The following is a 53,306-nucleotide window of genomic DNA, read 5'->3' as shown; positions in this document are numbered from 1 at the left end:
TCGGTGTCGCCCTGGGTCACGATCAGGCGCCGGAGCACGTTGCGATGCTCGCCGGGGACGACCGACCAAGAGGGCTGCCCCATCGCGTCCCCGAAGCCGATCCGGCGGTCGGCCACGGGCTCGGCCAGGAAGATCCCCCAGCGATAGTCGGGCATCTTGACGTAGTCGAAGTGGGCCCAGCCCTCGGCGTCCACGCTGATCGCGGTCCTCAAGTAGATGTCCCGGGTCTGGAAGTCGGTGGGCCCCATCTGCATCCACCAGTCCAGGTAGTTGGGCTGCCACTGCTCGAGGGCCCGCAGGAGGCGCTTGTCCTCGGCCAGATCGACGTTGTTGGGGATCCTCGCCGTCAGGTCGACGGTTGACATGGCTTCCCTACCTCCGCACCCGGGACGGCCCCAGGAGTCGCTCACCAAGAGCGCGCGTTTCCCTCATGGCCTCAGGTCCGCGTCCAGTTGAAGCGCGCCCGCTCGGGCTTGCCGTAGAGGGTGAGGGCGCCGCGCTCCCCCACCGCGTTCGGACGCTGGAAGATCCAGTTCTGCCAGGCCGAGAGCCGCCCGAAGATCTTGGTCTCCATGGTCTCCGGCCCCGCAAAGCGGAGGTTGGCCTCCATCCCCGTGCAGGCGTCGGGAGAGAGGCTGGCCCGCTCTTCGACGGCCAGGCGGACCTCGTCCTCCCAGTCGATCTCGTCGGGGGCGAAGGTCACCAGGCCCGCCTCCCGGGCCGCCTCCGCGTCGTAGGAACGGCCGGGCGCGAGGTCGGGGTGCTGGCCTCCCAGGAACCGCGTGTCCAGGCGCGAGAGGCCGTTCGACATGGGGAGGGCTCCCCGGTTGAGGTTGGAGAGCGCGAGAGTGGGGTCCCCTTCTGCGCCCGCCAGCATATAGGAGCGGTCGGCGGCCAGGGCCAGCTCGAAGAGCGATCCCGCGAAGCAGGAGCCGGAGTCGATGATGGCGAAGAGGCTCCGGGCCGTCAGGTCCAGGCGCTTCAAGACCCGCTTCATGTGGTGCAGGACCTCGTTCACGAAAGAGTCCCCGCGGTTCTCAAAGAGGGCCTGGTCCGCGGCCAGGACGGACGCCGCTTCCCCCCGCGTCTGGAGCAGGACCACGCCGATCTCCGGCCGGTTGAAGCGCAAGTCCAGGAGCGCATCGTCCAGCTCCCGGAACGCGCGCAGGGCCCAGAGGTCGCTGCCCCGTTTCCGGAGGTCGACCGCGGTCTGGGGCCCCCCGTCCTCCGGGCCGCGGACGGTGAGGTGGGCGACGCGGGCCTCCGCGTCCAGTTGGACCGTGACGTACTCGTAGTCCGTGCCGTCCTCGCGGTAGCGGGGGGCCAGGGGCTTGAGCTCCACCCCAGGGCCGGACCGGGGCGGAGTCAGCGCGGCCAGGGCCAGAGCCCTCTCCGAGACGCGGGCCGGAAAACGGGAGATCGGCACGGCCTCGTCCACCAGCCCCCACAAAACGGCCCGCTTCCCCTTGACGCCCTCGCCCAGGCTGGAGAACGCGTCCGCCAGGTCTCGACGCACCTTGCGCTTGTCCACCACCCGGGTGAGGCCCCCCGTGCCCGGGAGCACGGCCAGCAGAGACACCTCGGGCAGGCTCACCGCGGAGGAGGCGTCGTCCACGAGCAGGATCTCGTCGCAGGCCAGGGCCAGCTCGTAGCCGCCCCCCGCGCAGGCGCCGTTGACCGCGGCCAGGGACTTGAGCCCCGAATGGAGGGAGGCGTCCTCCAGGTTGAGGCGGGTCTCGTTGGTGAACTTGCAGAAGTTCACCTTGAAGCTGTGGCTGGAGGAGCCCAGCATGTAGATATTGGCTCCCGAACAGAAGATGCGGTCCTTGCCGCTGGAGACGACGAGCGCGCGCACCTCGGGGTGCTCGAACCGAAGGCGCTGGATGGCATCGGCCAGCTCGAGGTCCACCCCCAGGTCATAGCTATTGGTCTTGAGGGGATAGCCCGGCCGGAGAGGCTTGTCCTCCTGGATGTCCATGATCAGGCGGGCCAGGGGAGCCTCGATCTCCAGCCGCCAGTGCAGGTAGCGGGAGGGGTGGGTCTCGAAGCGAACGGGGGCGAGCTTCTCGGCGCCGACAGGCTCCATAACCCTGCAACCTATCCAATCTCCGCCCGGCTGTCAAGCACTATACTGCTTGACTGTCGAATCATATGAGTATTATAGTGCACTGGCACATGGACCCCGAACGGCTCCTTTCCGGGCTGGGACGGCGCGCGCGCGCCCTGCGTGGGGATCGGGGATGGACTCTGCGCGAGCTCTCCGCGCGGGCCGGGCTCTCTCCCCGCTTCCTGGTGCAGGTGGAGTCGGGGCAGGGCAACATCTCGGTGCGGAAACTGGCCGGCCTGGCCCAGGCCCTGGGTACTACCCCCGCCGCCCTCCTCTCCGGCCCGGACGGAGAGGCCGACCTTCCCGCGGTCGCCCTCCTCGGACTGCGGGGGGCGGGCAAGACCACGATCGGCCGGCGCTTGGCCCGGCGCCTGCATTTGCCTTTCGTGGAGCTGGACCGGAGGGTGGAGCGCGCGGCCGGGCTCTCCCTCGGCGAGATCTTCCGACTCCATGGCGAGGCCTACTACCGCCGGCTGGAGCGCGAGACCCTGGAGCGGGTGCTCGCGGAGGCGGAACGCGAGCCCGTGATCCTGGCTGCCGGGGGGGGGCTCGTGACCGAGCCCGAGACGTACGCCCTGCTCCGCCGCCGCGCCCTCACCGTCTGGCTGCGCGCGCAGCCCGAGGACCACTGGAATCGCGTGGTGCAACAGGGCGACCGGCGCCCCCTGGCGGAGCACCCCGAGGCCATGGCGGAGCTGCGCCGCCTCCTCGCTTCGCGCGAGCCCCTCTACGCGCGGGCCGACCACACGGTGGACACGTCCCGGCTCGGCATCGAACGGGCCACGCAAGCGATCGCGACCCTCGTGGTTGATGGCCGCGAGTGAACCTACCCCGTGGACTGGTTGATTGTCTGGCCAGTGTCGGGCTTCCGTCGATTGTATGCTCCCTTTCGCTCTTAACTGCCGAGCGAACGCCACGCGATGGAGTCAGGAGGCCCCTCGGCCCCGACTCTCTTATTCGAAGGGCCTTTCCTTGATCTGAGCAAAACAGCGAGTGTCGGGAGCCTTGGATGGGTCGTTGAAGAAATCGGCGGTCATCTCTCGCGCACAAGAGGACCGGCTCGGGGTATGGCTGTAACCGGCAAACTCGTATAGGTAGCCATTCTTGAGCGTCCGGAGGGCCCTTCGACCCCATGCCGGCGGGGTATTCGGATCAAATTCTCCGGCAAAGATCAGGGTGGGAATATCACTCCTTAAGGCTTGCCACTCGGATGAGTCTGACGCGGGCACATTCCACACATCGCAGATCCCGGGACTGAATGCCGCTGAATCAAGGTCTCCGAACTGCGGAAACGCAACATGCGTCTGGAAATCGACGATTGCTCTCTTTGCGAGCGGCAATCCGTCGGCACACCATACGGAATAACGCATCCCCCAGCTAAGGTCATCCGGCGACAAACCATCTTGGGCCATGGCGAGCAAGTCAGTGAAATCACCCTGGGCGGCTCGAAAAATGACTCGAGGAATTTTCGGAATTTGAGAAATATCGTTGAGTGCCGAATAAACAGTCTCTACGACGTTTCTTCCGCCAAAAGGGCGGCTATGGACAATGCCATCTTTGGTCTTGATCCGCATTGGGATGGGGTCACGATACAAGGCGCTCAAGACCTTGTCGAAGCTGGCGCGAAGGTCCGGGTACGACCGCTCGCACTCGAAATCAACGGCGCAGGCGTCGAAAACCACGTTTAGGGCGCGCTCCAGGTTCGCATTGCCCATCTCGTCATAAGGGACGTCCGGTGGCTCAACGGATTCGAGAAGAACGCTACGAACGGCACCAGGATCCGCTCGCATTACGTCCATCATGACCCACGTGCTGTAAGAGAGCCCGTACAAGTTCCACGATGACAGCTTCAGAGCTTTGCGTAAATCGACCAGGTCCGCCGCGATTTCTCTGGTGTTGTACCTGGAGAGGTCAATCCCTTTAGAAATCAACCGATCGTGGCACCTCTTGGCGGCCTCGAGTTCTCGGCGTCTCGCCTCGCTCACGGCATATCCTTCCAAATATGCCCTTTGATGCTCCTCGTCGACTTCCGAGCACAGGAGCGTCGGTTCGGCGTATCGAGTTCCTCGTTGTTCGAAAACGATGAAGTCCCGCCAAGCGAGCAGCTTGATAGACTTGCCCGACGCAAATCCGCCCAAAGAGCTTGCGCCAGGCCCGCCGGCCGTGAACACAATGGGATCCGGTTGCGGGGTCGCACTGCGACTGCGGAAGATCACTAGCGGGAGCCGTACGTTGGCGCCCGTCGGATGCTCATGGTTTTCCGGAACCACCAGAGTAAAGCAATCGACACGCTCATCTTTTGCAAACGTCAGCACGCAGGGGCCTGGTTCCAACCGCGGGCTAGAAGTAGTTGCCTGAGAGTTTCGCTCCTGGGCCACGGCAAGAATAGGAAACTGAAACACGATCATCAACGCGAAGATCGCCCACAATAGCGGAAGTCTCTCTGCCTCAACACCCGAAAGGTCTCGACAGGTCATGGTCGGACCGCCTTCTCGTTAGATCCAGATCGCGAGGTACCTCGCCGATCGTCTTCTCTCCGTCCCGGACGAGACGTTCCACCTCGGCTTCGTACTCGACCGTAGGTGCGGACTCCTCGAGCCATCTTCGCCTCATCCAAGGGTGTCGACCAAATCGAGGGGAGGTTCAGCGGAGGCTTTGGTCCGCGTCGCTCCGCGCCAAACGCGCGGTTCGGAGACGATCAGGGCCCCTTCCCACCCGCGTCGGGGGGACTCGCCACGTGCCGCTCCTGGTACAGCCGGCCAAGCCGCAGCGCGAACTCCATCTCGGAGTTGACCGCGCGCAGGGCGAGCCCGGTCTCCCGGATGAGGAGCATGGCCCCCACGAAAAGCGCGAGCGTCCCCGCCACCCCCAGGAGCCCGGGCAGCCACGTCAGGCGGGAAACCAGTGTGGTGAGGGCAGCGGTGACGGAGGCGGCCACGAAGATGCCCAGGGACACGTAAAGGCTGGTCAGAGACCCCTGGATGATCTGGCTGCGCCGCGCGTAGTAGCCAAGCTGCACCTCCAACTCGCGCCGGTGCTCCTCGGGGAAGTCCTTGATCATTCCCGAGAAGAGCTGCTCCATGTGCGCGGTCAGGACCCGCACCCGATCCACGTTTCGGGCCAGGCGCGTGGAGGTCGAGAAGATCAGGGTCCCGCACGCGGAGATGAGCACGGCGGGCGTGATCATCGCGGCGAGGAGGTTCTGGCCCGCGTCCGGCATGGCTCACCCTATCACGAGGCGGAACCCCGAAAGAGGGCCGCGCCATCGGCCCTCCGCCGCCCTGAGGGCCGCGGTGCCCTCACAACATCTGTATGGAGTGGCTCTTCACGGCCAGCCACACCGGGCGGTCGGGGGCCAGGCGGAGGGCGGTGGCGGCGGCGGGGGTGATCCGGGCCAGCAGGACACCGCCGTCGCGGAGCGTGCAGCGCAGGGTCACGTCCGCCCCTGTGCGCTCCAAGGAGGCGATGCGCGCCTCGTAGACGTTGCGCGCGGAGAGGCCGCGGACGGGCTCCACCGAGACCAGGACGTCTTCGGCCCGCAGGGCCACCGTGACCGCGCTTCCGACGGGCCGCCCCGGGGACAGGGTTACCGAGACCTCCGGGCCCTCTTCCACCCGCACCCGCGTCACGCCCGCTTCGATGTCGTGGGAAAGGACGCGTGCGGGGAGAAGGTTCTCGATGCCGGTCTCCGCCTCCCGCGAGAGGCCGGGCGAGGACAGAAGGGCGAGGGGCTCCCCTTGCGCCTCCACCCGCCCCTCCCGCAGCAGCAGGAGCTGGCCGGCCAGAGCCAGGGCCTCGCCCACGTTGTGGGTGACGTAGAGGCAGGGCACCTTCCACTCATCCCGGATGCGCAGCAGGTAGGGCAGGATGCGCTCGCGCAGGCCCACGTCGAGCGCGGCCAGGGGCTCGTCGAGGAGGAGGAGCCGCGGCCTGGTGGCGAGGGCGCGGGCCAGGGCCACGCGCTGCTTCTCCCCCCCGGAGAGGGAGACCGGGTAGCGGTCCTTCAGGCCTCCAATCTCGAGGGTGTCCACCGCGCCCTCCACCAAGCTGGGGTCGCCGCGGGCGCCGAAGCGCACGTTGCCGAGGGCGGTGAGGTGGGGGAAGAGACCCGCGTCCTGGGGCACGTAGCCGATTCGCCGCGCCTCGGGCGGGCGGCAGGTGCCGTTTTCGGTGTCCAGCAAGACCTGGCCATCGGCCAGGATCCGCCCCCGAGCCTTCCGGCGCAGCCCGGCCAGGGCCTCGAGCAGCGAGGTCTTGCCCGACCCCGACGGCCCCATCACGACCGTCGCTCCCTCCCCGAGCCGCGTCTCTACCCGGAGCGTGAAGCGAGAGAGCGGGAGCTCGAGCGCGAGGTCGATCACGCCTGGCCTCGACGCGCGCGCCGGCGCGTGACCCATTCCGTGGTCCAAAGGGCGGCGAAGGCCAGGGCCACCGTGGCCCCCGCCAGGATAAGCGCCCGCTCGTCGCGTCCGGTTTGGTTGTACTGAAAGATCGCGAGGGCGAGGGTCTGGGTGCGGCCGGGTATATTGCCCGCGATCATAATGGTTGCCCCGAACTCGCCCAGGGCCCGGGAGAAGGCGAGCACCGTCCCCGTCAAGACCCCCCGCCAGGCGAGGGGGAGGGTGACCCGGAAGAAGGCGGCGACAGGACCGCAGCCCAGCGTGCGCGCGAGACCGACGAGGCGGGGGTCCACTTCCTCGAAACCGGTGCGGGCCGAGCGCACTAGGAGCGGGAAGGACATGACGGTCGTGGCCAGGATCACCGCCTTCCCGGTGAAGAGCACCTCGATTCCGTGGGCGGCGAGGAAGGAACCGAGGGGCGAGCGGCGGCCCAGGGTCTGGAGGAGGAAGAGCCCGACCGCGGTGGGAGGGAGCACCAGAGGCAAGGAGAGGACGGTCTCGAGCGCGCTCTTGCCCGCTCCCTGGTAGCGGGCCAGGCCCAGGGCCACGGCCACCCCCAAAGGAAGGATGAGCGTCGTCCCCAACGCCGCCACCTTGACGGTGAAGAGCACGACCCCGAGCTCATCCGCGGTCAGCACCTCACTTCCTGGCCAGGACCAGAAAGCCGTGCTTCTCGTATATGGCCCGGGTGCTCGGAAGCAGGAGAAAGCGGACGAACTCGCGGGTGGCGAGTTTGGCCGAGGCGGCCAGGGGTGCGAGCGGATAGACGATGGCCGGACCCTCCTCCGGCGGCACCTCGAAGGCCACGCGGACGGCATTCACCCCGCGGGCGTCGGTCCGGTACACCACCCCGGCAGGAATGCTCCCGGAAGCGACCGCGGCCAACGCCGCACGCACGTCGAGGCTGGGCACCACTTTGGGCCGGAGGGCCGCCCAAAGACCGATCTTTTCGAAGTAACTCCGGGCGTAGAAGCCCGCGGGCACCACCTCGGGATCGGCGACCGCCATCCGCGGAAGGCGAAGGAGGTCTTTGGGAGTGCGGAGGGAGCTCGTGGAGGAGGCCGGGACCACGACCACGAGGACGTTCGAGAGGACGTTCACGCGGTCGCCGGCGCGCACGAGCCCGGCCCTCTCCAACTCGTCCATCCGCTTGAGGTCGGCGGAGAAGAAGACGTCGGCGCGGGCCCCCATCCAGATTTGGCGGGCGAGGTCGCCGGAGGACCCAAAGGCGAAGACGACATGGTGAGAGGATGCGCCTTCAAAATCGTGGCCGATCTCCTCCAAGACGTCGGTGAGGCTGGCCGCCGCGAAGACCACGACCTCTTCTGCCCGCAGGGGGGAGGCGAAGGCCAAGAGCAGAGCGACGAGGACCACTGCCTGCGCCGGCTGGCCTCTCCCGCCCCTCATCATAGGGACGCCGCCACCGTCATCAGGTCGGAGAGCAGGGCGTAGGCCGTCTGGTCCAAGAAGGCCCCCCGCTCGAAGACTCCGATCTCGCCCATGAGGTCGGTGGTGAGGACGAGAGCGGCGTCCGAGCCCGGCAGGGAGAGCGGGTCCCCAAGGGGGATGCGTTCCGGTCCCACGGAGACCCGCACCCTCCGCCCCTCGCGCGTCCCCCGCACCACAAGCCGCAGCCGCCTCCCCGCGCGGAGGGCTCGCCTCGCTTCGGCTGCCCCCAGCCCTAGAATCCCGCGGCGGCGGACTCCGGAGGGGCGGACGGACCCGCCCATGAGCGCGTTGGCGAGGGCGCATCCCTTGACGGCCGCGTCCCAGCCATCGAGGTCGTTCCGGGGATCGGCCTCCGCGATGCCGAGGGCCTGCGCTTCGCGGAGGGCCGTCTCCCGGGTCGCCCCCTCTTCCAGCCGCGAAAGGACGTGGTTGCTGGTGCTGTTGAGGGTTCCCCGGAAGCCGAGGATGCGCGTGCCCACCAGGCATCGATCCACGAGGTTGAAGACGGGGGTGCCGTCCATCACCGCGCCCTCGTGGAGGAAGAGGCGGCGGCGGCGACGGGCCTGGGCCTTTAGGCTCGCGTACGCGAAGGCGACCGGTCCCTTGTTGGCGGTCACGACGTGAAGGCCGCGGCGGAGCGCGGCCCGCACGTGGGAAATGGCCGGCTGCCCACGGCGCGGGTCGAGCGTCGTCACCTCCACGAGCACATCCGCAGGAACCCGCCGCACGAACTCGGCCCCGGTGGTCACGAGCCCGCTCCCAAGCCCATCTAGGGGAAGGCCGGCCCGGACCCGCTTGAGGCACGTCTTGAGGGCGAGTCCCTTGGGGTCGATCACGACGCCGTGGCGACGGGTCGCGATCCCCGTCACCCGGGCCCGCACCCCCCGCTTCCGCAGGGCGCGACCGTAGGGCCCGAGGAGCAGCTCCGCGAAGCGCCGTCCCACGTTGCCGAAGCCGAGGAGGGCAATGCGCAGCTCTCGGAGCATTGGCCTGGAATTCTAGCCCCACGCTTCCCCATTTAGATAGACTCCACTACCGAGGAGCCCAAATGCGAGCGCTTGCCGCCGTGGCCGTCCTGCTGCTTCCCACCGCCGTGCACGCCGACGCCGTGGAGAGAGCCGTTCGGGCCGGCATCGGAGAAACCGAGCCGCTCATGGCCGTGCTCGCGGAGATTGCGGACCGCACCGGGCCACGGCTGACGGGGTCGGAGGCCCTCCTGCGGGCCCACCGCTTTGCCGAGGGGCGCTTCCGGGATATGGGCCTCAGCGTCCGCCCCGAGCCTTTTCCCCTGGCCAAGACCTGGAGGCGCGGGCCGGCCTGGGCGGAAGTGCGGAGCCCCGGGGAGCACTTCCTCCAGGTGGCCCAGGTGGGTTGGACGCCGCCCACCCCGGGCACGGTGGAGGGGCCCGTGCGCATCTTTGCCCCCCGCGCCCGGGAGGAGATGGAGGCGATGCGAGGCCAACTCAAGGACGCGATCGTGCTCTGGGGCGAACCGGTCTCCAACCTGGAGCCCTTGATGATGGCTCTGCCCCTGCGCATACAAGGAAAGCCGAACCCCCCGGAGAAACCGCGCGAGCCCTGGCTCCGGGAGCAGATTGCGTTCCTCAAGGAGGAAGGGGCGGCCGCCTACCTCCTCGACTCCGGCAAGCCGGGCGGCCTCTTCAACATGGACATGCAGCCCGGAGCCCTCGAAGCGGACGGCCTGCCCGGAGCGTATCTGATCCACGAACAGTTCCTACTCCTCCGGCATCTCGCGCCCGAGCGTCCGGTCGTCCGCCTGCGCCTCGAGGGCGGGCTCGGCCCGCCCGCTACCTGCGTCAACACCGTGGCCGACCTCGTCGGCCGGGAGGAGCCCGACGAGCTTGTGGTGCTGGGCGCGCACCTCGACAGCTGGGACCTAGGCACCGGGGCCACCGACAACGGCGCGGGGGCGGGGGCGGTGATCGAGGCCGCCCGTCTCCTGGCCCGGAGCCGGGCGCGGCCCCGACGCACCATCCGCTTCGTGCTCTTCTCGGGGGAGGAGCAGGGCCTGCTCGGGTCCAAGGCCTATCTGGAGGCCCACCGCGGGGAGCTCGAACACCATTCCGCCGTCTTCGTCATGGACACCGGCGCCGGGCGCATCGACGCCGTGGCCCTTCAGGGCCGGCGGGAGGTGGAGCCGATCATGGGGCAGGTCCTGTCCCCTTTGCGAGAGCTGGGGGTCGTGGACACGGACCTGCGCCTGGAGGACGATACTGACCACATCCCCTTCGACGCGGCCGGGATCCCGGCCTTTTGCGTGGAGCAGGTCCAGCACGAGTACAGCCGGAACCACCACTCCCAGGCCGACACCCTCGACAAGGTGAGGCCGGAGGAGCTGGAGCAGGCGGCGGTTGTGCTGGCCCTCACCGCCTACCGGGTGGCCCAGCTCCCGCAGAAGCTCCCGCGCCGGCCCCGCGACCCCAAGGCGGGCGGGACCGGGCCGTGAGGTAAAATGGGTTCATGACTGCCCGATCCGCGGTCGGAAAGGCGCTCGCCCTCGCCCTGCTTCCGCTTCTCGCCGCCTGCGGCGGCGGATCGAGCACCCCGCCGCGCCTCTCGCCGCTCGATCTCGCCCGCCAAAAGGTCGCCCACATCGTGATCATCATGCAGGAGAACCGATCGTTCGACCACTATTTCGGGACCTTCCCGGGGGCGGAGGGCATCCCCATGAGCGACGGCGTCCCCTCGGTGTGTGTGCCGGATCCCCGAAACGGGCAGTGTGTGAGGCCCTTTCACGATCCGAATGACCGGAACGCCGGAGGGCCGCATGCGGAGCGGGACGCCGCCGCCGATGTGAACGCGGGCAAGATGGATGGCTTCATCCGCCAATTCGTGGGCGGACGGAAGAATTGCGCCGACCCCAACGACCCCGCCTGCTCCCAAGAAGGGGGCGCAGACTTTCCCGACGTGATGGGGTACCACGACAAGCGCGAAATTCCCAACTATTGGGCCTACGCCCAGAACTTCGTCCTGCAGGACCACATGTTCCAGGCCAACGCCTCCTGGAGCCTGCCCATGCACCTCTTCCTGGTCTCGGAATGGTCGGCCCGGTGCGCGAGCGCGGACCCTATGAGCTGCAGGAACGAGCTTCAGAACCCGGTCACCGCTCCCGCCAACGGCTCCAAGGCTCCCTACGCGTGGACCGACATCACCTACCTGCTGCACCAGAAGGGGGTCAGCTGGGCCTATTACCTCGACGACGGCGCCCAGCCCGACTGCGAGGACAACCCCGCGACCTGCGTCAACCTGCGGGTCGGGGTACCCTCCATCTGGAACCCCCTGCCCGGCTTCGCGACCGTCCAGCAGGACGGCGAGCTCGGCAACATCCGCCGGCTCGAGGAATTCTTCACGGCCGCCGAGCAGGGAACGCTGCCGGCCGTCTCCTGGATCATGCCCGCCAGCGTCCACAGCGAGCACCCGACCGCCCTCGTGAGCGCGGGTCAGGCCTACGTTACCCGCCTCGTCAACGCCATCATGCAGGGACCGAGCTGGTCGTCGACCGCCATCTTCCTGAGCTGGGACGACTGGGGAGGCTTCTACGACCACGTGGTGCCGCCGAGCGTGGACTTGAACGGCTATGGCCTGCGGGTTCCGGGCATCGTCATCGGGCCCTACGCAAAGAAGGGGTTCATCGACCATCAGACGCTGTCGTTTGACGCCTACAACAAGCTGATCGAGGACGTGTTCCTGAACGGCCAGCGGATCGACCCCAAGACGAACGGCCGGCCCGACCCCCGGCCTCAGGTCCGCGAGGCGATTCCCCAGCTCGGCGACCTGCTCTTCGATTTCGACTTCACCCAACCCCCCCGGGCTCCCCTCGTCCTCTGAGCGCGTACCCTGCGGCTCAGGCGGATGCGCCCGCCCTTCCCAGGGCTTCGGTCCACAGATCCGGAGCGGCTTCGTCTTCAGGCGGAACGAAGGGACGGCAAAAGCGGACCGATCACGTGTCAAAACGTGACCGGACGATTCACCTGTTAAAGCGCAGGGGTTCCAGGATCAGGAAGGTCGGGAGGCTAGGGGGAGCGCTTTCGCGTGGGGGCCGATGGAGACGCTCATTTCCTGCTCGGTGACGAGCAGGCTCTTTAGGTTGAGCCGGCCCAGGACCTGGTCCACCGCCTCCTGCAGATGGCGGAGCACCGGACGGATCGAGCAGTCGCCGAGGTTCGCGCAGTGCAGGGCAAGCCCTGCGTGGCGGTCGCAGAACTGCGAGTCGAAGAGGCGCCCGCCCAAGGCCCCCAGGGCCTCGCTCACCGGGATCTGGGCCGCAGGCCGGGCCAGGGTGTAGCCCCCCGACTTTCCGCGCGTGCTGAGGACGAGCCCGCCCCGGCGGAGGATGCGCATGATCTTGGCCACGTTGGGGGTAGAGATGCCCTCCCGCTGACTCATCTCGGCGATGGTCAAGCTCCGCCCCTCCCCCTCGCGTCCGAGCTGCAACAGGCAGCGCAGTCCGTATTCCTCTTGAGAGCTCAGTTTCATGGTTCCTGCCTCGGCCTCACATCAGCCCGAGTTGGAGTCGGGCCGCCTCCGACATCATGCTCTGCTCCCAGGCCGGCTCCAGCACCACCTCCACGTCGGCCTCCTTCACCCCCGGGATCCCCAGGAGCTTGGCCTTCACGTCCTGCTTCAAGTAGTCCCCCATCCCGCAGCCGGGAGCGGTGAGGGTGAACCGCACCGTCACCTTGCTGTCCCCCTCCGGAAGGGTGCTGGCCTCGCACTGGTAGACCAGCCCCAGGTCCACGATATTTACGGGGATCTCGGGGTCGTAGCAGGTCTTGAGCTGGTCCCACGCCATCTGCTCCAGCGGCTTCCCGGCCGCGTCTGCGGCGGGGGAAGGGGCCACCACCGCCTCTCCGATGGCGTCCGCGTCTTGGCCCTCGATGCGAACCATGTAGCCGTTGTCGGTCATGGCCGTGTAGGACCCCCCCAGGGCCTGGGTGACGAAGACGGTGCTTCCCGCGGGGAGGGGAATCTTGTCCCCGTAGGGAATGGCCGCGACTTGAATGTCGCGCGACAACGTCCTGGCTTCTTTCATGTTTGCTCCGTAGAGACCTGCCCCTCGCCCCGCAGCGCGGCCTTCACGGTGTGCCAGGGCAAGGAGGCGCACTTCACCCGTACCGGGAACTCCCCGACCCCGGAGAACACGGCCAGCTTGCCCAGGTCAGGGGCGGCGCCCTCCGACCGGCCGCGCGTGATCAGAGCGTGGAAGCGCTCGAAGAGAGCTTCCGCCTCGGCCCGGGTCTTGCCCTTGAGGGCCTCCGTCATCATGGAGGCGGAGGCGGTGGAGATGGAGCAGCCCGCCCCCTTGAAGCTCACGTCCTTCACCACGTCGCCTTCCAGGCGCACGTAGACGGTGGCCTGGTCTCCGCACAGGGGATTGAAGCCCTCCGCCTTTCCGCTCGCGCCCTCCATCTCGCGGAAGTTCCGGGGCCGCTTGCTGTGGTCCAGGATCACTTCCTGATACAGCTCCCTGAGCTCGTTCATCCGCCAAAGACCTCCTGGACCTTGTGGAGCCCTCCGACCAGGGCGTCGATCTCCTCGCGCGTGTTGAAGCAGCCCAGGGAGGCCCGGGTGGTGGCGGGCAGGCCGAAGCGCTCCATCACCGGCTGCGCGCAGTGGTGGCCGGTGCGAACCGCGATGCCCTCGTAGTCGAGCACCGTCCCGATGTCATGGGGGTGGATCCCGTCCAGGACGAAGGAGAGGACGCCCGCCTTCTCCCGGGCCGTGCCCACCAGGCGGAGGCCGGGGATGGCGGTGAGAGCGCGCGTCCCGTAGGCCAGCAGGTCGTGCTCGTGGGCGGCGATGGCCTCCAGGCCCAGGTCGGTCACGTAGTCGATGGCCGCCCCGAGGGCGATCACCCCCGCGATGTTGGGGGTCCCCGCCTCGAACTTGTGGGGCAGGACGTTGTAGGTCGTCTTCTCGAAGGTGACGGAGGCGATCATTTCCCCTCCCCCCTGCCAGGGCGGCATGGCCTCCAGGAGCTCGGCCCTCCCGTAGAGCACGCCCGCGCCGGAGGGGCCGTAGACCTTGTGCCCGGAGAAGGCGTAGAAGTCGCAGCCCATCTCGGCCACGTCCACCCGCAGGTGGGGCACCCCCTGGGCGCCGTCGATGAGCACCGGCGCCCCGCGGCGGTGCGCCATCTCCACCATCTGCTTCACGGGGTTGATGGTGCCGAGAGCGTTGGAGACGTGGGCCACGGCCACCATCCGGGTCCGGGGGGAGAGGAGCCTCTCGAAAGCATCGAGATCGACTTCCCCCGCGTCGTTGATCGGCGCCACCCTGAGCCGCGCGCCCTTCTCCTCGCACAGCAGCTGCCAGGGGACGATGTTGGAGTGGTGCTCGAGGGTGGTGATCAGAACCTCGTCCCCCGCCCCCACCTTGCTTCGCCCGTAGGTCTGGGCCACGAGGTTCACCGCTTCCGTGGTCCCCCGCAGGAAGATGATCTCCCGGCTCTCGCGGGCGTGGAGGAAGTCGCGGACCTTGGTCCTCGCGGCCTCGTAGGCCTCGGTGGACAGCACGGAGAGCTGGTGCACCCCCCGATGGACGTTCGAGTAATAGCTCTCGTAGACAGCCTTCTCCGCCTCGATGACCGACCGCGGCTTCTGGGCGCTGGCCGCATTGTCGAGGTAGACGAGGGGTTTGCCGTGAACGGTGGTGCGGAGGATGGGGAAGGCCTCGCGCACGGCCTTGACGTCATAGAGCCTGGTCCGGGCCGGAGTGGCCGCGCTCATACCACTGCCTCCTTGATCTCGAGCTCGCCGGGCGAGGGAAGATGCCGGCCCACGGCCGCGCGCAGGCTCTCGATCGGGATCCCCTGCAAGACCTCGCTGGCAAAGGCGTAGGTCAGGAGGCTGCGGGCCGCGGCCTCCCCGATCCCCCGCGACCGCAAGTAGAAGAGCGCTCCCGGGTCGAGCTGGCCCGTCGTGGACCCGTGCTTGCACTTCACGTCGTCGGCCAGGATCTCGAGCTGGGGGGTGCTGTTGACCAAGGCCTCGCGCGACAGGAGCAGGTTCCGGTTGGTCTGGTAGGCGTCCGTCTTCTGGGCGCCCCTGCGGACCAAGATGAGGCCGTGGAAGACCCCCCGGGACCGGCCGTCCAGGATGCCCCGGTACAGCTCCCGGCTCAGGCAGTGGGGCGCCGCATGGTCGATGCGGGTGTGGGTGTCGGTGTGCTGCGCGCGGTCGGCCACGAAGAGGCCGTTCAGCACGCACTCGCCCCCCTCCCCCCCGAAGACGGTGCCGATGTCCTGTCGGAAGAGGGCGGCCCCCAGGCCGATCTGGGTGTTGGAGAAGCGGCTCGCCCGCTCCTGGCGCACGGCCAGGGTCGACACGTGGAAAGCGCCCTCGCTCTCCTCCTGCAGCTTGTAGTGGTCGATGCCCGCGTTCTCCCCGGCCACGATCTCGGTCACCGCGTTCGTGAAGTACACCTCGCCCGCCGGCCCCCCGTAGCTCTCCACGATCCGGGCCCGGCTGCCCGGCCCCGCCACGATCAGCGTGCGGGGATACGACACCCGGGCGACGCCGGGGCTCGTGGACAGAAAGATGAGGTGGATCGGCTCCGCCGCCACCGCCCCCGGGGACAGGAAGACCGCCGCCCCATCCTCCAGAAAAGCGGTGTTGAGGGCGGCGAAGGCGTTCGCCCCCTCCTCCGTGAGCCGGGCCAGGTACGGCTCCACGCGCTCGGGCTGAGAGCGGAGGACCTCGCCCAGGCTCAGGACTTCGACCCCGGGGGTGGGACGTCCGGGGCGGGAGAGCGACGCCGCGTACCGGCCGTTCACGAACACGGCCTCCCGGCCGGGGCCGCTCGGCCGGAGAGCGGCCAGGGTGCCCTCCGGGACGGCGAGCCCGTCGGACCCCCGCGCGTGGGCGAACGCGGTCCGGGTGATGGGGGCCACGTTCGTGTACTTCCACTGCTCGTCGCGGGTGGTGGGAAAGCCCGTCTTTGCGAAGCGGGCCATGGCGGCCCGGCGGAGGGAACGCAGGAAGGGAGCGTCGGAAGCGGCCGCGCCCTCCGCGAACCGCTCGAAGCTCGTTGCGTAGACGTCCTTTTCCTCGGCCACCGGCATCGGCTTCACACCGAGCGTCCTGGCCCCGCCACCGCGGGGGAGCTAAGAGCCGCTCCGCTGGGCGGGGGCTCCTTCTCGAGCCAGGCGTAGCCCCTTTCCTCGAGCTCCAGGGCCATCTCCTTGCCTCCCGACTTCGCAATGCGCCCGTCTACGAGGACGTGGACGAAGTCTGGGACCACGTACTCGAGCAGGCGCTGGTAGTGGGTGACCACGATCATGGCCCGCTCCGGGTTGCGGAGGCGGTTGACGCCGCTGGCCACGATCCGGAGGGCGTCGATGTCGAGCCCGGAATCGGTCTCGTCGAGGACGGCGAGGACGGGGTCCAGGATCGCCATCTGGAAGATCTCGTTCCGCTTCTTCTCGCCCCCGGAGAAGCCCTCGTTGACGGGCCGCTTCACGAGCGCCTCGTCGATCTCCACGATCTTGGACCTCTCCTTGACCATGTTGAGGAAATCCATGGCGTCCAGCTCCGGCAAGCCGCGGTGCTTGCGGACCGCGTTCACGGCCGCCTTCAGGAAGTAGACATTGCTGACGCCTGGTATCTCGACCGGATACTGGAAGGCGAGGAACACGCCCTCCCGGGCCCGCTCCTCGGGGGTGAGCGCGAGCAGGTCGCGCCCTCGGTAGAGGACGCTCCCGGAGGTGACGGTGTAGCCCGGCCGGCCGGCCAGGACGTAGGCGAGCGTGCTCTTGCCGGAGCCGTTCGGGCCCATGATGGCGTGGACCTCTCCCGCCTTGACGGACAGGTCCAGACCGCGGAGGATCTCGCGGTCCCCCACACTTGCATGTAGGTCCTTGATCTCAAGCATGATGGCGTCATAATAGTCAATCCATACCAAAAAGTCAATGTTAGGAAGATGCGGCTACAGTTCGACTTAGCCCAGAGTTTGGATCTACTGGTCCCAGGGTGAAGCGGACGGCCTTCAGGGACGTAGAGGCTAGGGGAACGAGAGCCAGCGAAGGTGCTGCTTCCCCTTTACCCGCCCGGGGCGGAGCGAATGGCCTGCTCGTAGAGAGCCTGCAACCGCTCGCGCTTGGCGGGGGAGAGACGCAGCACCGCCGCCTTCATGAGCCGACTCATCTCGCGGTCGTCCTCGGAGCTCGTGAGCTGGCGGCCGCGGACGCGCTCCACATAGGCGGCCAGCCGGTTGCGTTCCTGGGGTGAGAGGGCGGCGTAGGTGGCGGCCGTGATCTGGGCGAAGTCCTGGGTGTCGTCCTTGCTCCAGGTGGGCAGGGCGCGCGCCGCGGCATCCAGGGCTCGGCGGAAAGCCTGGTCCGGCTCCAGCACCCGGGCTTGGCTCTGGCCCATGAGCATCTCGGCCGCGGTCGGAGAGAGGTGGGGCACGGCCAGGATCACGTTCTGGACGGCCTGTTTCAGCTTCTCCGCGAGCACGCCGTTGGTCTGGAAGGCCGCGAGCAGGACGTCCAGCTCGTGATCCGGGGACGAGGCGCCCTCCGGAAGCCATTCCACGAGCGCGAAGTAAACCCAGCCGTCCTTCCAGACCGCGGCCTCCTCCGCGTAACGCGTGCCCTCCTTGTCCCAGGTTTCCACCGCCTTGCGCCCACTCAGCCGGCCCACCGCCACGTCGGAGCGGCTGGCCTCGCGAAGCGAGGGCACGGTCCGGCGGTGGGCGGCCAAGACGCGATTCAGGTACTGGTCGAGGGAGGCGACGCCGCTCGGGGAGGACTCGGCGAGGAAGAATCCGAAACCGCCCAGCCGGGGCTGGGCCAGGGTCAGCTTCGCCTCGGGGGGGGCGGCCACGAGCGGGTTGTCCTTCTTCAGCATGCGCCAGCCGGGCGGCACTTGGAAGGAGACGCCGAGTCCGTCGTCCGTGAACGCCCGGTCGGGCGCTACCCACTCGCGCACCTGGCGGCGCTCCTCCGTCTCCGGGGCATAGCCGAAATAGACAAGACCGGTTCCGCCCGCGAGCACCACCAGGATGGCCAGGACCGCCTTGGGCCAGGCCACGTCGGCTCCCGTGAGGAGGGCGAACAGGCCGGAGAAGACGACCCAGGCCGAGACGGCAGCCAGGAGCGCGGGGCCCCTCACTCCCTGGGCGACGAGGATGCCCATGAGGGGGAACATGCCCACGGCAATGAGGAGGACCGCGAAGCGGACGAGCTTGCGGCCCCACTCCCAGCCCTTGACCAGACAGAGCCCAAAGACGAGGAGCACCAGGGCCGACTCCGTCCAGGGAAGCCCCTCGAACTCAGGGAGAACACTCTGGGGCCTCCAGGCGACGAGGCCGACCCCGGCCGCGGCCGCGAAGAGCAAGAGGGCCGCTACCAGCGTTCGCCAACGGTCCCCGAGCCCGGCCAAACCCGAGGCGCCGCTCCATTCCTCGTCGCGGGGCCGCGCACGCCCGGAGGTCGGGCTCGACGACTGGGTGGCCTCCTCCACGGCCGCGCGGAGCGCGGCAGAGCTCTGGCTCTTGGCTGCCCCGCCCAGGTCCTTGAGCTCCGCGACCTCGGCCAGGGTGGTCCAGCGCTTGGACCCCGGAGTGAGGACCGCGCTCTTCCGGTTGATTAACCCCTTCTGGTACCACTCCCGGACCGCGGACAGGTCCAGGGGCCCGATCTCGCTGCCGTCGCCGAGTCGCACCTTGTAGCCACGGGCCATGGGGAACGCCCTCGCCTCGCAAGCCGCCTCAGCCACTCGGCCGGGACGCCACACCGGCCGCGCCTTGCCCGCCGCCACCCTGGAACGGATTCAGCGGGTTGAGTATACGCCGGGGTAGCCGTCTTGTGAACGGCCGGCGTTTGGGCGAGGCTTTTCGGATCTCTCCGGGGGCGGGTGAGGGTTTTCCCGAGGGGGGCAGGGCCACTCCCGGTTGCCGAGGGACGGCCCAAGCGGAGGCCCGAGCTCAGCCGACGCTGCCCTCCAGGCTGACCCCGAGCAGCTTCTGGGCCTCCACCGCGAACTCCATGGGGAGCTCCTTGAAGACCTCCTTGCAGAAGCCGTTCACGATCATGCTGACCGCATCCTCGGCGGAGATGCCCCGCTGCTGGAAGTAGAAGAGCTGGTCCTCGCCGATCTTGGAGGTCGAGGCCTCGTGCTCCATCTGGGCGGTGGAGTTCAGGACCTCGATATAGGGGAAGGTGTGGGCCCCGCACCGGCTCCCGAGGAGGAGGGAGTCGCACTGCGAATAGTTGCGGGCGTGGTCCGCCCCCTTGCCGATCTTGACCAGCCCGCGGTAGCTGTTCTGGCCATAGCCGGCGGAGATGCCCTTGGAGACGATCGTGCTCCGCGTGTTCTTCCCGATGTGGATCATCTTGGTGCCGGTGTCGGCCTGCTGGTGGTTGTTGGTCACGGCCACGGAGTAGAACTCCCCCACCGAGTTGTCGCCCTGCAGGATGCAGCTGGGGTACTTCCAGGTGATGGCGGAGCCGGTCTCCACCTGGGTCCAAGAGATCTTCGAATTGACCCCCAGACACTTGCCCCGCTTGGTCACGAAGTTGTAGATCCCGCCCTTGCCGTCCTTGTCCCCCGGGTACCAGTTCTGGACGGTGGAGTACTTGATCTGGGCGTTGTCGTGGGCCACGAGCTCGACCACCGCCGCGTGGAGCTGGTTCTCGTCCCGGATGGGCGCCGTGCAGCCCTCCAGGTAACTGACGTAGGAGCCCTCCTCGGCCACGATCAGCGTGCGCTCGAACTGGCCGGTGTTGGCGGCGTTAATGCGGAAGTAGGTGGAGAGCTCCATGGGACAACGAACGCCCTTGGGGATGTAACAGAATGAGCCATCGGAGAAGACGGCCGAGTTCAGGGTGGCGAAGAAGTTGTCGGTGTAGGGAACCACCGAGCCCAGATATTTCTCGACCAGGTCGGGGTGGTTCTGGACCGCCTCCGAGAACGAACAGAAGATCACGCCCACCGCGGCCAGCTTCTCGCGGAAGGTGGTGGCCACGGAAACGCTGTCGAAGACCGCGTCCACCGCCACCCCCGCCAGCTTCTCGCGCTCGCGGAGGGGGATGCCCAGCTTCTCGTAGGTCTCGAGCAGCTTGGGGTCCACTTCCTCCAGGCTTCGGGGCCCGCTCTTCTTTTGCTTGGGGGCGGAGTAGTAGACGATGCTCTGGTAGTCGATGGGGGCGTACCGCACGTGGGCCCAGGTCGGCTCGGTCATGGTCAGCCAGTGCCGGTACGCCTTCAGCCGAGATTCGAGCAGGAACGGCGGCTCATTCTTCTTGGCGGAGATCAGCCGGATGATGTCCTCGTTGAGGCCGGGGGGGGCGGATTCCGACTCGATATCGGTGATGAACCCCGCTCGGTACTCCCCGCCGGTGATCTCCTCGACGGTCTTGGCTTCTGTGCTCATGTTTCCGCCTGCCTACACCCAAAGGATAGTTAATCTTTACTAAAAGATCAAGTTTTGTGGGACCCAGCCCCCCGCTTAGGGCCAAAGCCAGAGCTCCCAGATAATGAAGGGATGCAGTCACCTCGGGGCGACCTCTCCGCCGTTTTGTGGGACCTGGACGGAACGCTCATCGACTCCGGGGACCACCATTGGCAAGCCTGGCAGGACACGATGGCGGCCGAGGGCCGGGACCTGACCCCAGAGGCCTTTGCCGCCTCGTTCGGCCAGTTGAACGACACGATCCTCCGCCGCTGGTTCGGGCCCGATCTCCCCCCAAGCGAGATCCAGCGCATCGGCGAGGAGAAGGAGCAGCGCTACCGAGCGCGGCTCCTCCAGGACGGCCTCAAGCTGCGGCCGGGAGCGGGGGATTGGCTGGCCCGGCTCCAGAAGGAGGGCTGGCGGCAGGCCCTGGCCACCTCCTCCCCGCCCAAAAACGTCGAGGCGGTCCTGCGCGCGGTCGACATCGGCCGCTTCCTCGACGCGGTGGTGACGGCGGGGGACATAGAGCGGGGTAAACCGGACCCCTCGATCTTCCTGACCGCGGCCGCGCGGGTCGACGTCCCGCCCCGCCGGTGCGTGGTGGTCGAGGATGCCCCGGCCGGCCTCGAGGCCGCGCGGCGGGCGGGAATGAGGTCGGTGGGGGTGCTATCCCCCCATTTCTCGGCCCTGGTCGCGGACGTGGTAGCGCCGACGCTGGACGCGCTGCCCGCCGCGACCTTCGAGGACCTCCTCCGGGGCCGGTGATCCCGGACACGCAGGCCCAGGTTTCGGGGAACACCGGGCCCGTGGCGGCCGTCACTCCCTTCGGGATGGGGTATCGTCCAGAGCCAGGAAACGCAGGGGTGGGCCCGATCAGCCGGGAGGACCCTGGGCAGCTCGAGATCAACGACGGACCCCACTGCGAGTCCACCCTGGACCGCATCGAGGCGCTCGCCGTTCGTCTGGCCCGTTTCGGAGGGCTCGACCCCGACGGCGCGCATTTCCTCGGTGTGGCCCTCCGCGAGGCCATCGTCAACGCCCTGCACCACGGCCGGGGCGCCGCCTGGGTCGCCCTCCGCCTCGCCCGGAGAGGGGTGCTGGTGATGACGGTGCGCGACCGTGGCCCCGGCTTCGACCCCTCTCGCCTTCCCGACCCCCGGGCCCCGGAGAACGTGGTCAAGGGCTGCGGGCGGGGCATCTTCTACATGCGCCGCTTCACGGACCGGGTCTCGTTCTCCTTCCCGAGGCAGGGCGGCGCGGTCGTCCGCCTCGAGAAGAAGGTGCGGTCCTACTCCAGGTAGGGCGGCACTTTGGCGCCCCCCCGCGCCTCGGCCAGGGCGAGACGCACCGCCCCTAGGGCCGGTTCCACCGGAAGGCGGCTCACGGTGGAGCGTCGGGCGACCTTTGGCAGGCGCCGGCTCAGCTGATCCCCGAGCCAAGGCACGCCCGCGAACACGCCGCCGGCCAGGATGAACGCGAACGACTCTTCCTGCATGCCGAGCCGGGCGGTCACGGACGAAGCGGCGGCCACGAGCTCGTCGACCGCCTCCTCCAGGATCGCGGCCGCGACCGCGTCGCCCGCGGCGCGCTCCGCCTCCACGTGGACGGAGAGGGCCGCCACCGCGGGGAGGGTCCGCTTGCGTTCGTAGACCGCGGGGATGAGGTCGGAGGGCTTCTGGACCCCGAAGTGCGCCTGCAGCCGCGCGGTCAGCCTCGTAGCCGGACCCCGGCCATCGGCTGCCCGCGCCACCGCCCGCAGGGCCCGGAGCCCGATCCAATAGCCGCTCCCCTCGTCGCCCAGGAGGTGACCCCACCCCCCGGAACGGGCCGCCACCCCCCGCGCGCTGCGACCGTAGGCGATGGATCCCGTGCCGCAGATGATGACGATGCCGGGCCCATCCTCGACGCCCGCCACCAGGGCGAGCAAGGCGTCGTTCACCAGGAGCGTGCGGGCGTTGCCCCCGATGCGGCGGAGGATCCCGCGCACCACCCGACTGTCGGTCTCCCGGTCCGCACCCGCCATGCCCAGGCAGATGGCGTCGGGTGGGACCGCGCCCCTCAGGGCCTGCTCCATGACCGCCCGGAGCACCGTCTCCGCCCCCTTCTCCCCCGCCACCTGGAGGTTGGCCCCGGCCCCGCGCGCTTCGGCGAGGACGGTGCCGTCCTCGCCGGCCAGGTAGCCGACGGTCTTGGTTCCGCCCGCGTCGATGCCCAGGACGTGCATGGTGCTTGCCCGCGTTCAGGGCCGCATGACTTGACGCGACCCCCCGGGGCCGGGTGGCTCCCGAGCCGAGGCGGCCGAAGGAGACGGGACCCGGCTCCGCGCCCCGGGCTACTACCATAGCACCGCGACTCGCCCCGGAACGGGGTGCCGCCCACGAGGGTAAGACATCAGCCCCGCCGAGGAGCGACACCGCCGGCTCCGACCCCTGGGCCCCGAATGGGGGAAGCGGGGGGCTCGAGGGGGCTAAGCCTTGAGTGGGCGGGGGCGCTTCTGTTACGCTCTCCACTGGCGGCCTCGGATCGCAGCGCCCCCCAGGGGGCGGGAGATAGCGATGGGAAGCGACGTACCGAAGGCCCGATGCGTTCATTGCCGCTCGGACGTGCTCGTCCCCGCCAGCTACGCCCACGGCGATCACATCAAGTGCGGGGGCTGCGGCACCCAGCACAAGGTCAGCCGGGGCGATGTCGTGCGGCTGGTCCTGGCGGATGTCACGCCCCTGCACGACGCCCTGCGCGCCAACGAGCAGATGGTGGACCGGCTGGAAGCCGACCTCCGCGTGGCCCGCGGGAGCTTCGGCGTCGGCGTCAACGGCTTCGGGGTGGGTGTGGTCTACGCTCTCTGGCAGGTCGCGCGCAACGAGCAGCCCTGGAGCGGGTCGCTGCTGGCCAAGGCCATCGCCATCGCCATCGTGAGCGGAGTCATTCTGGAGGCGATCAACTACTTCTTCCTGGCCAAGCGCCAGCAGATCACCCGCCTCTCCGCGGAGATCGAAGCGGCGGACGAGGAGAGCCAGCGCCTGCGGCAGCAGATCCGGGAGACGAGCCGGCTCTGACTACTCGATCTGGCCGCCGTCGAGCAGGGTGCTGACCGTCCGGTAGATAAAGTACGAGGACCGCGGGATGTCGCGCTGCAGGTCCGCGACCGAGGCTCCCTTCTTCAGACGCGCCCAGACCGTGGCCGCGAGCTCCACCGTATCCGGCTCCTCCCACTGCAGCTGAACCGCCTTCTGGCGGTACACCCTCTCGGGGTCGGGGAGGCGCTCCTTGAGCAGGGGCAGCTCGTCCTGGAGGCGGACGGACTCCATGAGGAGCGAGATGGCGGGGAGGGTGATGTCGGTCTGGACCTCCTCCTCGTTCACGGTGCGTCCGCTGAACGAGAACTCCCCTTCGAAGGCGCTCTGAAAGAGCTGGAAGACCGCGTCGTCGCCGGTCAAGTGCTTGAACTTGGCCCGGGCGATGTTCCCCTTGAAGAAGAAGAGCTCGGCGATCTTGTGCTTGCCCGCCTCCTGGGTCACCACCAGGTTGCCGGTCTGGTGCGAACCGATGAGGGTCTGGATGACGGTGGCCAGGTCGAAGAACTTCAGGGTGCCCTGGAGCTGCTTTCCGGAGGCGTTGGGCACCTTCAGGGTCGTGGCCTCCAGCCGCTTGGCCAGCACCAGGCACAGATTGCGGGAGAAGGCCGGCAATGTCTCCATGAGATCCAGGAACACGGGCTTTTCGAGCGTGAACAGCTCGGCGTGCTCCGGCGACCGGGCGGTCGCGGTGCGCGGCGACCCCGTGAGGAGAGCCAGCTCCCCCAGCACCTCCCCTGTGCCCAGGTAGGCCACCGGCAACGGCTCCGCGCCGTCGGCGGGAGTGGCCAAGATCTCGAGCACTCCCGTCTTGACGATGAAGAGGCAGTCTCCTTCGTCGCCTTGGCGGAAAACCTCCTCTCCGGGGCCGAATTCCACCACTCGCCCCTGGGACAACACAGCCCGCAGGATCTCCTCCGGCTGGTTCTCGAACAGATCGGACTTCTTGAGAAAGGCGGGATCTATGGGCGCTGTCATGCGGAGAGTGTGATTATACCGCGCCCGGGCGACGCCGAAGCAGCGGAAGAACTGACCCCGACCCGACGTCCGGCGGCAAGAGTGTGACCGCAGTCACGCTATCCCCGGCGGTCGGACCTAGCCTCGAACCGGAGGGCGATGGCGCCCTCGACTCGCCAGCAGGACGCGGGCTGGGCCCCCGGGGGCGGACTAAAGAGCACGTCGAGGGGTGATCAGTTGCCGACTTCTCGGGCGGACGGGAAGCGTTCAGGGAGCGTCGAGGACGCCGACTCCGATGTGTTACCATGTGCCGCCGCGAGCGCCTTCCGCGGGAGGGCCGTCGATGGGCAAGCGTGGCTAATTTGCTGAATAGAGAGCTCTTGTCGCAATACGATCGAGGGATGACATAGGGGCAATGGTCGTGTGCCTCCCCCCTTCTCCCCGACCCTGGACCATCCCTCAGACGGAGCTCGGAACGCCATGACGACCTCGAGTCTCACCCTCATCGCACCCGCGGAGGTTCACCGGACCCTGTCCCGGTACCTCCTGGCCGACGGCCTCGACATTGTGTTCGACCACGAGCGAAGCCACGGCTCCTGGGTCTACGACGCCCGCACCGGGACCGAGCAGCTGGACTTCATGACCTTCTTCGGCTCGAACCCGATCGGCTACAACCATCCCAAGATGAAGCACCCGGATTTCCTGCGCACCCTGCACCGGGTGGCCCAGCTGAAGCCCTCCTTGGCGGACGTCTACAGCGTGGAGTACGCCCAGTTCGTGGACGCCTTCGGACGCCACGCCATGCCGCCTTACATGAAGTATGCCTTCTTCATCGAGGGGGGAGCCCTCGGGGTGGAGAACGCGCTCAAAACCGCCTTCGACTGGAAGGTCCGCCGCAACCAGGCCAAGGGGATCAAGGGGGAAAAGGGCAGCCAGGTCATCCATTTCCGCGAGGCCTTTCACGGTCGCACCGGCTACACCCTCTCCCTCACCAACACCGACCCCGTTAAGACGGACTACTTCCCGAAGTTCCCCTGGCCGCGGATCGAGAACCCGAAGCTGCGCTTCCCGGTCACCCCCGAGGTGGAGCGGGATGTGGTCGCGGCCGAGCAGCGAGCCCTCGATGAAATCGAGGCCGCATTCACCGCCCACCCCGACGACATCGCGGCCATCATCATCGAGCCCATCCAGGCCGAGGGCGGCGACCACCATTTCCGGCCCCAGTTCCTGCAGGCTCTGGAGGCCAAGGCGCGGCAGCACGAGGTCTTCTTCATCGTGGACGAAGTTCAGACCGGGATCGGGATCACGGGCCGCCTGTGGGCCCACGAGCACTACGGCCTCCAGCCGGACGCCCTCTGCTTCGGAAAGAAGACGCAGGTCTGCGGCTGCCTGGTCGGACCGCGGGTCGACGAGGAGCCCCAGAACGTGTTCCGGGTCCCCTCCCGCATCAACTCCACCTGGGGCGGAAACCTCACGGACATGATTCGCTTCGGTCGCTACCTGGAGGTCATCGAAGAGGACCATTTGGTGGAGAACGCCCGGGTGGTGGGCGATCACCTCCTCCGGGGCCTGGTCCGCCTGCAGGAGGAGCTGGGCGGGGTCATGTCCAACGCGCGCGGCCTCGGCCTCATGATCGCCTTCGACCTGCCCACCCCGGAACTCAGGAACAAGGCCCGGCGGGCGATCCTCCACAACCGCCTGTTGCTCTTAGCCTGCGGCGTGCGCTCCATCCGCTTCCGCCCTCCCTTGAACTTGAGCCGGGCGGAGGCGGACACCGCCCTCGAGATCGTCCGCAAGAGCCTGAAGGAGCTTTAGCCATGATCGAGCCGGAAGCCGCGGTCCGGATCTACAGCGAGATCCTGGCCAACACGCTGGGAGCCAAGGTCGCCAAGGGCCGGCTGGTGCGGGTGACCCCCGACGGCTTCTACGAGGTCCTGCTGGAGGCTTCGGGGAAAAGCTACACGACCCTCCTTCCCGTGCATTCGACCGTGATCATGGCGGCGGAGGCCGAGGAAGAAGTGCACACCCTCGAGGTGGAGCGCTGAGGGCACAGGGAAGACGGACAGGACACCGAGGCTCATGCCTCCTGTCCTGAGGGTCGTCCAGAGCGGGCTGGGATCCATCGGCCAGGGCGTGGCCCGGCTGATCCTGGAGACCGAGGGCCTCAAGCTCGTGGCCGCGGCCGACGTGTCCCCCGCGCACGCGGGCAAGGATCTGGGGGTGGTGCTCGGGCTTCCCCGTCGGCTGCGCATCAAGGTCGAGGGCGATCCCGCGCGATTCCTGCGTCGGGTCCGGGGCGACGTGGCCGTGCTCTGCACCTCCTCCTCCCTGCGCGACGTGAAGCCGCAGGTGGCGGCCCTCGTGAAGCGCGGCCTGCACGTGGTGACCACCTGCGAGGAGCTAGCCTTCCCCACCCCCGCCCACCAATCTTCTTTCCGCGAGCTGGACCGCCTGGCCCGGAAGAAGAAAGTGTCGGTGCTGGGCACGGGCGTGAACCCCGGCTATTCCATGGACGCCCTCGCTCTCATGCTCACCGCACCCTGCGCGCGCGTGAACCGGATCTCGGTCACGCGGGTGGTGGACGCGGGAACCCGCCGTCTGCCCCTGCAGCGCAAGGTGGGGGCGGGGCTGAACCTCAGTCAGTTCCGCCGGGCCCTCACTGAGGGAACGGTCCGCCACGTCGGCCTGCTGGAGTCGGCGCACATGATCGCGGCCGGCCTGGGCTGGAAGCTGGAACGCGTGGAGGAGTCGCTGGAGCCGGCCATTGCCCCCCGCGACCTCGACACCGACTACCTGCGGGTGCCGGCGGGGGCGGCGGCCGGGATCAAGCAATCCGCGCGCGGCTATCGCAACGGCGAATTGGCCATAAGCCTGGACCTGCAGATGTACGTGGGGGCGGAGTCGCCGCGCGACCACGTGCTCGTGGACGGCGCCCCCCCCATCGACTGCACCATCGCGGGAGGGGTGGCGGGGGACATCGCCACCGCCGCCATCGTCGTGAACAGCATCCCCAAGCTGATGGCGGCTCCGGCGGGGTTGCTCAGCATGAAGGACCTGCCCCTCGTGCACCGCTTCAACGTCCTGGAGCTGAAGAGCCTCCCCAAGAAGAAGCGCTGAGGGGCCGGGCTTCTCTCAGCTCGAGTGGCTCTTCAGGTAGTCGTTGAGCCGACGCTGTTCGTGGGGTTCGACCCCCACGAACTCCACGCCGATCTGATACCCCGCCCCCCGCTCCGCGGCCCGGCAGTGCCGGACCTCGGCCTGCACCCAGAGGGTCTGCCCCTCGAGCTCGATCGCGAAATCGTGGATGGCCCCCACTTCCAAGGCCGTGGGCTGGACGAGGAGCGCCCCCCCCACGCTGAGATCGAGCAGCCGGGCCGGGACCTGGACCCGTGCCTGGCCGGTCAGGGCGGGCTTGGTCACGACTCCTTCCGCCGCTCCCGCTCCAGAAACGACTGGAGGAGACCGAAGTCCAGGGCATCGACGCCGGCGAAGTCCACCCCGATCACGTAGGAGCCATCGGAGCCCTCGGGAAGGCGCACGTCCACCACCCGGGCCTTGAGATCGACGGCCACGTGCGAGAGGTTCAGGGTGAGTTCGCAGGACGAGCCCATGGCGAGAGGGATCCCCATCTCCAGGGTGGCCCCCGTCTCGGAGAGGGCCGCTACCCGGAAGTCCGCGAGCACGGTGGCCCGCCCGACCATCCGCCCGTCCAGGCGCAGCCGCTGATAGTGGCGACGCTCGTCGTCGTCGATCATTGGAGCGGATGATAGAGGGCGCTCAGGGGGAGGTCAAGGGCGGGCGCACAGAAGGGGCCCCCTGGGCTATACTGCCGTGATTCTGGGGTTTGAAGGCACTTTCTGGACATGAACGGAACCCTGGCGGAGGGTGTGCTCCCCGGCCTGCTGAGGGAGCTTTACGTCGGCCGCAAGACGGGCCTTCTTCATTTCACCCAAGGGAGCGAACTGCGCAGCGTCCGCTTCCGCGGGGGAACCATCGTCAACGCCCAGACGAACGTGGCCGCGGATTATCTGGGCGAGGTGCTCGTCCGCAAGGGCCTCTTGACCACCGCGGACCTCTCACGCGCCACCGAGGTGGTGCTGCGCGAGAAGAAGCGCCTGGGCCAGGTCTTCATCGAGCTCGGGATCATGGACCAGGGTCGCCTGGAGGATGCCATGGCCTTCCAGGTGCACGAGATCCTGGCCAAGGTCTTCTCCTGGCACGAGGGCTCCTACCGGTTCGAAGAGGAGGCCGAAGAGCCGGTGAACGAGGATCTGACCTTGAAGCTCTCCACCGGAGAGCTGATCCTAGAGGCCGTCCAGCAGGTGCACGACCCCGATGTCGTGCGGTACGCCCTCGGCGACATTGACCGCGTGCTCGCCCTTTCCACCGACCCCCTGCTCCGCTTCCAGAAGATCACGCTCTCCCCGAGCGACGGCTTCGTGCTCTCCCGGGTGGACGGGACGCTCACCGCTCGCCAGATCACCCTCCTCATTCCCATGCCCGCCGAGCAGACCCAGAAGAGCCTGTTTGGCCTGCTCTGCACCGGCATCATCGAGTTTGGAGTGGGCCCCGCCAAGAAGGCGCGGCCGGTCAAGGCGGTCCCCGCGCCCCCCGCCCCCGCGCCCCCCGCACCGAGTCCAGCTCCCGCCGCCTCCCGGCCAGAGCCGGCGCGCGTGGCTCCGCCACCCCCCCCGCCGGCGCCCCCGCCCCCCGTGGCCAGCAAGCCGGCCCCCCACCGTCGGCAGGAGATCATGGAGACCTACGAGGGCCTCCGGGTCCGCAACCACTTCGAGATCCTGGGCATTCCCCGGGCCTCGACCGAGGCCCAAGTCAAGGAAGCCTATTTCCACTTGGCCAAGCAGTTCCACCCCGACGTGCACCACGACGCGGCCCTGGCCGACCTGCGCGACAAGCTCGAGGCCGTCTTCATCCGGCTGGGCGAGGCTTACGAGGTGCTTCGCAATCCGCGCTCGCGGGCCTCCTACGAAGAGACGCTAGGCCGCTCCGCGCCCCGGCCCGTCGCGCCCGGCCCCCCGCCCCCGCCCTCCGCCCCAGAGCCCCCACCCGACCCCGCGGCCGAGGCCCGCTCCGCGGAGCTATCGATCCGCCAGGCGGAGAAATACATCGAGAAGGAAAAGTACTGGGACGCGATCCAGCTCCTGGAGCCGGCGGTGGGAGTGGTGCAGGGGAAGTCCCGGCAGAGGGCCCGGGTCCTTCTCGCCCGCGCCTACCTCAAGAATCCGAAGTGGGTGAAGCGGGCGGAGGAGGTCCTTCTGGCCGTCCTGCAGGACGAGGCCCAGAACGTGGACGCCCTCCTCATGCTGGGGCGGATCTACAAGAACAGCGGGATCAAGAGCCGGTCCGTCTCCATGTTCAAGAAGGTCCTGGAGCTGAAACCGGACCACGAGGAGGCCCGCGCCGAACTGGGAGACCAGGTCGGGGAGCCGGAGCCCCCCGGAGGCCTCATCAAGAAATTCTTCAAGAAGAGTTGATGGCGGAGAGCACTGCGGAGCCCCGCCGGCTTTGCCGGGCCTGCGCGGGGGAGGTCACGAGTCCTACCGACCTGGGCTGGGAATGCGAGTGCGGGGTCGTGGTTTGCACCGATCCCGCCTGCTACGAGGAGTACTTCAAGGGGGTGGGGGGTGGGGAGGGCGTCCGCTGCCGGACTTGCGGGCTGGTGACATGAGCGGCTTAAGGCGACGCCGTGCCCGCTCGATCCTTCTCGCCGCGTCATTTCTCCTTTGCTCGTCCGGACTCAGGGCGGAGGTGCTCGTCCTCGTGGACGGGGACCGCGTGACGGGCAAGATCGTGGCCCAAGGCACCAAGCGCATCCGGATCCAGACCCCCTACGGGCTCCTTATCGTGCCCCGCGAGAAGATCGAGCGCATCATAAAGGACGACGGCACGGAGGAGGTCGTGAACGCGCCCCCCGCGACCCCCGCTCCGCTGCCCCCGGCCCCCCCGCCCCTGCGGCTCGTGGTCGTGATCACGGGCGGCGTGTTCTGGCAGGCCTGGGACCCCAAGGCCGCCCCCGACGATCCCAGCCTCCGCCTGGAGGTCCGCCTCGACGAGAAGCCGGTGGCCACATACGTCGACGCGACCCTCGATCCTGATATCCCGGGCGCGATCGTGAACTCCTTCTCCTTCGCCCCCGAGACCCTGGCCGTGGTGGCCAGCCCCAAGATCCGCCTGGGCCCGCCGGAGACCCGGCCGGGACGGATCTTGCTTGAGATCGATCTTCCCGCGCAGACACCGCCCCCGCGGCACCTGCGCCTGGCCTACCAAGCCAACGAAGGGACCACGGCCGAGCCGGCTTGGCGCGACTTGGCGGAGACCAGCCTGGAGGTGGACCTCAAGGCGGAGGCCCCGACCTTCGTGAAGGTCGAACAGGACCGCGGGAAGATGGAGTTCTCCAAGCGGCACATGAGGAACGTGGACACCTTCCGGATGGTGGCGAAGGCGGAGTGACCCAAGGTGAACGACTCTTCAGTGGGCGACCCGAGAGAGGAGCAGGCGCGTTGCTACTCAAGGACCTTGCCACCTTCATCGAGGCGCGGCGGACGGAGGTAGCCGGAGGAATCCTGTTCGCCGGGTGTGCGGCCGCGCTCGTCATCTACTTCACCGCCGCTCCACCTGGCGATCCTCTCGGTGCGGGGCCGGAGGACTCGAAGGTATATCTCCGGCAGATGGAGATGTACGGCGGCAAGGCCAACGTTCTGGCCTACGAGCTTCGAGAGAGACTCGCAGGGCTCTGGCATGGCCGAGCGCTCGCCTTCACGGTGACCGGCCTCTCAGCTCTTCTCGCCTTAGCGGTCTTCAGCGTCTTCCGTCCTCTGCCGCCCCCTGTCGATCCGGGCGGGGCCGTTCGCGGCGACCAGAGCAAGCCCGTTTCATGAGACCCCGAGCGGTCGGCAGGCGCCCGCCCCCGCCAGGGTTGCCTCGTGGTTCGCTTGCTTCTGGAGTCTCGGCTGCCCCCAGGGCTGCTTGACACTCCCCCACCCCCGCCCTACGCTCGATTCATGGACGTGGCTTCGGTCGCGGAGACGCTGCAGACGGTCGCGCTCGCCATCGCCCTCGCCGCCTGCGCCGGGCTCCGCACCTTCTTGCCCCTCTTCCTGGCCGGCGTGCTCTCGCGGGCGGGGTGGCTGGTCCTGGGACCGTCCTTTCAGTTCGTGTCCTCGAACAAGGCCCTGATTATCTTCGGCGTGGCCAGCCTCATCGAGATCCTGGCCGATAAGATCCCCGCCCTGGACCACGGGCTCGACGCCTTGTCGACACCCCTGCGCGCGGGGGCGGGCGCTCTTTTGGCCGCCTCCGCCCTGGGGCACACCACGGACCCCCTGGCCGCCCTGGCCCTGGGGGCGGCGGTCGGGGCCCCCGCCGCGCTCGTGCCCCACGCGGCCAAGGCCGGGCTGCGGGCGGCCTCCACCGCCTTCACGGGCGGCCTGGCCAACCCCCTCCTGAGCCTCGGGGAGGACGTGATCACGGTCGTTCTTTTCTGCCTCGCCGTGCTCGTCCCCCTCGCCGTGGTCATGCTCCTGGTGCTGGCGGGCGTCCTCCTCGGCCGGCGCCTCCTCGCCCGCCCCCCGGTGCCCGGCGCGTGAAGCGCTTCCCGTCCTCCTGCCTCGCCCTCGCGGCCGCGACCTTGCTTGGAGCGAGCCCGCTTCTCGCCCAAGCCCAAAGCCCGCCCCCCAAGCCCTTCACCCTCGAGGTGGATGTGGACGTGGTTTCCGTGACCGCGGTGGTGTTCGACAAGGGCGGCCACCTGATCCGCGGGCTGGGTCCCAAGGACGTGGAGCTCTACGAGGACGGCGTGCGTCAGGAGGTCTCCTATTTCCGGGAGGCTTCCGGAGAGGGAGAGCGCATCCCCCTCTCCGTGATCCTGGTCCTGGACACCAGCGGGAGCATGACCCGTACCCTCCCCTTCCTGCAAGAGGCTGCTTTGAGCCTCATTTACAAGCTGGACGACGTCGACCGGGCCCTGCTCGTCCAGTTCAACGAGACGATCAAAGGGAGCACGGAGTTCACGGGCGACACTTCCCGGCTGGAGAACATCGTCCAGGGCCTGCAGGCCTGGGGCGGCACCAGCCTCTACGACGCCATCCAGTACAGCCTGGGTCGCATCAAGGACCAGCCCGGGCGCAAGGCGGTGGTCGTCTTCACCGACGGCGCCGACACCACCAGCCAGCTGAAAGAGCAGGACGTCATCGACTACGCGCGGGAGGTGGAGGCCACCGTCTACAGCGTCGGGTTCAAGGGGGAGAGCGGCCTCTTCGCCCGCAGCCCGCGCGGCTTCCTGCGCAAGATCGCCCAGGAGACGGGGGGCGCCTTCTTCTTTCCCGACAAGGTGGGGGACCTGATCCGGGTCTTCAACGAGATCTCGAACGAGCTCAAGAACCACTATCTGCTCGCCTACTCGCCCAAACGGCTTCCCGACGGAACCTGGCGCACCATCGAACTGCGGCTCGCGCGCAAGGATGCCGAGGTCCGCGTGCGCAAGGGCTACTACGCGGTCAAGCACCGGCGCGTCGCCCCCCCCACCGCCCCTCCCTGAGTCGGCGGGATCCCTAGCGGCCGTGGTGTAGAATCGGCGCCGATGCCCGAGCTCGGGATCGAGACCGCCGATGGCACGCGGGACCGGTTCCCCCTGGCCAAGCCGCGGGTGACCATCGGCCGCTCGCGGGAGAGCGATATCTTCCTGCCCGACCAGTGGCTCTCCCGCCACCACGCGGAGATCGTGGAGAAGCCGGACGGCTTCTACCTGGCCGACCTGCAGAGCAAGAACGGCACCCTCCTGAACGGGGAGCCCGTGCGCGAGGAGCGGCGCCTGCGCGAGGGGGACGTGATCACGCTGGGCGAGCACGTCCTCACCTTCCTGGCCGGAGACGTTCCCGAGCTCGAGGAGGAGGAGGAGTCCGAGTTCGAGGGGACGCGGGTCTTCTCCGTCAAGGAGCTCTCCGACATCAACACCAAGCCTGCCTTCGACCCCGCCGAGCTCAAGCGCCAGAACCGCGTGCTGGCCATCCTGAGCAAGGCCGCGGGCGCGCTCGTGGTCCACCGCCCCCTGGGCGAGCTCTTCGACCTGGTGCTGAAGCTGCTCTTCGAGGCCATCCCCGCCGAGCGGGGGGCCATCGTGCTCTTGCAGGGCGAGCCCCCTTTGCCCGTGATCAAGGCCGCCCTCAGCCGCAAGGGGGACACCCTGGCCAAGATCAGCCGCTCCATCACCCGGCGGGTGCTGGAGGACAAGGTGTCGCTGCTCGTGCCCAACCTGCTCGAGGACGCCCGCTTCCGGAGCGAGGTCAGCATCCTCTCCTCGGGCATCCGCTCCGCCATGTGCGCGCCCCTCTGGTTCACATCCACCTCCGACGCCCCGGACACGGTCATCGGCCTCGTGTACCTGGACTCGCTCCAGCGCTCCCACTCCTTCAGCGAGGAGGACGTCCGGATCCTCACCGCCCTTGCCAACGTGGCCGCGGCCAAGATCGAGAACGTCCGCCTGCTGGAGGAGAGCCTGGAGAAGCGCCGCCTGGACGAGGACATGCGGGTGGCGGCGGAGATCCAGAACGGGCTCCTTCCCCGGGGGGCCCCGTCAGTGCCCGGTTACGGGCTGGTGGGCTCGAACACGCCCTGCCGCACCGTGGGGGGGGACTACTACGACTTCGCGGTCGAAGAAGGCCGGCTGCTCCTGGCCCTGGGGGACGTGTCCGGCAAGGGCACGGGCGCGGCTCTCATCATGACCGTGCTCCGGGCCGCGGTGCGCGGCCATTGGACGGAGCCCACCCTCTCGGAGGCGGTCTCCCGCATCAACCGCACGGTCTGCCAGAACGTCCCCTCCAACAAATACGTGACGTTCTTCATGGCTTCCCTGGACCCGCCCAGCGGCCGCTTGAGCTATGTTAACGCCGGCCACAATCCCCCCCACCTCATCCGCGCGGACGGAACGCTCGAGACCCTGGAAGAGGGAGGGATGGTGCTCGGCCTGTTCGAAGGCGTCCCTTACGCCGACGGCTGCGTCGAGCTCCACCCGGGGGACACCCTCGTCATCTTCTCCGACGGGGTCACCGAGACCTGGGCCCCCACGGGCGAAGAGTTCGGGGACGAGGGCCTGGCCGCGGTGTGCAAACGCTGCCGCGGGCTCGAAGCCTCGACCCTGCAGGAGGAGATCCTGAAGGAGCTCGAGCGCTTCGCGGCGGGGGCCAAGGCCACCGACGACCGCACCCTCATCGTGCTCAAGCGGCACTGACCGCCCCCTTGGCCCCGGGGTTCGGGCTTGACCCTGCCCCCCCCGTGATATCTACTCTAATCGGACCCCTGATGAGCGTGACCAAGAAGGCCGCGCGGCCTCCCCTCTCTGCGCTCTCCTTGCTTCAGCGCGAGGTGAACCAGCTCTTCGAGCGCCTGTCCGGGTTCGAGCGCGCGGAGCGGCCGCTGCCCGGGGAGTGGTCCCCGAGCATCGACGTCTACGAGAGCCGGGGGAGGCTGGTGGTGGTGGCGGAGGTGCCTGCCCTGACCCCGGAGTCGCTGCGCCTGGTGTGCCGGGAGCGGGAGCTGGTCATATCCGGGGAAAGGCGCGAGCGCCGTCCCGCCGCGGCCATCGCGGCCTTCCTGTGCATGGAGCGACCCCACGGGCGCTTCGTGCGCACCATCCACCTGGATGTGGCGGTGGACCTGAAGCAGGCCGAGGCCCATCTGGCGGGGGGGGTCCTCACCGTCACCCTGCCCCGGCTCAAAGACCGTCGGGGGCGCGAGACCACGATCCCCATAGAGTGGGAGCAGGAGCCATGAGCGAAGAGCCGCGGAAGGACGAGGAGCCCCCGAAGATCCCGGAGGTCCTGCCCGTGCTCCCCCTGCGGGACATCGTCATCTTTCCCTTCATGATCGTCCCCCTCTACGTGAGCCGGGACCGCTCCATCAAGGCCGTGGATCAAGCCCTGGCCGACAACCGCATGATCCTCCTCGCCGCGCAGAAGAAGCAGGAGGAGGAGGACCCGGGCCCCGGCGACATCTACGACGTGGGCACGGTGGCCCTCATCATGCGCATGCTGAAGCTGCCCGATGGGCGGATCCGGGTGCTGGTCCAGGGCATCGGCCGGGCCCGCATCACGTCTTTCGAGGAGGGCCATCCGCACCTCCAGGCCCGCATCCAGGCCGTGACGGAGCCGGAAGCCGCGGACAAGGGCAAGCTCGAGGTCGAGGCCCTGATGCGCAACGTGAAGGCCGCCCTGGAGAAATCCACCAATCTCGGCAAGCCTATCTCCCCGGAAGTGATCGTCATCGCCACCAACATGGAGGAGCCAGGACGCCTGGCCGACCTCACCGCTAGCAATCTGGACCTCAAGGTGGAGGGCGCGCAGGAGATCCTGGAGGCCCTCGACCCCGTGGACCGCCTCCGCCGCGTCCACGAGCTCATGGCCAAGGAGCTGGAGGTCCTGACCATGCAGCAGGAGATCTCCTCCCAGGCCAAGGGGGAGATGGATAGGAGCCAGCGCGAGTTCTTCCTGCGCCAGCAGATGAAGGCGATCCAGACCGAGCTCGGGGAGGGCAACGAGCTGGGGGAGGAGATCGCGGGCCTCAGGGAGAAGGCCGGGAAGGCCAAGATGCCGAAGCCCGTCCTGGAGGAGGTGGAGCGGCAGCTCAAGAAGCTGGAGCGCATGCACCCCGACTCCGCGGAGACGGCGACGCTCCGCAACTGGCTGGACTGGATGGTCACCCTCCCCTGGGGCCGTTCCACCAAGGACAACCTGGAGCTCCTGGAGGCCCAGAAGATCCTGGACGAGGATCACTACGGCCTGGAGAAGGTGAAGGAGCGCATCGTCGAGTACCTGGCCGTGCGAAAGCTCAAGGACAAGATGAAGGGGCCCCTGCTCTGCTTCGTGGGCCCCCCCGGGGTGGGCAAGACCAGCCTCGGCAAGTCCATCGCCCGCGCCCTGGGGCGGAAGTTCATCCGCCTCTCCCTGGGCGGGGTCAAGGACGAGGCGGAGATCCGTGGGCACCGCCGCACCTACGTCGGCTCCATGCCGGGGCGCATCATCCAGGGGATCCACCAGGCGGGGGCCAACAACCCGGTCTTCATGATGGACGAAGTCGACAAGATCGGGGCCGACTTCAGGGGCGATCCCTCCTCCGCCCTGCTCGAGGTCCTGGACCCGGAGCAGAACAACTCCTTCCGGGACCACTACCTGGGCGTGCCCTTCGACCTCTCCAACGTGATGTTCATCACCACCGCGAACCTCACCGACACCATCCAGCCCGCCTTCCTGGACCGCATGGAGGTGATCCGCCTCCCCGGGTACACGGAGGACGAGAAGCTGGAGATAGCCAAGCGCCACATCGTCCCCAAGCAGCTCGAGGAGCACGGCATCACCCCCGAGCAGTTGGTCTTCACCGACCGGTCCCTAAGGACCCTCATCAACTCCTACACCCGGGAGGCGGGCCTTCGAAACCTGGAGCGGGAGGTCGCCTCCATCGCCCGCAAGGTCGCGCGCCGGGTCGCGGAGGGCCACGTGGGGACGGTGCGGGCCACCCCCAACTCCCTCACCAAGTACCTGGGCGCGCCCAAGATCCTCCCCGAGGAGATCCTCAAGAAGGACGCGGTGGGAATCGCGACTGGACTCGCCTGGACGGCGACGGGGGGCGACGTGCTCTTCGTCGAGGCCACGGCCATGCGGGGCAAGGGCACCCTCACCCTGACCGGCCAGCTCGGGGAGGTGATGAAGGAGTCTGCCCACGCCGCCCTGTCTTACGCTCGCACCCGGGCCCGCCAATACGGGATCAAGGAGGACTTCTTCTCCACCCATGACCTGCACGTCCACGTGCCGGAAGGGGCCATCCCCAAGGACGGACCCTCGGCGGGGATCACGATCGCCACCGCCATGATTTCCGTCTTCACGAACCGCCCGGTGAAACGCTCCCTGGCCATGACGGGCGAGATCACGCTCCGGGGCAACGTGCTCCCCATCGGCGGCCTGAAGGAGAAGCTCCTGGCCGCCCGGCGGGCCGGGATCACCGCCCTCGTCTGCCCCCGCCTCAACAAGAAGGAGCTGGACGAGGTGTCCCCGCACTTGAAGCGCGGCCTCGAGTTCCACCTCGTGGACGAGGTGGACGAGGTCCTGAAGCTGGCCCTGATCCCGCCCCTGGAGTCGCGGACCGCCCCGGGGGCGGGGCAGAAGACGCCCCCCGGGACCTTCCCCGCCAAGCCCCGGATCAAGCCGGTAACGGTCTAGAGCTAGCCGCGTCCCGGGGAGGGCCGGCGGGGCGGGGGACGCTTCCGCTTGGCCGACCGGTGGGGCCGGCTCGGAGACGGCGGGGCCGCGGCCGCGCGGGCGGCGGCCCGCCAGCGCTCGGCCCGGGCGGAGAGGGCCTCGCGGGAGGCCGCCGCCGCCGCCAGGTCCACCTCGAGTTCTCGAGCCCGGGCCAGGGCCTCGGCGAGGGCGGTGCGGGTCTCCTCCGCGGCCGCGCGCGCCTGCGCCCGCTCCTCGTGCGCGGTCATGAGCTCCTGCTGCGTCCTCTTGAGCTCCGCCTCCAGCGCGTCGATGCGGGCCTGCTGCTCGTCGAGGGCGGTCCGCAGGGCGTCGCGCGCGGCCCTCGTTTCGTGGAGCTCCCCGGCCAGCTGCTCCCGACGCCCCTCCGCCTCCGCCCGCGCCGCTTCCGCCTCCCCCGCCGCCCCTTTTAGCCTCTCGAGCTCCAACCGGCCCGCCCCAAGCTCGCTTCGGGCCGCCTCCATCTCCGCCTGCACTCGTTCGGAGAACAAGCGCTGCTCCTCAAGCTCCGTCTGCAGGCGGGCGGCCGAGGCGGCCAGCGCCCGCTGCTCCTCGAGCTCGCGGCGGCGGGCTTCGAGCTCCGCTGCCTGCCCCTCGGTCTTGCTGCGTTCCTGGTCCAGCTCCGCCTGGAGGCCGGCGCGCAGGGCCGCGCCCACGTGGAGCTCCTCCTCGAGCTCGTGGACCCGAGCCGCGGCCGCCTCTCCGCTCGCCCGCGCCTCCGCGAGGGCCTCCCGGACCGCGCCGAGGTCGCCGCGGGCTTGGTCGCGCTCCCTCTCCCGCTCCGCGGCCTCCATCCAAGCCGCCTCCTTTTGGGCGGCGAGGACCTCGCGCGCGCTCTCCGCTTCCCGGTGAGCGGCGTCCGCCTCCTCCGCTCGGCGCGTCGCGGAGTCTCCCCGCTCCCGCTCCTCCGCCACCGCTTCAAGCGCCGCCTCGAGCGCCTGGCGGGCGGAGGCGAGCTCCCGCTGGGCGCGCTCGAGAGCGTCCGGCAAGGCCGCCGCCTCCAGGGCGTCCGCCCGCGCCTTCAGGGACGTCAAGGAGAGGGCGTGCTGAAGGGCGAGACCCGCCATCGCGGCCAGGGGCTGGAGCGCGTGGAGAGACGCCCCCACGAAGGCCCAGCCGTGCCGGCGGGCGATGAGAAGAAGGCCATCGGGGCCCGCTCCCGCGCCGAGGGGGAGGGCGAGGAGCGAGGAAAGGCCGCGGGCGATCATCTGATCCCTGGTGGAGGGGAAGGCTCCCGCCTCCTCCAGGTTGTCCAACCGGAAGGGCGTTCCTTGCGATCGCACGTGGTCGAGGAGGTCTTCGGCCCCAATCGGCCCCTCCTCGCCGTGCTCCAGGCTCCAGCGCTGGAGCCGGCCCTCCTGCCGGAGAAGGATCTCCCCCGCATCAAAGGGGGCCACGTCCCCCAGGAGGAGGTGGAGGTGGCGCCGCACCTCCGCGCCGCCGTCGGCGGTGGCGGCGCCGGCCAGCGCTAGGAGCTTGAGGGAGAGTTCCATAGCCGGATCGCCGCCGGATTGTAGCATTTGACCTCGCCCCCCCGCGGGCGTTACTCTCGCGGATTCGTCGCCCCCGGGCGGCGAGGTCAAGGGAGGGCGATGAACATTCTCGTCATCGGCGACGTGGTGGGGAGCCCGGGCCGGGCCATCCTCAAGAAAGGGCTCCCCCTCGTCTTCAAGAAGCACGACATCGACTACTGCATCGCCAACGTGGAGAACGCGGCCGGCGGCTTCGGGGTCACCAAGGAGGTGTGCGACGAGCTCCTGGACCTGGGCATCGACTGCATGACCTCCGGCAATCACATCTGGGACAAGAAGGAGATCATCGGGATCGTGGACCTCATCCCCCAGCTCCTCCGCCCCCTCAACTACCCCCAGGGTCAGCCCGGCCGGGGCGCCCACGTGGGGAAGGGCAAGCGCTCGGGCGTGCCCGTGGCCACCCTGAACCTAAGCTGCCGGGTGTTCATGAACGGAGCCATGGACGACCCCTTTCGGATGGGCCTCGCGGAGGTCGAGCGGCTGCGCAAGGAGGCCGCGGTCATCATCGTGGACATCCACGGTGAGGCCACTTCCGAGAAGACGGCCCTCGGCTACTACCTGGACGGCCGGGTCTCTGCGGTGCTGGGCACCCACACCCACGTCCCCACCTGCGACCACCGCCTGCTCCCCAAGGGCACGGCCTACTGCAGCGACCTGGGCATGACCGGCCCCTACGACTCCGTGATCGGGGTGGAGAAGGACACCGTCATCCTCCGCTTCCTGACCGGCATGCCCGCCCGCTTCGAGACGGCCAAGGGAGACCCCCGCCTGGCCGCAGCGGTGGTGGACGTTGACCCCGAGACGGGCCGCGCGCGCGGCATCCAGAGGATGCTGCTCTCGGAAGCGGACCTCCAGGCCTACTGAGCCGCGCGCGGCTTTAGGGCGCCCTCTTCCACCCAGTGACCGAGGGCCCGGCGGATGCGGAAGGAGTCGACCGGGATCTCCGCCTCGCACTGGCGCGGGGTCACGCCGGCGCAGGCCTTCTCCCAGAGCTTGACCACGAGGGTGTAGTCCGGCTCGCTGGGGACGGCGGTGGGGCTCTGCCCCGTAGCCTCCAGGGCTACGTCGTCGGGGACGAGGGCGCTCGCCTTTTGGAGGGAGCCGTAGCGCAGGATCCCCTGGCTCGTGAGCGCGCCCACGTCCAGAAACCCGGCCCCCGACGAGGCCCCCGGGTTCGGGGGGCGGCCGAGAAGGGAGAACGCTCCCGCGAAGGGCCTCTCCAGCAGCTGGAAGAAGGCCTCCTCGCCCTGCAGGGGGCCGATCTGGCAGGTGCGGACGCGGCCGCCCTCCAGAGTCAAGGCCGCCATCGGCGTTCCCTGCGAATCGAGCAGGGTGAGAAGCCCGGTCGCCTGCTTCTCGACCACCCTGTGCAGGAGGCTGGGAAGGCCGAAGACCTCGAGGTCGCCGGACTCGTTCTGGGTGGGCGGGACCGCAGGGGGAGCCGCCGCGCGCGCGAGCAGTCCCTCGAGCGCCCGCTGGGCCGTGACCGCGAAGCTATGGCCCGAGAACCGCCGGACGATGTCCGTGAGGGCCTCCTTGACCTCGTCCGCGGGCGTACCCGAGAGGGCCTCGATGAGGCAGGTCAGCGCCTGGTCGTTCCTGGTCACGAGGAAGCTCAGGACCCTGTGCGGGAGGCGGGCGCGGAGCTCCTCCAGCAGGCGGGCCAGGACGGGCGGGCTGGCCCGCAGGTCCTGGGAGGAGAACTCCGCCAGCCGATCGATGGTCGATCCCAGCTCTGGCCGCTCGCCGAGGGCGTGCTCCACGACCGCGCTCCAGGCTGCGGGGTGGGCCGTTCGGATGAGGGCCGAGCAAAGCCGGTCCAGGAGGGCGTGGCCCTCCGTGCGATCGGGGACGTCGGCCTTACCGAGGGCCGCTTCGCGGGAGTGGAGGAGTCCCACCAGGGACTGCTTGGCCTTGGCCGGCTTCATGCTGGCGAGGGCGCTGATGACTTCCCGGGCCAGGAAGGGCGGCCACCCGGGCTCGGCGAGGAAGGAGAGGAGGTCGATCTCGCGATCGATGCCCTCGTCGTCCACGCGGGGGATCAGGCGCAGGAGGTAGACGATGTTCCGCAGCATGTAGGGGCCGGGGTCGTCCCCGCCGCTCCGATGGGCCTCCAGCCTCTGCAGGGCGGCCACCCGCACGGGGGGGCCGTGGGCCTGGAGCAGGTCCAGGAGGAGGCGTCGACGATCCCGCCGGGTCTCCCCCTGCAGCTCGTCCAGGAGCGCCCGGTGGCCGAGCCCGAAATGGAAGAAGTTCAGGACCGTGCGCAGGGGAGCGTGCTTCTCGGGGCTCTCCGCGAGCTTGCGCAGGCGGCTTATGTCTATCGATTCATGCCCCTTGCGCCTGATGGTCTCCACGAAGCTGCCGTCGAACTGCTTCTCCTTGATCAGGCGCTCGGCGAGTTCGAGCATCTTGACCGCCCGCCCCAGGTTTCCCTGGTTGAACTCGTCGATGGCGGCGTAGACCATCCCCCGGAAGCGGCGGGCCATCTCCACCGGCTCTTCGGCCAGGACGATGACGCGGCGCATGGCCTCGACCTGGCCGGTCTCGTCGAGGCCGAGGCTTCCCGAGGCGCCCCCGGGCAGCACCCAGTCCGAGAGGCCCTGGCCGAGCGAGCGAAAGAGGTCGCCCCCCTCCGCGGCCACCCCCAGCTCGCGGAGGCGCCCCAGGTGCTCTTCCAGCTCCCGCTCGCTCGTGGCGTGGGCCACGGCACTCGCCAGGGTCTGGGAGATGAGCTGGGAGCGGGTGGCCTCCACGGTTCCCCCGGGAGGGGAGTCCTGCACCTCCTGCCGCAGACGCTCGACGAGGAGGGTCAGCCGGCGCAGCTCGGCCGCGCTGGCCGGGCCCGCGGAGGAGGGGGCTTTCCCTCCGGAGGGGGCGGCGGAGCCCTCTGGAACCAGCACCCGCTCCCCACCGATCTGGCGGTGAAGGATCTCGGCCGTCGACACCATCTCCGACCGCCCGAGGCTTTTCAGGCTGCTCCGCAGATGCTCCTCGTCCTCCTCTGAGCAGCAGTCGATGATCCTCTCGGCGAGCTCGCTCAAGTAGGCGTCCAGCCGCTCCTTCTCCAGGAGCCGGAACTCCCCCATGAGGTGGATCTTGCTCAAGGCATGGAAGAGGTACTCGGTGAGGGAGACCCTCGTGGGGCCATGGGTCTGGGCCAGGGCCCAGGCGTAGATCTCCGTGGCCACGCCCTCGGGAGGACAGTCCAGGAGGAGGAGCATGGAGTCCGCGACCATCAGGGGGGGGAGGTGGTCGGACAGGTATTGCTGCAGCTCGAAGAGGGCCTCCTTGATCGGCTCCGCGGTGTCCTCCGCCTGGCTCAGGGTCTTGGGGGCGGGGCGGGAGGCAGCGGGCCGGGGCGGGGCCACCCCCGCCATGGTGGCGGCCGCGGGGTCGTAGCGGTAGCCGGAGGAGAACGCCCGAACGACATCGCGCAGGGCCTCCCGCATCTCCCCTGCGTTCTCGAAGCGCTCATGGGGGTCCTTGGCCAGGGCCTTCTCCACCAGCGTGGCCAGGTGGGGCAGCTCGGGGATCCACTTCGCGAGCGGCTCCGGCGCGGTGTGGACGACGCTGTAGAGCACGGCGGGAACGGATTCCCCCCCGAAGGGCCGGCGGCCGGCCAGAAGCTCGTAGGCGACCGCGCCCAAGGAGAAGATGTCCGAGCGGGCGCTGGCCCGCCCACCCTGGGCCTGCTCGGGCGCCATGTAATAGGGCGTGCCCATCACCACCGCCGTCTTGGCGGCATCGCTGGTCCGGCGCGCGAGGCCGAAGTCCATGATCTTGACCTGGCCATTGGGAAGGATGTGGATGTTCCCGGGCTTCAGGTCCCGGTGCACGAGCCCCTTCGAATGGGCGAAGGCCAGGCCCTCGCAGATCTGCTCCAGCACCGGGAGCTTGTCCTCGAGCCGCGGCAGCTTCCGCCGCTCGATGACCTCCTTGAGGTCGATCCCCTCCAGGAGCTCCATGGCGATAAAGGACATCCCCGCTTCTTCCCCAAACTCGAAGACGGTAATGATGTTGGGGTGGGCGAGCTGGGCCGCGGCCTGGGCCTCCCGCTGGAACCGCTGCCGCATGAGGTCGTTGACGTCGAGGCGCTGGGAGATGGTCTTGATGGCCACGAAACGGCCCAGGGCGGGATCGCGCGCCTTGTAGACCTCGCCCATGGCCCCCTGGCCGATCTTGCCCACGATTTCATATTTCCCGATCTGAGCGAGGTCCATCTGGTCGCCTCAAGAGGGGAGGCCTGACGGGGGGGCGAACCGAATCACCGTGGCACCCGGATGTTCATCGGATGCTATCACGCCCCATGAGGCGGGTGCGCTTCTGCGCGTCGCGGGGCTATACTCTCGGCCGTGGCCCAGCGCCTCCCCCGGACCCAAGCCGAGCCGCTCTCCGGTCTGGGGGCGGCGGTTTTCGACGCCCTCCCCATCGGGCTCTACGTCGTGGACCGCGGCCTCAGGGTGGTGGCCTGGAACAGCCTGCGCGAGAAGGGGCCCCTGGGCGTGCCCCGCGGCCGGGCTCTCGGCCGTCCCCTCCGGGGGGTGCTTCCGCCCCGCGGGTATCGGGCCACCCTGCCCGTCCTCAGCCACGTCTTCAAGACCGGCATCCCCCACGAGGAGACCGCGGAGACGCGCGCCGGCCTCTTCCACGTGCGGCGCCTGCCCGTGCGCCAAGGACCCGAGGTGACCCACGTCCTCTCTGCCTTCGAGGACATCACGGAGCGGCGGACCCTCGAGATGCGCCTGATCGCCTCCGACCGCCTGGCCTTCCTGGGCCAGCTCGTGGCGGGGGTGGCCCACGAGGTCTCGAACCCGCTGGCCGGGATCGCGGGCTGCGCGGAGGCCCTGGCCTCCCTGGCCACCAAGGGCTCGGGGAAGGCCGCGCGCGAGGCGCGGAAGTTCCGGGATCTCATCCGCCGCGAGGTCGGCCGGTGCGAGGGCATCGTGCGCTTCCTGCTCGACTCCGCGCGGGCCGATCCCGGAACCACCTCCGATCTCGGCACGACCGTGGGCACCGCCCTGCGCCTTTTGGAGCGGCATCCCGCCTTCGCGCGGATCCGGGTGGTGGCGCGCATCCCCAAGGAGCTCCCCCCCGCCCGCCTGGAGACGGACTCCTTGAAGCAGGTCGTGATGGCCCTGGCCATGAACGGCTCGCAGGCCATGCCCGGGGGCGGGACCCTCACCCTGCGCGCGGGGCGCACGGGGCCCAACTTGTTCCTGGACGTGATCGACACCGGCCCCGGCGTTCCCCCCGCGATCCGGGCCAGGATCTTCGAGCCCTATTTCACGACCAACGTCGGCGGGGGGGCGGGGCTGGGTCTGGCCATTGCCCGCACGCTCGTGCGCCGGTGGGGGGGCGACGTCGTGCACAGCCCCCGGCGGAGTGGGGCCTGCTTCAGGGTCGTCATGAAGGCGGCGGAGAGGGCATGAGCGGCTATCGGGTGCTGGTGGCGGAGGACGAGGCCACGTTCGGCCTCACCGTGGCCCGCTTCCTCCAGAAGGCGGGCCACGAGGTCAAGGTCTGCCCCACCGGCAAGGCGGCCTACAAGGCCCTGGCCACCGCGGAGTGGGACGTGCTGCTCCTGGACCTCAAGCTGCCGGACGCGGACGGGGTCGACATCCTGGCCAAGGTCAAGAAGGAGCATGCGGAGCTGCAGACCATCATCGTGACCGGGTTCGCCAACGTCCAGTCCGCCATCCAGACCATGCGGCTCGGGGCCTTCGACTACCTGACCAAGCCCCCCAACTTCGAAGAGCTGGGGATGCGGGTGGAGAAGGCGGGAGACAAGACGGTCCTGGAGCGGGAGAACCGTCGTCTGCGCTTCCAGGTCCAGCGCGGGATGGCCTCCGACATCCTGACCCGCTCGCCCGAGCTCCAGAAGGTCCTGCATACGGTGGAGATGGTGGCCGCCGCCCGCACCCCGGTCCTGATCGAGGGCGAGAGCGGGGTGGGAAAGGAGCTTCTGGCCTCCCACTTGCACCGTATCTCCCCCCGCGCCAACAAGGCCTTCGTGGACCTGAACTGCGCGGCGGTGCCCTCGACCCTGCTCGAGAGCGAGCTCTTCGGCCACGAGCGCGGGGCGTTCACGGGGGCGGGGAACGAGAAGCCGGGGCTCGTGGAGGTGGCGGACGGAGGGACGCTCTTCCTGGACGAGGTGGGGGAGATGGCCCCCGAGATCCAGTCCAAGTTCCTGCGCGTCCTGGACAGCGGAACGTTCTACCGGGTGGGAGCCACGCGCAAGCGCCGGGCCGATTTCCGCCTCGTGGCCGCCACCAACCGCGACCTGGCCGCGGAGGTGACGGCGGGGCGGTTCCGCAAGGACCTCTTCTACCGCATCCACGGCGTGCGGGTGGTGATCCCCCCGCTGCGGCAGCGGCCGGAGGACATTCCCCTGCTCGTGGAGCACTTCTCCCACTCGCTCCCCTCCCAGAAGCGCTTCTCCCCCGCCGCCCTCCAGGCCCTGGCCGCCCACGATTGGCCGGGTAACGTGCGCGAGCTGCACTTCGCGGTGGAGCGGGCCGGTCTGCTCGCGGAGGGGGAGATGATCGACGTGAGCGACCTGCCGCCCGAGATCGTGCAGCGCTCCCCGCGCGGGTCCTTCGCCCCGGTGGCGGCCCCCGCCGCCCCTCACCCCGCCCCCGCCTCACCCCCCGCCCCTGCGGAGGACCTCAGCCGTGACGACGGCCCCGACCCGGCCCGAGTGCGCCAGGCCCTGGAGCAGGCGCGCTGGCGGCGCGAGCAGGCCGCCGAGATCTTGGGCGTCTCCCCCCGTACCCTCTACCGTTGGATGAAGCGCCTCGGCCTCTGAGCAGGGCGGGAAGCCTCGCCTTGCGGTGCACGGGGAAGCCCAAGGCGGCCTCCAGGATCTCCAGCTGTTCGAGACGGGCGCCTAGGCTCAGGCACAGCCTGGGGACAGAGTGCGCGAGCTCCCGGGCCAGCTCGGCCCCCCCCCCGCGCAGGAAGAGGTCCACGATCGCGAGGTCGTAGGGCTGGCGGCGGGCGGCCAGGAGGGCCTCGGCCCGGGTCCGGGCCACACGCACGCGGTCCCCCTGGCGCCGGAGGACCGCTGCGAGGGCTTGCCCGCAGCCGGAATCCGCTTCCACGAGCAGAATCGTCCGGGACGTACGCATTGCTGCTTCGTTTAGTAGCAATGGGCGTACCAGCGCGAAGTCCTTGTGCGTCCGAGGCTACCCCCGCCGGGCGGGCCCCCCGCCGGTTTGTCTGGCACCTTATCGGACCGGAAGCGGCGCGAAGTCAGACGGCTAGCCGGGGGCCTCGGGGGGGCTTCCCATAGGGATCAAGGCGGACAGGGACCGGACGTCGTGCTCGGGGGGCGAGGGCACGAGGCGCCCGCCGTTGGCCTGCAGGAGCTGCTCCGCGGTGGCCAGGTCCTGCCGGCGGTGTTGGAGGCGGCGCGCGCTCTCTCCGTCCCCCCCCAGGTCCTCGTCGGTGATCTCCTCCCGGGGGAGGAGGATATCCACCCGGACGAAGGGCTCCGCCCGGACCCCCCGCTCGCCCAGGGCCTGGGTCTCGGCCAGACGCACCCGCAGCCGGGCCTTGTCCACGGAACGATGGGCGGCGTTGTCCAGCAGGCGGGCGAGGGCCTCCACCACCTGCTGGCGATCCACGAGGACCTCGGGCAGGTGTTCCGGGGCATCGATACCGACGTCGGGCCACCCCTCGGGGGAGCGCTTGGCCAGGGTCTCCGCCGCCTGGCGGACGAGCTCGACGGGGGCGCAGTAGCGCAGAGCGAGGTGGGGACGCCGCCGCCCGACCGCGGAAGCGACCAAGGCTTCGTCCTCCTCTTCCTCCTCCGCGGTAGTTGGCGGGGGCTCGCGGTTGGCCTCTCCCGCCGTAGGGGGGGCGGTCACGGCCGTCACCGGGGCCGCCTCTTCCTCAGCCTCGTCGTCCAGGGTGGCTCGCTCCTCTTCCTGCCTGTCCCTCTCGAGGGTCTCCGCAAGGTCGCGGAAGAGAAAGACATAGCCCACCTCGGCCTCGAGCTCCGCAGGCGCCCGCATGACCGACATGCCCACGTAGAGCCGGCCCCCTCCCGGGGTGATGAGGGGAAAGTCGAGACGCGCCTCGCGCCCGCCCCCCGCCCGCTTCATGGCCTCCCTGAGCTCCTCCAGGTTCCCGAAGATCTCCAGCACCGAGCGCCCCCGGCAGTTGGCCAGGCTGACTCCGAGGATGTGGAGGGCCGCCCGGTTCGCGAAGGAAATGAGCCCCGAGAGATCGGAGGTCACCACCCCCGCGTTCATGCTGTTAAGGATCGTCTCCGTGAACCGGCGCCGATCCTCCACCCTGCTCAGGACGCCCTCCAGCTCGCGGGTGCGCTCCCGGGCGAACTCCTCCAGATGGCTCGCCTCGAGCTTCCCGGACTTCGCCATCCGCGCGGTCACGTCCGTCTGCACGGCCACGAAGTGGGTCACCCGGCCGGAGACGTCGGGCAGCGGCGAGGTGGAGATGTCGTTCCAGAAGGGCGTGCCGTCCTTCCGATAGTTCCGGAGGAGCACGCGGGTCGACTGCCCGGCCGCCATGCCATCCCGGAGCTCGGTGGTGGCGGCCACGTCCGTCTCCGGACCCCGGAGCAGCCGGAGGTTCTTGCCCAGGATCTCCGGGGCGGGATAGCCGGTCATGTCCAGGAAGGAGCGGTTGGCGTAGGTCAGGGGATACTCGGAGGAGCGGCCGTCCAGGATGGTGATTCCGCTCCCCGCCGCCTCCACCGCGCGCTCCATGAGGCGCAGCCGGTTCTCCTGCCGCCGCCGGCGGAGCAGGTACTCGACCCGCGAGCGAATGAGGGGGGGGTGAAGGGGCTTGGGCAGGATCTCGTCCGCTCCCTCCGCAAAGGCCAGCTGAACCGTCCGCCACGAGCTCAAGCCGATGATGACGATGGGGGGCTGGTCGACCCCGGGCACGGCCCGAATGCGGGCGCAGACCGAGATCCCGTCGACCACGGCCAGGAAGGCATCGAGCAGGATGAGGTCCAGGTCCAGCCGGCGAGCCAGGGCCAGGGCTTCAACCCCATCCGCCGCCTCCACCACCTCCACCGCCCGCACGTGCAGGGCCTTGCGGAGGAGGGCACGGGTGGTGGAGTCGCTGGTGGCGACGAGCAGTTGGCTGGGCGGGGTGTGGCCGGGGGGCGAGCTCATGGGCGGAGCCTCCGAGCGGCCCCGTCCGATTGCAGCGCGGGCGGTTGGGGGTCTAGACTGAGTGTCATGAGCGTGCTTCTCCGGCGGCTGCCGGACTTCGACCTCAAGACCAAGCTCCTAGTGATGATGGTCTCCCTGCTGGTCCTTTCCGGAGCCTGCCTCTTCATGCTCCACCTTTTGAGCGAGCGCAAGCTGCTGTCGCAGGTGCGAGATTACACCGAGGAGTTGTCGAAGGCCATCGAGGTGGCCCAGGAGCAGCCGGCGGCGGAGGGCGACGCCCAGGTCGCCTTGAAGGCCTACGTGGAGAAGCTGCGCCAGCTGGGGGTGGCGGACGTGACCCTGGCCGACGCCACGGACGAGGTCCAGGCCTCCACGAACCCAGGCATCGTGGGCAAGCGTCTGGTCCGGGGAAAGAGGAGAGGCACGGAGGTCGTCATTCGCGGGTTCCTGGGCGAGGTGGGCTCGGCCACGAACCAGAAAACCTCCACCCTCACCATCCCCATCGTGGTGCAGGACAAGCGGGTGGGCTACCTCCTGATCACGCGCGTCCTGGACGACTTCTCCGCCCTCTCCGAAGAGGCTTTCCTGAACCGCATCATGGTCACCCTCGGCGTCTTTGCCCTCGGCATCGTGCTCTCCTTCTACCTCTCCTGGTCCTTCGGCGGGCCCCTCCGGGACTTGACGGACGCGGCCCGGAAGGTGGCCGCGGGCGACCTCTCGGTCCAGGTGTCGCCCCGGGGCGGAGACGAGATGGTGGGTCTCTCGCGCACCTTCAACGAGATGGTGGAGCGCCTGCGCGAGAACCGCCGGCTGGAGGAGCGGCTGCATTTCGCGGAGCGGTCCACGGCCATGGGGCGCCTGGCCTCCGCGGTGGCCCACGAGATCCGCAACCCCCTGAACTTCATCAACCTCTCCATCGACCACCTGCGGGGACGGATGGCCCCCGCGGAGCCGGGGCAGCGGGAGGACTACGACCGGATCCTCCAGAACGTGAAGGCGGAGATCAGCCGCCTCAACCGCCTGGTGGGCGACTTTCTTTCCTTCGGCAAGCCCATGCGGCTGGACCCCCGCCCCTGCGCGGTGGACGAGGTGCTCCGCGAGGTGGCCTCGCTCGTCGACCACAAGGCTAAGGACCAGGGCATCGCCCTCGCCGTGGAGACGGAGGCGGGCCTGCCCCGGATCGTGGCCGATCCGGAGCTGCTCAAGACCTGCTTCCTGAACCTCCTCATCAACGCTCTCGACGCCATGCCGGGGGGCGGGCTCCTCGACCTCTCCATCCGTCGGGGCCGGACGGAGGGCGGGGCGGAGTGCCTGGTGGTGAGCGTGCGCGACACCGGCCACGGCATGAGCGCGGAGGACGCCCGCACCGCCTTCGAGCCCTATTTCTCCACCAAGGACACTGGCCTCGGGCTGGGCCTCGCCCTCACCCACAAGATCGTGGCCGACCACGGCGGCACCATCACCCTGAGCAGCACGCCCGGGCAGGGCACGACCGCCAGCATCGTCCTCCCCTTCGAGCCGGAGAGCACGCAAGAGGCTGGGACGGATGCGGATGCCGCCCCCGCCGTGGCGGGAACGCACTGAGGGCGGGCACCACAACTCCATGACAGATCGGGGCCGCATCCTCGTGGTGGACGATGAGCGCCACCAGCGCGACATCCTCAAGATGATCCTGGAGGGAGAGGGGTACGAGACCGCGGTGGCGGGGAACGCGCGCCAGGCCCTGGAGGAGGCGCGGGACGGGCTCTTCGACGTGATCCTCACCGATCTCAAGATGCCGGACAAGAACGGCATCGCGCTCCTGACCGAGCTGGTCAAGGCCCAGCCGGGGGTCTGCGTCGTCCTCATGACCGCGCACGGCTCCATCGACAGCGCGGTGGACGCCATGCGCAAAGGGGCCTTCGACTACATGACCAAGCCCCTGGAGAAGGACGAGCTGCTCCTGGTGGTGCGGCGGGCGCTCGAGCGCAGCCGGCTCGTGCGGGAAAACCGCATGCTTCACGAGCAGCTCCGGGACCGCTTCCGCATCGAGAACATCGTGGGGGCCCATGGCTCGATGCAGGACGTCTTCCGCATCGTCCACAAGGTGGCGGCCTCCAACTCCACCGTCCTCATCTACGGGGAGAGCGGCACCGGCAAGGAGCTGGTGGCCCGGGCCCTCCACGAGCAGAGCGAGCGTAGGGACCGGCCTTTCTTCGCCGTCAACGTGGCCGCCCTGCCCGAGAGCATCCTGGAGGCCGAGCTCTTCGGGCACGAGCGGGGATCGTTCACGGGGGCCGAGGCCCGCAAGATCGGCCTCTTCGAGCAGGCCTCCGGCTCCACCCTCTTCCTGGACGAGGTGGGGGACCTGAAGCGCGACCTGCAGGTGAAGCTCCTCCGGACTCTGCAGGAGCGCGAGATCATGCGGGTGGGGGGCACGGAGCGGATCCGCGTGGACGTGCGCATTATCGCCGCGACCAACTCCAACCTGGAGCAGGCGGTGCGGGAGGGGCGCTTCCGGGAGGACCTCTATTACCGCCTCAACGTGATCCCCATCGTCCTGCCCCCGCTCCGGGAGCGTCGGACCGACATCCCCCTCCTCGTGGAGCACTTCCTGAAGAAGTACGGCGGCGGACGGGCGCGGACGGTGGGCGACAAGGCCCTGAAAGCGCTCGTGGCCTATGACTGGCCGGGCAACGTGCGGGAGCTGGAGTCGGCACTCGAGCGCTCCTTGCTCCTCGCGGAGGGCGACGAGATCCTGCCCCAGGACCTTCCGGCCCCCGTACGGTCCGGCCTGGCCATTGCCCGCGGCCCCCTCGCCCTCGACATCCCGGACTCGGGCCTCGATCTCGAGGCCCTCGAGAAGTCCCTGGTCCTGAAGGCGCTCGAGAAGACCGAAGGCAACGTCTCCCGGGCCGCGCGGCTCCTCGGCCTGAGCCGGCGCACGCTCCAGTATCGACTGGAGAAGATCCAGGGTGCACCGAATGGGGCATCGATCGTACGAAAAGGTGCAGAGACGACCTAAAGCGTAGACCCCTTCGTCAGGCCTAAGCGACTGTAAACGATGTAAACGAAGAGTTTCCCTGGACGGGCGGAGGGACCGGCCTCGCCGGAGGCTTGGCACTGCCCTTGCTCTAGTGCTGAGTGGGTCGTGAAGACCTGAATTCCTCTTTAAGGAGAAACTACCAAAATGAAGAAGTTCGCGATGCTGATGTCGCTCGTGTTCGTGGCTGGCGTGGCGTTCGCCCAAGAGGCGGCCAAGCCCGCCGAGAAGGCTGCTGCTCCCGCCAAGGCCGAGGCTGCTGCTCCCGCCAAGGCGGCCGAGAAGGCTCCCGCCGTGAAGACCCACGAAGTGACGGCCGAGGTCGTCTCCGTGGACGCGGTCAAGAACACCATCACCCTCAAGGGCGAGAAGGGGAACAACACCGCCCCCGTCGAGGGCAAGGCGCAGGCCAGCCTCAAGAGTATCAAGGCCGGCGAGAAGGTCACCGTGACCTGCCGCGACAACGAGAAGGGCGAGCACCAGGCCGTGACCGAGATCAAGGCGGCCCCGGCAGCTCCGGCCGCGAAGAAGTAACAGCCCTTTCCCAAGTTTCCGTACGGGGCGCACGGGTCGGAAGGACCCGGCGCCCTATTTTTTTGGGAACTCTCAGAGAGTCGGCTGCGGAGCCTCGGCCAACGAAGGGAGACCCGCAGGGAGGATACGCGCGGCGCTAGGAAACGGAGGGCGACTGACTTAGGGAGCCGACGCGTAGAAGGTGTAGGTTGCGGAGTAGCGCATCCGCGCCTCCGCCCCCAGATGGGATGAATCGCAAGGGGAAGACGGCGCCGCGCCGCCCTTGGTTTCGGTCCGTTGGATGTACTGAACGCGTGCGAACTGGCCCTGGCCCGAGTGTGACTTTGCCCGCAGCAGAAGCCAAGGGACCGCATCCGGAGTGGGGGCGGGCATCTTTGAGACCACCTCACCCGTGACGAGGCTCCCGTCGAAAGACTCCCACGACGGACCCGCAAAGTGCTTCCCCACCTGGCGCCCCGTCTCGTCGAAGAGCGCGGCCTCCGGCGCCTTGAAGACCCACTGAGTCTTGCCCTCGACGGCCTGGCAGGTGTAGACCTGCACGCCGTCCGCGACCGTGCGGAGGAGGAGTTGAGCGTTGTCGGGGGGAGCAATGGATGGCGAGTCCCCGCTCGAGGGAGTCATGAGGTGCAAAGCAAGAGAAAGCAGAGTCGCAGAAAGTGCCAATGATCCCATGGCCTCATCCTCTCTTTCAGGTAGTAGCCGAATCCGATGATAACAGAGCTCAAAGTGACACTTCTCGACCTTCCCCGGCCGCCGGCCGCCACTCGCCCGAAGCACGCCGCACTGCTCGCCGCAGCTAGAGGACCGCTCGGTCCCTAAGCGAAACCCATCGTTCGGTCCCGTCCCCAACGACGATGTGGTCGAGGACCTCGATACCGAGCAGCTGGCCCCCCGCAACCAGCCGACGGGTGAGGGTCAGGTCCTCAAGGGAAGGCTCCGGGTCGCCCGAGGGGTGGTTATGGAACAAGATGAGAGCAGCAGCCTTATGCGCCAGCGCGGGTCCGAAGACTTCCCTGGGATGGACGAGGGACCCGGTGAGGCTGCCCACTGAGATCTCGAGCGAGCCGATGATGCGGTGCTTGATGTCGAGGAGTAGGACGCCGAAGTGCTCCACACCATCGTCCCGCGCAAAGCGAAGCGGGATTATGATGCGGACGGCTGCGGGAGCGTCGCGCAACTGTGGGCGCTCTTCTAGCCGCACAGAAGCATCGCGCACGAGGCAAACACGGTAGGCTGGAACCCTCCAAGATCCGAGCGGGAGCGTGTGGTGGTCTGATTTCACTCTCGGAGAGCGCGACAACGCCGCATCGCTCATCGCCTCTGGTGATAGCAAGAGTCATTCCACTCCTTTGAGAGCTCTCGTTTCCCAACCTCAAAATGCTGTGCTCATCCACGGTAAGTCTCAC

General features: G+C 68.9%; 50 protein-coding genes. 25 read left to right on the top strand and 25 right to left on the bottom strand.

What is annotated here, in order from left to right:
• Both VN461_10605 and boxC read right to left on the bottom strand, forming a co-directional pair.
• On the bottom strand, positions 1-365 hold a 365-nt coding region (locus VN461_10605; GenBank protein ID HXB55225.1), incomplete at its 3' end, for a benzoyl-CoA 2,3-epoxidase subunit BoxB.
• A 71-nt stretch (positions 366-436) separates the two neighbouring features.
• Positions 437-2,086, bottom strand: coding sequence for a 2,3-epoxybenzoyl-CoA dihydrolase (gene boxC / locus VN461_10600; protein HXB55224.1), 1,650 nt, complete (start codon positions 2,084-2,086; stop codon positions 437-439).
• 65 nt (positions 2,087-2,151) lie between these two features.
• Here boxC and VN461_10595 point away from each other — a divergent pair, with 65 nt between their 5' ends.
• The gene (locus tag VN461_10595; protein HXB55223.1) at positions 2,152-2,931 is read left to right on the top strand and encodes a shikimate kinase; all 780 of its coding nucleotides are present in this window, start codon (positions 2,152-2,154) and stop codon (positions 2,929-2,931) included.
• A 129-nt stretch (positions 2,932-3,060) separates the two neighbouring features.
• Here the strand turns inward: VN461_10595 and VN461_10590 are convergent, their stop codons facing one another.
• From VN461_10590 to VN461_10565, 6 genes are all read right to left on the bottom strand, one after another.
• Positions 3,061-4,584, bottom strand: a complete 1,524-nt coding sequence (locus tag VN461_10590; GenBank protein ID HXB55222.1) for an alpha/beta hydrolase — start codon at positions 4,582-4,584, stop codon at positions 3,061-3,063.
• Positions 4,585-4,805: 221 nt separating this feature from the next.
• Positions 4,806-5,327, bottom strand: a complete 522-nt coding sequence (locus tag VN461_10585) for a DUF2721 domain-containing protein (GenBank protein HXB55221.1) — start codon at positions 5,325-5,327, stop codon at positions 4,806-4,808.
• A 79-nt stretch (positions 5,328-5,406) separates the two neighbouring features.
• Entirely contained in the window at positions 5,407-6,468 is a 1,062-nt protein-coding gene (gene modC / locus VN461_10580; GenBank protein HXB55220.1) for a molybdenum ABC transporter ATP-binding protein, read from the bottom strand.
• Positions 6,465-7,145: a molybdate ABC transporter permease subunit gene (modB, locus tag VN461_10575; protein HXB55219.1), complete on the bottom strand. Its 681-nt coding sequence runs from the start codon at positions 7,143-7,145 to the stop codon at positions 6,465-6,467. The genes modC and modB overlap by 4 nt, the downstream gene beginning before the upstream one ends.
• Position 7,146: 1 nt before the next feature.
• Positions 7,147-7,881, bottom strand: coding sequence for a molybdate ABC transporter substrate-binding protein (gene modA, locus VN461_10570; GenBank protein ID HXB55218.1), 735 nt, complete (start codon positions 7,879-7,881; stop codon positions 7,147-7,149).
• A gap of 32 nt (positions 7,882-7,913) precedes the next feature.
• Positions 7,914-8,942 (bottom strand): homoserine dehydrogenase, encoded by a 1,029-nt coding sequence (locus tag VN461_10565; GenBank protein HXB55217.1) that lies wholly within the window; start codon positions 8,940-8,942, stop codon positions 7,914-7,916.
• Positions 8,943-9,004: 62 nt separating this feature from the next.
• Here VN461_10565 and VN461_10560 point away from each other — a divergent pair, with 62 nt between their 5' ends.
• Positions 9,005-10,423: a M20/M25/M40 family metallo-hydrolase gene (locus VN461_10560; GenBank protein ID HXB55216.1), complete on the top strand. Its 1,419-nt coding sequence runs from the start codon at positions 9,005-9,007 to the stop codon at positions 10,421-10,423.
• Between the two features lie 14 nt (positions 10,424-10,437).
• Entirely contained in the window at positions 10,438-11,805 is a 1,368-nt protein-coding gene (locus tag VN461_10555; GenBank protein ID HXB55215.1) for an alkaline phosphatase family protein, read from the top strand.
• A 168-nt stretch (positions 11,806-11,973) separates the two neighbouring features.
• On the opposite strand, the gene VN461_10550 is transcribed toward VN461_10555, so the two are convergent.
• The 8 genes from VN461_10550 to sufB form a co-directional block, all read right to left on the bottom strand.
• A complete protein-coding gene (locus tag VN461_10550) occupies positions 11,974-12,453 on the bottom strand; it encodes an Rrf2 family transcriptional regulator (protein HXB55214.1) in 480 nt (159 codons plus the stop codon).
• Between the two features lie 16 nt (positions 12,454-12,469).
• Complete coding sequence (gene sufT / locus VN461_10545; protein HXB55213.1) at positions 12,470-13,009, bottom strand: putative Fe-S cluster assembly protein SufT; 540 nt, start codon at positions 13,007-13,009, stop codon at positions 12,470-12,472.
• Entirely contained in the window at positions 13,006-13,458 is a 453-nt protein-coding gene (locus VN461_10540; GenBank protein ID HXB55212.1) for an SUF system NifU family Fe-S cluster assembly protein, read from the bottom strand. Before VN461_10540 ends, sufT begins: the two co-directional genes overlap by 4 nt.
• On the bottom strand, positions 13,455-14,705 hold the full coding sequence (locus tag VN461_10535; protein HXB55211.1) for a cysteine desulfurase: 1,251 nt from the start codon (positions 14,703-14,705) through the stop codon (positions 13,455-13,457). Before VN461_10535 ends, VN461_10540 begins: the two co-directional genes overlap by 4 nt.
• A complete protein-coding gene (gene sufD / locus VN461_10530) occupies positions 14,702-16,039 on the bottom strand; it encodes a Fe-S cluster assembly protein SufD (protein HXB55210.1) in 1,338 nt (445 codons plus the stop codon). The genes VN461_10535 and sufD overlap by 4 nt, the downstream gene beginning before the upstream one ends.
• Positions 16,040-16,044: 5 nt before the next feature.
• Entirely contained in the window at positions 16,045-16,848 is an 804-nt protein-coding gene (gene sufC / locus VN461_10525) for a Fe-S cluster assembly ATPase SufC (protein ID HXB55209.1), read from the bottom strand.
• 167 nt (positions 16,849-17,015) lie between these two features.
• The gene (locus tag VN461_10520; protein ID HXB55208.1) at positions 17,016-18,659 is read right to left on the bottom strand and encodes a GYF domain-containing protein; all 1,644 of its coding nucleotides are present in this window, start codon (positions 18,657-18,659) and stop codon (positions 17,016-17,018) included.
• Positions 18,660-18,903: 244 nt separating this feature from the next.
• Positions 18,904-20,352: a Fe-S cluster assembly protein SufB gene (gene sufB / locus VN461_10515; protein ID HXB55207.1), complete on the bottom strand. Its 1,449-nt coding sequence runs from the start codon at positions 20,350-20,352 to the stop codon at positions 18,904-18,906.
• 111 nt (positions 20,353-20,463) lie between these two features.
• Between sufB and VN461_10510 the strand changes: the two genes are divergently transcribed.
• Positions 20,464-21,135, top strand: coding sequence for an HAD family phosphatase (locus tag VN461_10510; protein ID HXB55206.1), 672 nt, complete (start codon positions 20,464-20,466; stop codon positions 21,133-21,135).
• Positions 21,132-21,671 (top strand): ATP-binding protein, encoded by a 540-nt coding sequence (locus VN461_10505; GenBank protein ID HXB55205.1) that lies wholly within the window; start codon positions 21,132-21,134, stop codon positions 21,669-21,671. Before VN461_10510 ends, VN461_10505 begins: the two co-directional genes overlap by 4 nt.
• Here the strand turns inward: VN461_10505 and VN461_10500 are convergent.
• Entirely contained in the window at positions 21,659-22,594 is a 936-nt protein-coding gene (locus VN461_10500) for a BadF/BadG/BcrA/BcrD ATPase family protein (protein ID HXB55204.1), read from the bottom strand. The two genes, VN461_10505 and VN461_10500, sit on opposite strands and share 13 nt — an antisense overlap.
• Positions 22,595-22,925: 331 nt before the next feature.
• Between VN461_10500 and VN461_10495 the strand changes: the two genes are divergently transcribed.
• Positions 22,926-23,426 carry a hypothetical protein gene (locus VN461_10495; protein HXB55203.1) on the top strand — a complete coding sequence of 167 codons (501 nt, stop codon included), beginning with the start codon at positions 22,926-22,928 and terminating at the stop codon, positions 23,424-23,426.
• On the opposite strand, the gene VN461_10490 is transcribed toward VN461_10495, so the two are convergent.
• On the bottom strand, positions 23,427-24,422 hold the full coding sequence (locus VN461_10490; GenBank protein HXB55202.1) for a cyclic nucleotide-binding domain-containing protein: 996 nt from the start codon (positions 24,420-24,422) through the stop codon (positions 23,427-23,429).
• A 459-nt stretch (positions 24,423-24,881) separates the two neighbouring features.
• Between VN461_10490 and lat the strand changes: the two genes are divergently transcribed.
• The 3 genes from lat to VN461_10475 are packed head-to-tail and all read left to right on the top strand — an operon-like array spanning position 24,882 to position 27,518.
• Positions 24,882-26,216: an L-lysine 6-transaminase gene (gene lat, locus VN461_10485; protein HXB55201.1), complete on the top strand. Its 1,335-nt coding sequence runs from the start codon at positions 24,882-24,884 to the stop codon at positions 26,214-26,216.
• Between the two features lie 2 nt (positions 26,217-26,218).
• Positions 26,219-26,446 carry a hypothetical protein gene (locus tag VN461_10480; GenBank protein HXB55200.1) on the top strand — a complete coding sequence of 76 codons (228 nt, stop codon included), beginning with the start codon at positions 26,219-26,221 and terminating at the stop codon, positions 26,444-26,446.
• 34 nt (positions 26,447-26,480) lie between these two features.
• Entirely contained in the window at positions 26,481-27,518 is a 1,038-nt protein-coding gene (locus tag VN461_10475; GenBank protein ID HXB55199.1) for a dihydrodipicolinate reductase, read from the top strand.
• A 15-nt stretch (positions 27,519-27,533) separates the two neighbouring features.
• Here VN461_10475 and VN461_10470 read toward each other — a convergent pair whose 3' ends face one another.
• Together VN461_10470 and VN461_10465 are read right to left on the bottom strand one after the other, a co-directional pair.
• On the bottom strand, positions 27,534-27,821 hold the full coding sequence (locus VN461_10470; protein ID HXB55198.1) for a PilZ domain-containing protein: 288 nt from the start codon (positions 27,819-27,821) through the stop codon (positions 27,534-27,536).
• Positions 27,818-28,156, bottom strand: a complete 339-nt coding sequence (locus VN461_10465; GenBank protein ID HXB55197.1) for a PilZ domain-containing protein — start codon at positions 28,154-28,156, stop codon at positions 27,818-27,820. The genes VN461_10470 and VN461_10465 overlap by 4 nt, the downstream gene beginning before the upstream one ends.
• A 108-nt stretch (positions 28,157-28,264) precedes the next feature.
• On the opposite strand from VN461_10465, the gene VN461_10460 reads away from it, so the two are divergent.
• The 9 genes from VN461_10460 to lon all read left to right on the top strand — a co-directional run bounded on the left by VN461_10460 (position 28,265) and on the right by lon (position 37,624).
• Positions 28,265-29,893 carry a DUF4388 domain-containing protein gene (locus VN461_10460; GenBank protein HXB55196.1) on the top strand — a complete coding sequence of 543 codons (1,629 nt, stop codon included), beginning with the start codon at positions 28,265-28,267 and terminating at the stop codon, positions 29,891-29,893.
• Complete coding sequence (locus VN461_10455) at positions 29,893-30,087, top strand: hypothetical protein (protein ID HXB55195.1); 195 nt, start codon at positions 29,893-29,895, stop codon at positions 30,085-30,087. Before VN461_10460 ends, VN461_10455 begins: the two co-directional genes overlap by 1 nt.
• Complete coding sequence (locus tag VN461_10450) at positions 30,084-30,869, top strand: hypothetical protein (GenBank protein ID HXB55194.1); 786 nt, start codon at positions 30,084-30,086, stop codon at positions 30,867-30,869. Before VN461_10455 ends, VN461_10450 begins: the two co-directional genes overlap by 4 nt.
• A 50-nt stretch (positions 30,870-30,919) precedes the next feature.
• Positions 30,920-31,297: a hypothetical protein gene (locus tag VN461_10445; GenBank protein HXB55193.1), complete on the top strand. Its 378-nt coding sequence runs from the start codon at positions 30,920-30,922 to the stop codon at positions 31,295-31,297.
• Positions 31,298-31,420: 123 nt separating this feature from the next.
• A complete protein-coding gene (locus VN461_10440; protein ID HXB55192.1) occupies positions 31,421-32,005 on the top strand; it encodes a DUF4126 domain-containing protein in 585 nt (194 codons plus the stop codon).
• Positions 32,002-32,955, top strand: a complete 954-nt coding sequence (locus VN461_10435; GenBank protein HXB55191.1) for a VWA domain-containing protein — start codon at positions 32,002-32,004, stop codon at positions 32,953-32,955. The genes VN461_10440 and VN461_10435 overlap by 4 nt, the downstream gene beginning before the upstream one ends.
• 42 nt (positions 32,956-32,997) lie before the next feature.
• Positions 32,998-34,644, top strand: a complete 1,647-nt coding sequence (locus VN461_10430; GenBank protein HXB55190.1) for a SpoIIE family protein phosphatase — start codon at positions 32,998-33,000, stop codon at positions 34,642-34,644.
• A gap of 71 nt (positions 34,645-34,715) precedes the next feature.
• Positions 34,716-35,186, top strand: a complete 471-nt coding sequence (locus VN461_10425; protein ID HXB55189.1) for an Hsp20/alpha crystallin family protein — start codon at positions 34,716-34,718, stop codon at positions 35,184-35,186.
• Positions 35,183-37,624 carry an endopeptidase La gene (gene lon / locus VN461_10420; protein ID HXB55188.1) on the top strand — a complete coding sequence of 814 codons (2,442 nt, stop codon included), beginning with the start codon at positions 35,183-35,185 and terminating at the stop codon, positions 37,622-37,624. The genes VN461_10425 and lon overlap by 4 nt, the downstream gene beginning before the upstream one ends.
• Positions 37,625-37,626: 2 nt before the next feature.
• Here lon and VN461_10415 read toward each other — a convergent pair whose 3' ends face one another.
• Complete coding sequence (locus tag VN461_10415; protein HXB55187.1) at positions 37,627-39,153, bottom strand: hypothetical protein; 1,527 nt, start codon at positions 39,151-39,153, stop codon at positions 37,627-37,629.
• A 99-nt stretch (positions 39,154-39,252) separates the two neighbouring features.
• On the opposite strand from VN461_10415, the gene VN461_10410 reads away from it, so the two are divergent.
• Positions 39,253-40,056, top strand: a complete 804-nt coding sequence (locus tag VN461_10410; protein HXB55186.1) for a TIGR00282 family metallophosphoesterase — start codon at positions 39,253-39,255, stop codon at positions 40,054-40,056.
• On the opposite strand, the gene VN461_10405 is transcribed toward VN461_10410, so the two are convergent.
• A complete protein-coding gene (locus VN461_10405; GenBank protein ID HXB55185.1) occupies positions 40,050-43,415 on the bottom strand; it encodes a protein kinase in 3,366 nt (1,121 codons plus the stop codon). The genes VN461_10410 and VN461_10405 overlap by 7 nt on opposite strands.
• Before the next feature lie 132 nt (positions 43,416-43,547).
• On the opposite strand from VN461_10405, the gene VN461_10400 reads away from it, so the two are divergent.
• From VN461_10400 to VN461_10390, 3 genes are all read left to right on the top strand, one after another.
• Entirely contained in the window at positions 43,548-44,624 is a 1,077-nt protein-coding gene (locus VN461_10400) for an ATP-binding protein (protein HXB55184.1), read from the top strand.
• Positions 44,621-46,003: a sigma-54 dependent transcriptional regulator gene (locus tag VN461_10395; GenBank protein ID HXB55183.1), complete on the top strand. Its 1,383-nt coding sequence runs from the start codon at positions 44,621-44,623 to the stop codon at positions 46,001-46,003. Before VN461_10400 ends, VN461_10395 begins: the two co-directional genes overlap by 4 nt.
• A 109-nt stretch (positions 46,004-46,112) precedes the next feature.
• Positions 46,113-46,340 carry a hypothetical protein gene (locus VN461_10390; protein HXB55182.1) on the top strand — a complete coding sequence of 76 codons (228 nt, stop codon included), beginning with the start codon at positions 46,113-46,115 and terminating at the stop codon, positions 46,338-46,340.
• 117 nt (positions 46,341-46,457) lie between these two features.
• On the opposite strand, the gene VN461_10385 is transcribed toward VN461_10390, so the two are convergent.
• The gene (locus VN461_10385) at positions 46,458-48,344 is read right to left on the bottom strand and encodes a PAS domain-containing protein (protein ID HXB55181.1); all 1,887 of its coding nucleotides are present in this window, start codon (positions 48,342-48,344) and stop codon (positions 46,458-46,460) included.
• A gap of 66 nt (positions 48,345-48,410) precedes the next feature.
• Between VN461_10385 and VN461_10380 the strand changes: the two genes are divergently transcribed.
• The 3 genes from VN461_10380 (at position 48,411) to VN461_10370 (ending at position 51,900) form a co-directional block, all read left to right on the top strand.
• Positions 48,411-49,928: an ATP-binding protein gene (locus VN461_10380; protein HXB55180.1), complete on the top strand. Its 1,518-nt coding sequence runs from the start codon at positions 48,411-48,413 to the stop codon at positions 49,926-49,928.
• Positions 49,929-49,947: 19 nt separating this feature from the next.
• The gene (locus VN461_10375; GenBank protein ID HXB55179.1) at positions 49,948-51,348 is read left to right on the top strand and encodes a sigma-54 dependent transcriptional regulator; all 1,401 of its coding nucleotides are present in this window, start codon (positions 49,948-49,950) and stop codon (positions 51,346-51,348) included.
• A gap of 165 nt (positions 51,349-51,513) precedes the next feature.
• The gene (locus VN461_10370; GenBank protein HXB55178.1) at positions 51,514-51,900 is read left to right on the top strand and encodes a hypothetical protein; all 387 of its coding nucleotides are present in this window, start codon (positions 51,514-51,516) and stop codon (positions 51,898-51,900) included.
• A 159-nt stretch (positions 51,901-52,059) separates the two neighbouring features.
• Here the strand turns inward: VN461_10370 and VN461_10365 are convergent, their stop codons facing one another.
• Complete coding sequence (locus tag VN461_10365; protein HXB55177.1) at positions 52,060-52,572, bottom strand: DUF3455 domain-containing protein; 513 nt, start codon at positions 52,570-52,572, stop codon at positions 52,060-52,062.
• 124 nt (positions 52,573-52,696) lie between these two features.
• On the bottom strand, positions 52,697-53,077 hold the full coding sequence (locus VN461_10360; GenBank protein ID HXB55176.1) for a JAB domain-containing protein: 381 nt from the start codon (positions 53,075-53,077) through the stop codon (positions 52,697-52,699).
• Between the last annotated feature and the right edge of the window lie 229 nt (positions 53,078-53,306).

The organism is Vicinamibacteria bacterium (assembly GCA_035570235.1).
In the GTDB taxonomy this organism is placed as follows: Bacteria; Acidobacteriota; Vicinamibacteria; order Fen-336; family Fen-336; genus DATMML01.
Note: the sequence above shows the minus strand (reverse complement) of the source record. Positions and strands in the feature narration are given on the sequence as shown.

What these genes read in the sequence shown, in the direction of transcription:
- boxC (HXB55224.1), bottom strand. Translation starts at nt 2,086, where the DNA reads ATGGAGCCTGTCGGCGCCGAGAAGCTCGCCCCCGTTCGCTTCGAGACC.
- VN461_10595 (HXB55223.1), top strand. Translation starts at nt 2,152, where the DNA reads ATGAGTATTATAGTGCACTGGCACATGGACCCCGAACGGCTCCTTTCC.
- VN461_10590 (HXB55222.1), bottom strand. Translation starts at nt 4,584, where the DNA reads ATGACCTGTCGAGACCTTTCGGGTGTTGAGGCAGAGAGACTTCCGCTA.
- VN461_10585 (HXB55221.1), bottom strand. Translation starts at nt 5,327, where the DNA reads ATGCCGGACGCGGGCCAGAACCTCCTCGCCGCGATGATCACGCCCGCC.
- VN461_10565 (HXB55217.1), bottom strand. Translation starts at nt 8,942, where the DNA reads ATGCTCCGAGAGCTGCGCATTGCCCTCCTCGGCTTCGGCAACGTGGGA.
- VN461_10560 (HXB55216.1), top strand. Translation starts at nt 9,005, where the DNA reads ATGCGAGCGCTTGCCGCCGTGGCCGTCCTGCTGCTTCCCACCGCCGTG.
- VN461_10555 (HXB55215.1), top strand. Translation starts at nt 10,438, where the DNA reads ATGACTGCCCGATCCGCGGTCGGAAAGGCGCTCGCCCTCGCCCTGCTT.
- VN461_10550 (HXB55214.1), bottom strand. Translation starts at nt 12,453, where the DNA reads ATGAAACTGAGCTCTCAAGAGGAATACGGACTGCGCTGCCTGTTGCAG.
- sufT (HXB55213.1), bottom strand. Translation starts at nt 13,009, where the DNA reads ATGAAAGAAGCCAGGACGTTGTCGCGCGACATTCAAGTCGCGGCCATT.
- VN461_10540 (HXB55212.1), bottom strand. Translation starts at nt 13,458, where the DNA reads ATGAACGAGCTCAGGGAGCTGTATCAGGAAGTGATCCTGGACCACAGC.
- VN461_10535 (HXB55211.1), bottom strand. Translation starts at nt 14,705, where the DNA reads ATGAGCGCGGCCACTCCGGCCCGGACCAGGCTCTATGACGTCAAGGCC.
- sufD (HXB55210.1), bottom strand. Translation starts at nt 16,039, where the DNA reads ATGCCGGTGGCCGAGGAAAAGGACGTCTACGCAACGAGCTTCGAGCGG.
- sufC (HXB55209.1), bottom strand. Translation starts at nt 16,848, where the DNA reads ATGCTTGAGATCAAGGACCTACATGCAAGTGTGGGGGACCGCGAGATC.
- VN461_10520 (HXB55208.1), bottom strand. Translation starts at nt 18,659, where the DNA reads ATGGCCCGTGGCTACAAGGTGCGACTCGGCGACGGCAGCGAGATCGGG.
- sufB (HXB55207.1), bottom strand. Translation starts at nt 20,352, where the DNA reads ATGAGCACAGAAGCCAAGACCGTCGAGGAGATCACCGGCGGGGAGTAC.
- VN461_10510 (HXB55206.1), top strand. Translation starts at nt 20,464, where the DNA reads ATGCAGTCACCTCGGGGCGACCTCTCCGCCGTTTTGTGGGACCTGGAC.
- VN461_10500 (HXB55204.1), bottom strand. Translation starts at nt 22,594, where the DNA reads ATGCACGTCCTGGGCATCGACGCGGGCGGAACCAAGACCGTCGGCTAC.
- VN461_10495 (HXB55203.1), top strand. Translation starts at nt 22,926, where the DNA reads ATGGGAAGCGACGTACCGAAGGCCCGATGCGTTCATTGCCGCTCGGAC.
- VN461_10490 (HXB55202.1), bottom strand. Translation starts at nt 24,422, where the DNA reads ATGACAGCGCCCATAGATCCCGCCTTTCTCAAGAAGTCCGATCTGTTC.
- lat (HXB55201.1), top strand. Translation starts at nt 24,882, where the DNA reads ATGACGACCTCGAGTCTCACCCTCATCGCACCCGCGGAGGTTCACCGG.
- VN461_10480 (HXB55200.1), top strand. Translation starts at nt 26,219, where the DNA reads ATGATCGAGCCGGAAGCCGCGGTCCGGATCTACAGCGAGATCCTGGCC.
- VN461_10475 (HXB55199.1), top strand. Translation starts at nt 26,481, where the DNA reads ATGCCTCCTGTCCTGAGGGTCGTCCAGAGCGGGCTGGGATCCATCGGC.
- VN461_10465 (HXB55197.1), bottom strand. Translation starts at nt 28,156, where the DNA reads ATGATCGACGACGACGAGCGTCGCCACTATCAGCGGCTGCGCCTGGAC.
- VN461_10460 (HXB55196.1), top strand. Translation starts at nt 28,265, where the DNA reads ATGAACGGAACCCTGGCGGAGGGTGTGCTCCCCGGCCTGCTGAGGGAG.
- VN461_10455 (HXB55195.1), top strand. Translation starts at nt 29,893, where the DNA reads ATGGCGGAGAGCACTGCGGAGCCCCGCCGGCTTTGCCGGGCCTGCGCG.
- VN461_10450 (HXB55194.1), top strand. Translation starts at nt 30,084, where the DNA reads ATGAGCGGCTTAAGGCGACGCCGTGCCCGCTCGATCCTTCTCGCCGCG.
- VN461_10440 (HXB55192.1), top strand. Translation starts at nt 31,421, where the DNA reads ATGGACGTGGCTTCGGTCGCGGAGACGCTGCAGACGGTCGCGCTCGCC.
- VN461_10430 (HXB55190.1), top strand. Translation starts at nt 32,998, where the DNA reads ATGCCCGAGCTCGGGATCGAGACCGCCGATGGCACGCGGGACCGGTTC.
- VN461_10425 (HXB55189.1), top strand. Translation starts at nt 34,716, where the DNA reads ATGAGCGTGACCAAGAAGGCCGCGCGGCCTCCCCTCTCTGCGCTCTCC.
- lon (HXB55188.1), top strand. Translation starts at nt 35,183, where the DNA reads ATGAGCGAAGAGCCGCGGAAGGACGAGGAGCCCCCGAAGATCCCGGAG.
- VN461_10415 (HXB55187.1), bottom strand. Translation starts at nt 39,153, where the DNA reads ATGGAACTCTCCCTCAAGCTCCTAGCGCTGGCCGGCGCCGCCACCGCC.
- VN461_10410 (HXB55186.1), top strand. Translation starts at nt 39,253, where the DNA reads ATGAACATTCTCGTCATCGGCGACGTGGTGGGGAGCCCGGGCCGGGCC.
- VN461_10405 (HXB55185.1), bottom strand. Translation starts at nt 43,415, where the DNA reads ATGGACCTCGCTCAGATCGGGAAATATGAAATCGTGGGCAAGATCGGC.
- VN461_10395 (HXB55183.1), top strand. Translation starts at nt 44,621, where the DNA reads ATGAGCGGCTATCGGGTGCTGGTGGCGGAGGACGAGGCCACGTTCGGC.
- VN461_10385 (HXB55181.1), bottom strand. Translation starts at nt 48,344, where the DNA reads ATGAGCTCGCCCCCCGGCCACACCCCGCCCAGCCAACTGCTCGTCGCC.
- VN461_10380 (HXB55180.1), top strand. Translation starts at nt 48,411, where the DNA reads ATGAGCGTGCTTCTCCGGCGGCTGCCGGACTTCGACCTCAAGACCAAG.
- VN461_10375 (HXB55179.1), top strand. Translation starts at nt 49,948, where the DNA reads ATGACAGATCGGGGCCGCATCCTCGTGGTGGACGATGAGCGCCACCAG.
- VN461_10370 (HXB55178.1), top strand. Translation starts at nt 51,514, where the DNA reads ATGAAGAAGTTCGCGATGCTGATGTCGCTCGTGTTCGTGGCTGGCGTG.
- VN461_10365 (HXB55177.1), bottom strand. Translation starts at nt 52,572, where the DNA reads ATGGGATCATTGGCACTTTCTGCGACTCTGCTTTCTCTTGCTTTGCAC.